The sequence below is a fragment of the Microbacterium azadirachtae genome (assembly GCF_000956505.1).
GTDB classification, from domain to species: Bacteria; Actinomycetota; Actinomycetes; order Actinomycetales; family Microbacteriaceae; genus Microbacterium; species Microbacterium azadirachtae_A.
In genome coordinates this window covers 284,166-340,537 of the sequence record NZ_JYIX01000039.1, presented here as the reverse complement: position 1 = coordinate 340,537, position 56,372 = coordinate 284,166, and the positions used below count along the sequence as shown (strand labels likewise).

The window sequence follows — 56,372 nt, the reverse complement described above, 5'->3', positions numbered from 1 at the left end:
GCGGCCCGAGATGATCTCCTCGACCAGGTTCACGGCGAGGTCCTCATCACCGTCGGCCAGGGCGAGGGCGGTCATCACGACGCGGTCCTCGAAGCGCTCCAGGTAGCGCTTGCCGTCGAAGGTCTTCAGCGTGTAGCTCGTGTAGTACTTGAACGCGCCGAGGAACGTCTCGAAGCGGAACTTCATCGAGTAGGCGAGGTCGTTGAGCTTCTGGATGAACTCGAACGAGTACGCGTCCAGCACGGCGCCCTCGTAGTACTCCTTCTCCACGAGGTAGTCCAAGCGCTCCTTGAGCGAGTGGAAGAACACCGTGTTCTGGTTCACGTGCTGCAGGAAGTACTCCCGCGCCGCGCGCTTGTCCGCATCGAACTGGATCTTGCCGTCCGCGTCGTACAGGTTCAGCATCGCGTTGAGGGCGTGATAGTCGAGCCCCTCGTACGCCGCGTTGGCCTTGAACGCGATCTCGCTCTTCACCGGCGCCGTGTCCTTCAGTGCTGCTTCCACCATTGATCCAATCCGTCGGTCACCCGATCGACGTCGTCCTGTGTGCCGTAGATTTCGAGCCGGTACAAGTGGGGCACGTGGCACTTGCGGCTGATGATGTCACCGGCGGCGCAGAACGCGTCGCCGAAGTTGGTATTGCCTGCGGAGATCACTCCGCGGATGTGACGCCGGTTGCGCTCGTCGTTGAGGAACCGGATGACCTGCTTGGGTACGGCGCCCTTCTCGACGCCTCGACCCTGCCCGCCGCCATAGGTCGGCGTGACCAGCACGAACGGCTCATCGACGACGAGCGGCTCCTCCGTGCTGTGCAGCGGGATCCGCCGTGCCGGAAGGCCCAGCTTCTCGACGAACCGGGCAGTGTTGCCCGAGATGCTCGAGAAGTAGACCAGCAGCGGCGCGGCGGTCGCGGTGGCGGCGTTCATGAGATCGCCCCCTCGGGAGTTAAGCCAGGCGAGCGGCGAGCTCGTCGATCTTGTCGGGACGGAAGCCCGACCAGTGGTCCTCGTCGGTGACGACGACGGGAGCCTGCAGATAGCCGAGCGACTTCACGTGCTCGAGCGCCGCAGCGTCCTCGGAGACGTCGTGGATCTCGTACTCGATGCCCTTCGCGTCGAGTGCGCGGTAGGTCGCGTTGCACTGCACGCAGGAGGGCTTGGTGTAGACCGTGATGGACATGTATTGCGCCTCTTCTTCCCCTCAGAACCCGGCTTCGGGCAGGTGGCCCTGCCGGGAGTTCAATACTACATATAGGTGCGGACATTCGGGTCGACCACTAGGGCTAGTAGTTACAACTGTGTAGTTTTCCACCGTATTCCACCGATTCACCACAGGTTCTCCACGGCTTTGTCCACAGTCGGCGGCGGCCCGGGAGCACCCCCGAACCGCGATTTCCCGCGGCTCCGCGAGACCCCGTCCGGATCCCTCCACAGATCCGACGCTAGGAGGGGCCACGGACATTCCTCAGCCTGTGGAAATCGCCCTCCGGCGTGTCGTCGGCGTGTCGCGTACGCGCCCTCGCGACGCCGCGCCCGGACCGTGCGAGACCCTGCTGCCGATGCCGCGCGACCTGTAGCGTTGATCCGTGGCCGGATCGGGATACAAGGAGCTTCTGCGCGTACCGGGCGTCGGACGGATCATCGCCGCGCAGCTGACGGCGCGGTTCCCGAACGGCATGGCGAGTCTCGCGATCCTCCTGCATGTGCAGCACGCGACGGGCTCCTACGGCGCGGCGGGTCTGGTGCTGGCCGCGTCCTCGATCGGGCAGGCCGTGTCCGGGCCCGTCACCAGCCGCTGGATGGGCCGCTGGGGCATGCGCCCCGTGCTGACGCTGACCCTCTCGATCTGCGTATTGTCATTCCTCGGCCTGGCCTTCTTCTCCTTCCTGCCGCTCGCCGGCTACGTGGTGCTCGGACTGATCGCGGGACTCTCCACCCCTCCGATCCAGTCGGCCGCGCGCACCATCTACCCCAAGCTCGTCAACTCCTCGCAGCTCACGCCGCTGTTCTCGCTGGACGCGTCCCTGCAGGAGATCATCTGGATCGTGGCGCCGGTCGTCATCACGATCGTCTCGACGCAGGTCGGCACCGTGCAGGGCCTGCTGCTCGTCGCCGCGGTCCTCGTGGGCGGCGGCGCGTGGTTCATCCTCTCCCCCGAGGTCGGCCGGGTGCGCATCCCCCGCAGCCGCCGCGGGTTCGGAGCGGTCGTGCTGAAGCCTCCGGTGATGCTCGCCACGGTCACCGGCTTCCTGCTCATCGGCGCCTGCGCCGCCGTCGAGGTGGGCGTGGTGAAGACCTTCGACCACGGCGGCTTGGAGGCGGGCCTCGTGCTCGCCGTGTTCTCCGTGGGAAGCCTGGTGGGCGGCCTGGCCTCCGGTCGCGTGCCGATGGGGCCGTGGGCGATGGCTCGGCGCCTGACGATCGTGGCCGTCGGACTCGCCCTCACGATGCTGTCGCTCAACGTGTTCTGGCTCGGCGGCACGCTGCTCGCCGCCGGCATCGGGATCGCCCCCGCGCTCGCGGTGCTGTTCGCGATCACGTCGGCGAGCGTGAAGTTCTCGGAGACGGCTGAGGCCTTCGGGTGGGCGGGCACCGGACAGCTGATCGGCGCGGCCGCCGGATCCGCGATCGCCGGCTTCCTCATCGACAGCATGCACAGCCCTACCGGCGCCTACCTCGCCGCCGCATGCTTCGCCGCCGTGGCCCTGATCGTCTCGGTGGTGTTCGTGCGGCACTTCCCCGACCTGCGCGGACGCGACGCCGCACCGATGCCGGACACCGAGGTCGTCCCGCTGCCCTGAGCGTCACCGCCCCAGATCGACGACCTCGACCGGACACCGCGCGACACCGGCGTTGGCGATCCGTCGGTCACCGGTGAGCAGAACGGCGCCGAGACGTTCGCTGAGCGCGACATAGCTCGCGTCGTAGATCGTCAGGTCGGTGCGCAGCTCCCACGCGCGCTCCGCGATCGCCTCGCCGGGCCAGAACTCGATCGGCAACCGGCGGGCGTGCCATCGCGACGCCACCACCTGCGGAGTCGAGAGCTTGCGGCCGAGCTCGAGCCCCCGCAACGCGCCGTCGACCTCGGTGAGCAGGAGGGACGGCGCGAAGAGCATCGCGTCACCGATCCGTTCCGACAGCCACCGCGTCTCCCCCGCGTTGACCGCGATGAGCGCCACGACGGCCGAGGCATCGATGACGAGCAGTTCTCGCTCAGCGCCGGCCATCGCCGACGGCCTCCACGATGTTGCCCATGCTCAACGACGGATAGGTCTGCGTGTTCAATCGCGCCTGTGCGACGGCCTCGAGAGCGCTCGGCGTCGAGGCGAGACGCAGGAGCTCGGCGCTCAGATACTCCTGAAGCGACCTCCCCGACTTCGCCGCCCGCGCCGCGAGCTCATCCCGCACCCCGTCGGGAACGTTGCGGACCGTGATCGTGACAGTCATGCATGCATTTTAGCTGCATCAGCGTCAGAACCGCTGCGCATCGATCCACACCCGGCCTACTCCTTAGTCCACTGGACTAAGCTGTGGTCATGACCCAGGTGAACGTGCACGAAGCGAAGACGCAGCTCTCCGCGCTGATCGCGCGGGTGCTGGACGGCGAGCAGATCACGATCGCTCGCGCCGGGAAGCCGGTCGTCGACCTCATCCCCCATGAGCGCACGACGATCGTCTACGGGCTGTTGAAGGATGAACCCCTGCCCGATCCCGCGCTCTTCGACGGCATCGATCCCGAGATCCAGGAGATGTTCTACGGACCGGACTGGGCCGAGGAGCCCGCACAGTGATCCTGCTCGACACGAACGCGCTGCTGTGGTTGCTGCATGCGGACGGGCGGCTCGGCGATCGGGCACGCAAGGCCATCGACGCGGCAGCGGTCGTCTATCACTCGTCCGTGTCGAGCTCCGAACTCATGATCAAGCACCTGCTCGGCCGGCTCTCCCTTCCCGGCGGCGACCGCTTCCCCGCCGCATTCTCCGACGCCGGCCTGCGCGAGCTGCCGTTCACGTCGGCGCACGCCACGGCCATGCTGCGCTTCCCCGCTCTCACGCGTCACGATCCGTTCGATCGCATGATCCTCGCTCAAGCGGATGCCGAGCGACTGACGCTGCTCACTGCGAACGCGACCCTGCTGGCGCTCGGCGAGACCTGGATCCAGGACGCGAGGATCTGAGGGTCCAACCTCGGAATCCGCAGGATTCGAGGATCTCAACCTTCGATATCTGTTGTCATTTTGGATTTCGAGTGACAAGATCGGAACATGAGCGCCGATCTGCAACGGAAAGCACACGATCACCTCTGGATGCACTTCACCCGCCAGTCCACGATGGACCGCAGCGGAGTGCCGATCATCGTCCGGGGTGAGGGGCACCACATCTGGGACGACACCGGCAAGCAGTACATCGACGGGCTCTCCGGCCTGTTCGTGGTCAACGCGGGCCACGGCCGCGCCCGCCTCGCCGAGGCCGCGGCGAAGCAGGCGGAGCAGCTGGCGTTCTTCCCGCTGTGGTCGTACGCGCACCCCGGGGCGATCGAGCTCGCCGACCGCCTCGCCGGCTACGCCCCCGGCGATCTGAACCGCGTCTTCTTCACGAGCGGCGGCGGCGAGGCCGTCGAGACCGCCTTCAAGCTCGCCAAGCACTACTGGAAGCTGCAGGGCAAGCCCACCAAGCACAAGGTCATCTCCCGCGCGATCGCCTATCACGGCACGACCCAGGGGGCGCTCGCGATCACCGGCATCCCCGCGATGAAGGCGATGTTCGAGCCGGTCACCCCCGGTGGCTTCCGCGTTCCGAACACGAACATCTACCGCGCCGCCGAGATGGGGGCGCCGACGGATCCCGAGGCGTTCGGCGTCTGGGCCGCCGACCGGATCGAGGAGATGATCCAGTTCGAGGGCCCCGACACCGTCGCTGCGGTCTTCCTCGAGCCGGTGCAGAACTCCGGCGGGTGCTTCCCCCCGCCTCCCGGCTACTTCCAGCGCGTGCGCGAGATCTGCGACCGCTACGACGTGCTGCTGGTCTCCGACGAGGTGATCTGCGCGTTCGGCCGGATCGGGCACATGTTCGCCTGCGATGCCTACGGCTACGTGCCCGACATCATCACGTGCGCCAAGGGCATCACGAGCGGCTACTCCCCCCTCGGCGCGGCGATCGTGAGCGATCGCATCTACGAGCCCTTCGCGCACGGCGATCTGTCGTTCCCGCATGGCTACACCTTCGGCGGTCACCCGGTCTCGACCGCGGTCGCCCTGGAGAACCTGAACATCTTCGAGGAGGAGAAGCTCAACGAGCGCGTGCGCGAGAACTCGCCGCTGTTCCGCGCGGAGCTGGAGACCCTGCTCGACCTGCCGCTCGTCGGCGACGTGCGCGGCGACGGCTACTTCTTCGGGATCGAGCTGGTCAAGGACAAGGCCACGCGGGAGACGTTCGACGACGACGAGTCGGAGCGCCTGCTGCGCGGCTTCCTCTCCGGTGCGCTCTACGACGCCGGTCTCTACTGCCGCGCCGATGACCGCGGCGACCCCGTGATCCAGCTCGCCCCGCCGCTCACCATCGGCCCGGCGGAGTTCCGCGAGATCACCGGCATCCTGCGCGGGGTGCTGAAGGAAGCGGAGTCGGTTCTGTAGTCGCTGGGGACGCGACTCGGGGAGGGCGGATGGGGACCGCCCTCCCCTTTCCTCTGTGTCGCGTTTCGTCTCGCTCCCTTCGGGTGCGGTTCCTGAGCGAGCCGAAGGCGAGACGAAGGGCGCTCAACGACCCCGGACGGACGGCGTCGCGATCACCAGGCTCGTCGGCCCCATCTGCTCGACGCTCACGAGATCGAGCGCCGCGCCGCCGGGGAACAGTCGACGCCCGGCACCGGTCGCCGTCGGGAACACGCGCAACCGGTACTCGTCGACCGCCCCCGCGTCGACGAAGCGCTCGACGAGCGATCCGCTGCCGATGACGATGACGTCGCGCGTCGCGGCCGTCTCCCGCGCCCAGCCCACCGGATCCGCCTCGACCCGCCGGGAGTTCTGCCACCGCGCCAGGTCGACGTCGTCGCCCGTCACGACGGCCTTGTCCGCGGCGTTCAGCGCGCGGGCGAACGGATCCGTCGCGTCGCGCGGGGGCCACAGGGCCGAGAACGCCTCCCAGGTGCGGCGCCCGAACAGGAAGATCCCGGTCTGCAGGATCGATCCGTAGTGGAACTTGTCCCCCGAGATCGCCTCGGGGCCGTGCCGGAAGCACCATCCGCCGAAGGGAGTGCCGTCGGATCCGTCGGGATCCTCCACGACCCCGTCCAGGGTGATGAACTGCGCCACGATGATGCGTGCCATGTTCTGCTCCTTGCGTCGTGCCCCGATGCGGATCCTCCGCGGAGGGCTTCATAGGGGTGTACGGACGCGAGGCTCCGAACTCATCGGTGCGGGCGGAATCCGTTCGGACGCGTCACACGCCGACGATGCCGTCCCTCTCGAAGAGCGTGAACAGCGCCTCGTCCCGGTACACCAGCACGTGGCCGATCCTCTCGCCGGTCGCGTCGGCCTCGAACAGCTGCACGGTATGCGGATGCGCGCCGTCGTCGTCGACGCGCAGGAGCAGGAACCCGTGCTGCCCGTTGGCCGAGATCGGCCTGGTCCGCCAGCGGGTGCCCTGCCACTCGAACAGGTGCGCCATGAACGCGGCGTACGTCTCGCGCCCGATCGACCAGTACGGCACGGGCGGCATCTCGAACAGCACGTCGTCGGCGACGAGTTCGGCGAGGGCCGCGGCGTCGGCCCGCTCGATCGCCCTCGCGTACCGCTCCACGGTCTCCCGGCGCAGCGGAGCAGGACGCGAGGAGCGCTCCGCGACGGCAGCCTTCGCCCGCTGCAGCGCTGAGTTCACCGACGGCACGCTGGTCTCGAGGATCTCGGCCGTCTCCGCCGCGGTGTGCCCGAGCACCTCGCGCAGGATGAACACGCCTCGTTGCTTCGGCGGCAGCGCCTGCAGTACGAGGGTCACTGCGAGCCGCACCCCTGATGCTTCGGCGACGGCGCGCTCGGGCTCCGAGTCCGCCCACCAGCGGGTCGGCGCCGGCACCAGCCAGGGCACGTCCAGGGCCGGCACCAGGGGCGCGCCGACGTCGATCCCCGGATCCGTCAGGTCACGCGGCAAGGGGCGTCGCGGAGTCTCGCGGAGCCGGTCCACGCACACGTTGCGCGCGATGCGGTAGACCCAGGTCGACAGCGCCGCCTTGGCCGGGTCATACGATGCCCGGCCCCTCCAGGCCCGCTCGAGCGCGTCCTGCACGGCGTCCTCCGCATCGAACGGCGAGCCCAGCATCTGATAGCAGAAGGCGAGCAGGCCGCCGCGGAGCGCGGCGAGGTCGGAGGCGTCCACGCAGCCGAGGCTAGCCGCCCGGCTCAGCCTCCCGCCATCGTCCTGGCGATGTCGGCGGCCGAGTCGCCCGCCTTCTTCAGGACCAGCGCCACGAGCGCCAGCGCTCCGAGCGTCAGCACGAGCATGATCGTCGACACCGCGGCGATCTCCGGACGCAGGCCGCTGCGGAGGGCGCTCAGCACGTAGACCGGCCACGGCGTGGTGCCGGAGACCTGCACGAACGCGGAGACGATCGTGTTGTCCAGGCCGAGGGTGAACGAGAGCAGGAAGCCCGCGAGCACCGCGGGCATCGCGAGCGGCAGCGTGACCTTGAAGAACGTCGTGAGCGGCTTGGCGTAGAGATCGGCCGAGGCCTCCTCGAGCCGGGCGTCGAGTCCCACCAGGCGCGCCCGCACGATGTACGACACGATCGCGATAGAGAAGAGCGACTGCCCGATCACGAGGCGCACTGTGCCGTCGTTGAAGATCGACAGCCCCAGATCCTGTCCGAGGAACACGACCCACGGCAGCAGCGCGACCGCATCCACGATCTCGGGCGTGACGGAGATCAGCAGCAGCAGGCCGAGGAACCACGGCACCCACTTGCCGGGCGTGCGCGCCATCGCGATGCCGGCGAGGGTGCCGAGCGCCGTCGCGAGCACGGCGGCGATCAGGCCGGTGCGCAGCGAGACCAGCACCGCGTCGCGCACGGCGGGCTTGGTGACGATCGCCGCGAACGAGTCGAAGCCGAAGTGGTCCCACGAGATCAACAGCCGGCCGACGTTGAAGGAGTACACGATCACGACGGCGATCGGCAGGAACAGGAAGACGAACACGAGGGTCGCCCACAGCGGCAGCAGCCAGCGGCTGACGTTGCGCGGCGCCCTGGTGCGCTGACCGGATCCCGCCCTGGTCGTGGACGGCGACGGATCCGCCTGCTCGGCGGGTCGTTCTGCGACGACGGTCATCGTGCCTCCTCGAGCGTGAGCCGGTAGCTGCGGCGGATGGGGATCGTGACGAGCCAGCCGATCGCGCCCGCGATGCCGATCGACAGTGCGATGGTGAGGATCAGCAGCACCGCCATCGCCGATCCCAGTGCCCAGTTCTGCGCAGTCTGGAACTGGCTGGCCACGATCTGCCCGACCATGTTGCCCTTGGCCCCGCCGAGCACGGTCGCGGTGATGTAGTCGCCCATGAGCGGGATGTAGACCAGCAGCACCCCGGCGATGATGCCGGGCTGCGCGAGCGGGATCGTCACGCGGAAGAACGTCCTCCAGCTGCCGGCGCCCAGGTCCTTGCTCGCCTCGCGCAGCGGCCCGCTCACGCGGTCGAACGCCACGAACAGCGGCAGGATCATGAGCGGCAGGTAGTTGTAGACGACGCCGAGCAGCACGGCGCCGCGGGTGTTCAGGATGCCGAGCGGCCCCGGGATCACCCCGAGGAACTGCAGTGCGTGGGACAGCCAGCCCTCGGGGGCGAGGATGATCTGCCAGCCGATCGTGCGCACCAGGAAGTTGGTCCAGAACGGCACCATGACGAGCGCGAGGAACATCCCGCGCCGGCTCGGCGCGCACTTCACGGCGATCCAGTACGCCACCGGCGCTCCGATCACCAGGCACAGTGCGGTGCCGGCGATGCCCACCCAGAGGGTGTTCTGGAACGTCGCGAAGAACGTCGGCGAGAGCGCCTCGATGTAGCGGTCGAAGGACAGCTTGTCGTTCGCGTTGGTCGCGAAGATGCTCGGCTTGTAGCCGAAGCTGTACCACACGACGACGCCGATCGGGACGACGAAGAAGATGAGCAGCCAGACCCAGGCGGGCAGGGCGAGGCCGAAGCGGATCCTGAGCCTACGCACCTGCGGCCGCCTTCGTCGCGTTCCAGATCGACACGATCCGCTCCTGCGCGCTCGTGAACTTCTGCTCGTGCATGGTCTTCACCTGCGCGTCCTCGAAGTACACCATGTCCAGACGCTCCAATCCGGCCTCGTCGGCCTTCTGCTGGGTGCCCTGCACGCCCGTGTCGTAGCCGATGTAGTCGACCTGGGCCAGCTGCACGTCGGGGGCGATGATGTAGTCGATGAAGGCGTGCGCGGCCTCGGGGTGCGGCGCGCCCTTCGCGATCGCCCAGTTGTCCATCCAGAGCTCGGTGGCGGGAGCGCCGAGCACCCACTGCCAGCGCTCCGGATCCTTCGACGCCGCCATTCCGGTGCGCGCGTCTCCGCTGTAGGACTGCACGAGTGCGGCCGAGGCCTGCGGGATGATCTGGCCGCCCGGCGCCGAGTCGAAGGTGGTGATGTGCGGGGCCAGCTGCTTCGTGAGGAAGCTCTCGCAGGCGTCGAGGTGCTTCTTCTCGGTGGTGTTCCAGTCGATGTCGTGCGACCAGAAGTAGATGCCGCACAGCGGTGCGGGGTCGTCGAGCAGCGCGGTCCTCCCCGACGCCTCCTTCTGCGCCGCATCGACGAAGTCGGCCCAGTTGGTCAGCTCGCGACTGATCACGGTCTTGTCGTAGACGAAGCCGGTGGTTCCCCAGGCCTTGCAGATCGAGTACTCGTTCTTCGGGTCGAAGGAGCGGTGGATGAAGTTCGGGTTCATCGTCGCGAAGTTCGGGATGAGGTCGAGGTTGATCTTCTCGAGCAGCCCGTTCTCGGCCATGGGCAGGATGAACAGCCCGCTCGGCACGACGATGTCATACCCCGAGGTCCCGCGCGCGGCCACGAGCTTGGCGATGAGCTCCTCGTTCGAGTTGAACGCGTCGACGACGACCTTCGGCCCCGACTTCTTCGTGAAGGCGCTCAGGATCTTGGGATCGTCGTAGTCGCTCCAGGTGTAGATCGAGAGCCTGTCCTCGAGCGGTCCACCGTGCGCCTCGGAGGCGGCGGACGCCTTCTGCGGCGCGCATGCCGTGAACAACACCGCACCGGATGCGGCGAGCGCGGTGGCGAGGAAGCCGCGTCGGGTGAGCGCCGAGCGGATCTTCCGGGCGGATGCGCCGTTCGCGAGCACCCGGACGGGAGGCGCCTCGAGTGCGTCCCGAGGCGCCATCAGGCCGCTTCCCTGGGCAGGGCGATCACGTGCGTGGCCGTCTCGGGGATCCCGTCGCCGGCGAAGATGCGCACATCGGAGGGGCTCCAGGTGCAGCGCACGGCGTCGCCGACCGCGACGGCGGGGGCGCCTGGTGCGGGGATCCGCACCAGGAACGCCTGCTCACGTCCGACCTCGACCGCGACCTGCAGCGTCTCGCCGAGGTGCGAGACGCCGAGCACGGTGCCGTCGATCCCCGGCCCGTCCGTCGTGCCCGCCGGGGCGAGCCGCACGAACTCTGGCCGGATCGCCGCGACGACGGTGGATCCCGGAGCGGTCTGCTCGCCGCCCCAACGGCCGTGCACGGTCCCCGCGTACGTGTCGACCGCGTCGCCGCCGAGCGCCGTCCCGTGCAGGAAGTTCTGCTGACCGATGAACGAGGCGACGTAGGCCGAGGCCGGCTCGGCGTAGATGTCCGCGGGCGCCGCGAGCTGTTCGATCCGCCCGGCGCGCATGACCGCGATCCGGTCGCTCATCGACAGCGCCTCGGACTGATCGTGCGTGACGAACACGAACGTCGTCCCGAGCCGCGCCTGCAGCAGCTTCAGCTCGAGCTGCATCTCCTCGCGCAACTGCCGGTCGAGGGCCGCGAGCGGCTCGTCCAGCAGCAGCACGGACGGGCGGTTGATCAGGGCGCGCGACAGCGCGATGCGCTGCTGCTGGCCGCCGCTCAGCTGCGTGGGCTTGCGGTCCGCGAAGCGGCGCAGCTGCACCATGTCGAGCGCCTCGGCGACGCGCTCGCGCTGCTCCGCCTTGGGCACCTTGCGCTGCTGCAGGCCGTAGGCGACGTTCTCGGCGACGGTCATGTGCGGAAACAGCGCATAGGCCTGGAAGACCGTGTTGACCTCGCGCTTGTTCGGCGGGAGCCCCAGCACGCTCCGGCCGCTCAGCCGGATGTCTCCCTCGTCGGGGTGCTCGAAGCCCGCGATCATGCGCAGGGTCGTGGTCTTGCCGCATCCGGAGGGGCCGAGGAGGGAGAGGAACTCCCCCGGCCGGATCGACAACGACAGGCGGTCGACGGCAGTCGCCTCACCGTAGTACTTGGTGACGCCAGAGATCTCGACACCGCCGGTAGGCGTGTCGATCGTGCTCTGAGCAGGCACGGACATTGGACCGCTCATGAAACCTCCACAGTGAGTTCTTCGCTGCGGAGATTCTGACACAGGATCAACCCTCAGTACAGAGGAAAGCGTAGGTTGATCGGATTCCCACGACGATATTCGTTGTTGAGCGCGCGAATCGCAACGAATCTGAGGGCACCTCGGGTCACCCGAAAGCCGCCTGCACCTCGGGCTCGCCCAGCATCGACCAGAGGGCGTCGAGCCGTGCGTTCGAGCGCTGTCCCCGCGGTGCAGCGAGGACCACCTCGTTCGGGACCACCTCGTCGCGCACCCGGACGTAGGCCACACGCCTGCCGTCGAACGCCTCGGTGCTGTTCGGCCGGCCGCTGAACACCGAGTAGCCGAGACCGTTCGCCACCATGGCGCGCACGGTCTCCGGGTTGGAGAACGACCACCGCGGATGCGGCGAGACGCCCGCGTCCTCCATCAGCGCCTCGATCACGCGGCTGGACTCCGCCGCGCGCACGATGATGAGGGGCTCGCCGGAGAGCTCGGCGAGAGAGAGCTCGTCGCGGGCGGCGAGCGGATGATCCGCTGCGAGCACGGCGTACGGCTGCACCACCCGAACGGTCCTGGCGTCCATGTCCTCGCCCAACTGCCGGCGATAGAGCAGGCAGGCGTCGGCCCTCCCCGCTCGCATCTGCTCCTGCACGTCGGTGGCCAGACCATCGCTGACGTCCAGGGCGACCCTCGGGTGCCGTGCGGCGAACAGCGCAGCGAGCACGGGGAGCACCCGTGGCGAGAGGGCGTTGGTGCTGACGATGCGCAGCGCTCCCGCGATCTCGCCGTGCTCGGAGGCGGCGACCTCGGAGAGCTCCGCGGCGTCCGCGAGCATGCGCCGTGCGATCGGCAGAACACGGCGCCCGCCACCGGTGAGCGTGACCCCCTTGGCGGGACGCCGCACGAGGAGCTGCATGCCGAGGGCGCGCTCGAGGTCGTTCAGCGCCGTCGAGACCGCGGCCTGGGAAGCGCGGCAGTGCGCGGCGGCGGCACTCACCGTGCCGGTGTCGACGGCGGCGACGAAGTACTCGAACTGACGGAGAGTTCCCGCAATCATCGGTTCTCCTTATGTATTCATTTCAAACTTCTTGTTTTTCAAATGATTGCATCCCGCGGAGCATGGATCCATCACCAGGACAGAGGGGAACGAAGATCCATGACCAGGACTTCCGTCGTCACACTCGGCACTGCGGGCGGGCCCCGCTGGTGGACCCCAATCGACGCGCACTCGCGATTCGGCATCTCCACCGCCGTGGTGGTCGGCGAACGGGTCTATCTCGTCGACGCCGGGATCGGCGCCGGGCGCCAGTTCGCCCGTGCCGGCTTCACGATGGAGCAACTCGGCGGGATCTTCCTCACCCACCTGCACTCCGATCACACGACGGACCTGGCCAACATCGCCCTTTTCGGCATGTTCGGCCTCTCCGGATCCGGCCCCCGCGTCCCGATCATCGGCCCGGGCGACCGCGGCATGACACCGCCGGTGTCCCCGCGGGCGCTCGTCGCTCCGCGACCGGTCGCACCGCACCTGCCCACCCCCGGCACCGCCGACCTGTTCCGGCTCCTGATGGAGGCGCACGCCACCGACCTCAACGACCGCGTGCTGGACGCGCTGCGCCCCTCGCCGTTCGATCTGTTCGAGGCTCAGGACATCATGCTGCCCGCGGGCATCGGGTACCACCCGAACCACGCCATGACCCCCGACATGGAGCCCTTCACCGTCTTCGAGGATGACAGGGTGCGCGTCGACGCGATCCTCGTCGAACACCCGCCGATCGCCCCGGCCTTCGGGTTCCGCTTCACGACCGAGGACGCGACGATCGCGATCTCCGGCGACACCCGCAGGACCGCCAATATGGCACGCCTCGCGGCCGGCGTCGACCTGCTGCTGCACGAGGCGATCAGCTTCGACTGGGTGGACCGGACCTACGGCGATGCGACGGACCCCACGGCCCGGGCGTCCGCCGATCACCATCGTCGTTCCCACACGAGCGCGGTCGAGGCGATCGAGCTCGCCCGCGAGGCGGGCGCGGCACGCCTCGCCCTGCATCACCTCGTCCCGGGGTACCTCACGACCCGGCAGTGGCTGGCCGAGAGCCGCGACGACGACGTGCTCGTGCCGGACGACCTGCAGACCCTCGGCTTCGTAGGCGCGCGGCGCCGCGCGATCGCCTGATCCACCCCGAATCCCCACCACAGAGAGGTCGATGATGACCCGCAATACGGTTGAGAAGATGTCCCCCGGAGACCCCCTCGTTCACGTCGACGACGACGGCACCCAGCCGTCGCTGACGACGCGCGAGATGCGGCGCGTCATCGCATCCAGCTTCATGGGCAGCATGATCGAGTTCTACGACTTCGTGCTCTACGCCACCGCCGCGAGCATCGTGTTCAGCAAGGTGTTCTTCGTCGGCCTGGGCCCGCAGTTCGGCCTGTTCGCATCGATCGCGACCTTCACCGTCGGCTATGTGGCCCGACCGCTGGGCGGCATCGTCTTCGGCCACTTCGGCGACACCCGCGGGCGCAAGGCGGTGCTGGTGCTCTCGCTCCTGCTCATGGGATCGGCCTCGACCCTGATGGGGCTGCTGCCGACCACGGCGCAGATCGGCATCCTCGCCCCGATCGCCCTGGTGGCGCTCCGCATCGTTCAGGGCATCTCCGTGGGCGGTGAATGGGGCGGTGCGACACTCGTGGCACTCGAGCACTCCCCCGCCCGCAGCCGCGGTCTCGCCACGGCGTTCTCCAGCGCCGGCGGCCCGGTCGGTGCCGTGGTGGGCACGCTGATGCTCGGCCTGTTCTCGGTGCTCCCCGACGAGCAGTTCCTGAGCTGGGGCTGGCGGGTGCCGTTCCTGTTCAGCATCGTCCTCGTCGGCATCGGCCTGATCATCCGCCTCAAGGTGGCCGAGACGCCGAACTTCCAGCGGCTCGCCGATCGCGCCGACGCCTCTCGTGTACGGATGCCGATCCTCGAGGTCCTGCGGCACCACGGGAAGGCCGTCGTGCTCTCGCTGCTCGCGGTGCTCGCGTTCACCTCGACGCAGGGCCTGATGACGGTGTGGGGAGTGGCCGAGGCCGTGGACCACGGCGCCGACCGCACGGGCGTCCTGAACTGGAAGGCGGTGGCCGCGCTGCTCACCGTCGTGATCGGCATCTTCGCCGCCAAGGTGAGCGACCGCATCGGACGCCGCACGGTCATCGTCGCGGGCTGCGCCCTGGGCGTGGTGCTCGCCTTCCCGATCGTGATGCTCCTGGGGACCGGCACCGTATGGGGCTTCGCGATCGCGATGGCTCTCGGCAACGGCCTCGTGCAGGGGCTCGTGTACGGCCCGGTCGGCGCGTTCGTGGCCGAGCAGTTCCCCACCTCGCTGAGGTTCTCCGGTGCGTCGGCCGCCTACCAGACGGCCTCCACGATCGGCGCCGGCTTCTCCCCGCTGATCGCGACGGGTCTCGTCGTCGCCGTCGGCGCGGTCTGGCCCGTCGCGCTCTTCTGGATCGTCGTGCTGATCGCGGCCGGGGTCGCCATGCTGATCGCGCCCGAGGGCAAGGACGTCGACATCCACGTCGCGTCCTGACAGTCCTCCGAGGCGCGCGTCGGCATCGGCCGGCGCGCGCTTCTCGCGTCAGCGGCTGCCGACGTCGTAGACCTTGAGGACCTCGGCGACGGCCTGCTCGCGCTCATCGCCGCCCTGCTCGAACATGTGGGTCACATGAGTGCGCAGGTGGTTCTCCAGAAGGAGCTTGTCGAGCGACGCGAGCGCCTTCTGGATGGCCCGGGACTGCGCGATGATGTCCATGCAGTACTCCTCGTTCTCGATCATCTTCGCGACGCCGCGGAGCTGTCCCTCGAGGATGCTGGTGCGGTGCAGGGCGCGCTTCTTGATGTCTTCGATCACGAGGTAGAGAGTACCGCCCGCCTCGTGGGATGGGGCTCTGCAAGGATGGGCGCATGGCTCGCGCCCGTGAAGCACTGCTGTCCCCCGCGGATCTGGAACGCCTGCGCGCGCTCCGGCGGATGAAGGCCGTCGCGCTCGCCGCGCTCGGGCTCATGGCCGTCGCCTTCGTGGTGGCGTTCTGGCTGCAGGCCCGCTATCCGTGGCTCGCGTACGTGCGCGCCGCCGCGGAAGGCGGCATGGTGGGCGCCCTGGCCGACTGGTTCGCCGTGACGGCCCTGTTCCGCCGGCCGCTCGGGCTGCCGATCCCGCACACCGCGATCATCCCCAACCGCAAGGACGAGATCGGACGCTCGCTCGGCGAGTTCGTCGAGACGAACTTCCTCTCCGCCGAGGTCGTGCGCACGAAGCTGTCCGAGACCTCGATCGCCGCGCGGCTCGGATCCTGGCTGCGCGCGCCCGCGCACGCGGAGCGGGTCGCCACCGAGGGATCGACGATCGCCGCCGCCCTGCTGCGCGCCTTGAGCGACGACGACGTGCAGAGCGTGATCGCGGAGCTCGCGCGCGAGCACCTGGTGGAACCGGAGTGGGGAACGCCCGCGGGCACGTGGCTGGAGCGCATCGTCGAGGCCGACGCCCATCGCGGTGCGGTGGACCTCGCCGTCGACAGCATCGCGACCTGGCTGGACGGCAACGCCGCCGCGTTCAGGGGACTGCTCTCGCGCCGGCTGCCCGGATGGGTTCCGCGGCTCGCGCACCGTTTCGTGGACGAGGCCGCCTACAACGAGGCGGTGCGCTTCGTGCGGGCCGTGCAGGCGGACCGACACCACCCGGCCCGCCTCGCCCTGGACGGCTATCTCGCCCGACTCGCGGACAACCTGCAGCACGATCCCGGCACGAGGGCACGCCTGGAGAACGCCAAGTCGGCCCTGTTCGACAGCCCCCGCGTGGGCGCGCTGGCCGCCGAGGCGTGGAACGCGGCCAAGACCGGGCTGCTTGCCGCGCTCGCGGATCCGGACAGCGGGTTGCGCCGCAGGGCCGCAGTGGCGATCGGCGAGCTCGGGGATCGCCTGGCGACGGAGGATCCGCTGCAGCAGCGCGTGGACGGCTGGCTGACGGACGCCGCCGTGTTCCTCGTCGACCGCTACCGGCACGACATCGCCTCGATCATCACCGACACCGTCGAGCGGTGGGATCCCGCCGAGACCACGGAGAAGATCGAGCTCATGGTCGGCCGCGACCTGCAGTACATCCGCCTCAACGGCACGGTCGTCGGAGCGCTCGCGGGGCTCGCGATCTTCGCTGTCGCGCATGCCGTGATCCCGGTGTAGTCGGAGCCCGTTGCCCCATTTGAGCTGCGATGATTCGCACACGATGACACAGTCAGCGCGAGGATCCGGCCAATCTGTGTGCTGATCGTCGCGGCGTGTGCGGATCGTCGCGCCGGCAATCGTCCTCCACAGGGCGGCGCGGATACGCGAGGTGCACGGATCACGGGATCACCGATCGGCGGCGTTCCGGGATCCGGCACGCTGTCGGCATGCTCTCCCTGGTCGACACCATCCGACGTCGCGGCGGGATCGCGCGCGGCGCGGACCTGCAGCGGCTCGGCTTCACGCGCTCGACGCTCGCTCGCGCCGTGGAGCGAGGCGCGATCGACCGCCTGCGCGACGGCGTGTTCGCCATAGGCCCGGTCGATGCGGACGTGCGCGCGGCCGTCGCGCACGGCGGCGCCCTCGCCTGCGCGAGCGTGCTGAAGGCGCGAGGGATCTGGGTGCTGCCCGATGTCACAGCGCCGCATGTCTGGCTGGGCGCGGGGCGGCATGGTCTGACGCATCCGCACTGCGCCTGCGTGCCCCACTACTATCGCGGGACTCCGCCTCTCGGCCGGACCGACGTCGGAACGGCGCTCCTGCATCTTCGGCTCTGCGCGGGAGACGAGGCGTTCTTCGCCGCGTACGAGTCAGCCTGGCGAAAGGGACTGCTGCCGCCCGCCGTGCGCCGACGGATCCGTGAAGCTCTGCCCGCCTCGGCGCGCTGGCTCCTGGCCCTTGCGCGGCGCGACGCGGACAGCGGGCTGGAATCGCTGCTGCGACTGAGATTGCACGCGATCGGGCTGCACCTCGAGTGTCAGGTGCGCATCGACGGGGTCGGCAAGGTCGACTTCACCATCGGCCGGCTCATCATCGAGGTCGACGGCAAGGAGAATCACGCGAGTCCGGCCAAGCGGCATAAGGATCTCCTGCGCGACGCCGCCGCTGCTCGCCTCGGGTACCGCACCCTCCGCTTCGACTACGCCCAGGTCGTGCACGACTGGCCGTCCGTGCAGGCCGCGATCCTCGCCGCGCTCCGCGGGCTGTGACGATGTGCACACGACGTCACGATCGACACACGGATCCGGCTATTCCGTGTGCGGATCGTCGCGGTGTGTGCAGATCGTCGCGGTCTCCGAGCCGCGCGCGGCACCTGCCGCCGATCGGGCGGTGTCTCGCACACCAGACACCGCCCGCGGTGGCATCCCGCCGCGGAGCCCGCGCCGTGGCACGCTGTTCAACGAATGCCGATCGCGCTCCGGGAAGGGACTCCTCATGGCACTCTCGCACGATCCCCTCTGGCCCCGCGGCGGCGACTGGCCCGCCTTCGGCACGCCCGCCGATGCGGTCCTGCTCGGCGTGCCGACCTGGCGCACCTCGCTGTCCCCCACGGGCGCGCACGCGACGCCGGCGGCGATCCGCGACGCCCTGCGCCGATACAGCCCGACCCTGATGGGCCCGCCGATCGTCGACCTGAACGAGGCGCTGCGGATCGCCGATGCGGGCGACGTGCACGAGCCCGACGGCGACGACGGCATCGCCCGCACGATCGCCCGCGTCTCCGAGCTCGCCGCGGCGTCTCGGCTCGTGGTCGCACTCGGCGGCGACAACTCGCTCACCTACCCCGTCGCGCTCGGAGCGGGCGCGGACGGCCTCATCACGATCGACGCGCACTTCGACCTGCGCGACGGGGTCTCGAACGGCTCCCCGGTGCGCAGACTCGTCGAGGACGCCCCTGAGGGATCCGCGATCGATCCGCGCCGGATCGTGCAGATCGGCATCGCGGACTTCGCGAACTCCGCCGCCTACGCGCAGCGCGCCGCGGACTGGGGCATCCGCGTCATCACCCTGGACGAGGTGCGCCGCCGCGGGATCGAGGACGTGGTCGCGGAGGCGCTCGAGATCGCCGGGGCCGGCAATGCTTCCCGGGTGCACCTCGACATCGACGTGGACGCGTGCGACCGCGCCGCGACCCCGGGATGCCCCGCGAGCGTGCCCGGCGGATTCGCGGCGTGGGAGCTGCGCGCGCTCGTGCGCGGCATCGCCGGAGACCCCCGCGTGGTCAGCGCCGACATCGCCGAGGTGGACGCGACGGCCGACGACGAGGATGCACGCACCGTGCGCCTCGCCGCGCTCTGCGTGCTGGAGCTGCTCGCCGCACTGGCGGGCCGAGGCTGATCCCGCCATGAGCGATCGTCCCGTACGCGATCCGTTCCTCGAGGGCGGCGCTGCCCTGCGCGTCGCCCTGGGGCTGCGGTTCCTGATCGAGCTCGCGCTGCTGGCCGGCGCCGCGATCGCCGCGGTGCGGCTCCTGCCCGGCTGGCCGGGTTGGGTGGTGGCCGTCGTAGCGGTCGCCCTGATCGCACTGGTCTGGGGCCTGCTGCTGTCGCCGAAGGCGCGCCTCGACATCCGCGCCGCGGGAAGGCTGTGCCTGGAGGCGCTGCTCTTCGGCGCGGTCGGCGCCGCGCTCTGGCCGAGCGGACTCGGCCTCGCGGGCGCTGTCCTGTTCGCCGTGTGGGCCCTGGACAGGATCGCCCTGGCTCTCCTCGACCGCGGCTGAGCGCGGCGCGCCCCTCAGAGCTCCCGCAGCGCCTGGTCGATCGGCCGATCCCCTTCGTTGAACCGGATCGTGCGACGGATGGTCGCCGGCTCGACGAGCGTCTGCGCGATCACCTGAGCGACGTCGGCGCGAGAGACGCTGCCCGAGGTCTCCGACGTCGCGTCGATCCGGCCTGTCGGCGCCTCGAGCGTCAGCCGGCTCGGTCCGAGCACGGTCCAGTCGAGCGCCGTCGCACGCAGTGCCTCATCGGCCGCGGCCTTCGCCTCGGCGTAGGCGTGGAACGAGTCCGTCGCGGGGATCCCGTGCGCAGGCGAGGACCCGAAGTACGACACCATCACGTACCGGCCGACGCCGGCGTCGGCCGCCGCCGCCATGGACCGGACCGCGGCGTCGAGGTCGACGGCGATGGTGCGCTCCGCGGATCCGCCTCCCGCGCCGGCCGACCACACGACCGCGTCGTGGTCGGCGATCAGCGTCGCCATCGCCTCCCGCGATGCGGATTCGGCGTCGAAGACGACGGGATCCGCCCCTGTCGCCCGCACGTCGTCGATCTGACCGGCATCGCGGATCACCGCGGTCACCTGGTCGCCGCGTGCCGTGAGGAGGGGTTCGAGCAGGAGGGCCACCTTGCCGTGGCCGCCGAAGATCAGGATCCGTGCCATGCCTCCACGCTATGCCCGATCCTGCGGTCGCGGGCGACGGATCCGGATCCGCTCCCGCGCACGATGCGGCGCGGCCCGTCCCGCCGCCCCGCTAGCGGACGACGAGGCGCGGCTCGATCAGCGCGTGCGCGGTGCCCGCCCGCACATCCCGCGGGGTCACCGCCTCGCCGGTCGGGCCCATGAGCAGCTCCAGCGTCGCCGCCGCGACGTCCTCGGGGCGCTGCTCCACGCTCGAGAAGCCGAGCGCCTCGGCGGTCGGCGTGTTGTCGAAGCCGATCACGGGCACCCTCGCGGATCCCCCCGCCTGCGCGAGGAGCGCACCGATCGCGAGGGAGTCGCTCGCGCAGACCACCGCGTCCACGTCCACGCCCGCGCCCGCCACCACGGCCCGCGCCCTCGCGACGTCCTCCTCGGTGGTCCACCGCGGGCCCTTGGCTCCGGCCGCGGCCATCGCCTCGCGCCAGCCGCGTTCGCGATCGTCGCCGGTGCCCGAGCCCGTCGGCCAGCCCAGGAACGCGACCCTCGGTCCGAAACCCAGCGCGTGCTCCGTGGCGGCGCGCGTGCCGGCGGCGCCGTCGACGTCGACCCACAGATGCTCGGGGGCCGCGAGGTCGTCCTCGCCCCAGGGGCGGCCGAACGCGACGAAAGGCAGCCGGGCCTCGCCCAGCCAGCGAGTGCGCGGGTCGCCGTGGAACGTGCCGGTGATGATCGCGGCGTCGATCTCGGAGCCCTCCCAGAGCTCGGCGAGCCGGGCGATCTCGTCGCCGGCCGTGCGGGCGGCGTACACGAGCATGCGCATGCCGCGCTCGCTCGCGCGTTCGGTGAGGGCGTGCACGAAGCGGTCCAGCACGACGCCGGAGACGCCGCCGACGTAGGGATCCAGGTGGATACCTATCGTCGAACTGCGGCGGGTGCGCAACTGACGGGCTGCGGCATGACGTCGGTAGCCGAGCTCGACGATGGCCTGCTGCACGCGCTCGCGCGTGGCGGGCTTCACGATGGTCGGCGTGTTCAGCACGTTCGACACGGTCTGCCGCGACACACCGGCGCGCAGCGCCACGTCTTCGACGGTCGGCGTCCTGACCATGTCTCTCCCTCCGCGGATCCGGTCCCGGACCCGGGACCACCTTCCCACCTTGACACCCCGGGCTCCTGCCGCCTAGCGTATTCGACACAGAGTTTGATCGTTCAAATTTCTACGACGACGTCCTGTCGTCACCAGAAGCACACATCCTCACCGATGCTCATCAAGGGAGAAGAGACATGACACGGCACAGCACACGCGCCGCGATCGGGGCCGGGGCGCTCGTCCTCGCGGGCGCGATCGCCCTCACCGGATGCGGTTCCGGGTTCTCCGGCGGCGGGAGCGCCACCGGAGACTCGACGCTCACCTCGTCCGACAAGCCGCTGAGCATCCTCATCGGATCGTCCGGCGACGCCGAGACCAAGGCCGTCAACGACGCGGTCTCCGCGTGGTCGAAGACCTCGGGCGTCAAGGCGACCGTGACCGCGGCGAGCGACCTCAACCAGCAGCTCTCGCAGGGATTCGCCTCCGGCTCCCCCGCTGACGTGTTCTACCAGTCCACCGACGCCCTCGCCGGATACGCGTCGAACGGATCCCTGCTCGCGTACGGCGACCAGCTCAAGAACAAGGACGACTTCTACCCGAGCCTGCTCAAGTCCTTCACCTACGACGGCAAGCTCTACTGCGCGCCGAAGGACTTCTCCACGCTGCAGCTGGTCATCAACACCGACATGTGGACGCAGGCGGGGCTCACCGACGCCGACATCCCCAAGACCTGGGACGAGCTCGCGGCCGTCTCGAAGAAGCTCACCGCCGACGGACACGTGGGGCTCTCGATGAGCGGCGAATACGCCCGCGTCGGCGCCTTCATGGTCGCCGCCGGCGGCGGTCTCATGAACGCCGACTCCACCAAGGCCACCGCCGACGCCGAGGGCAACGTGAAGGCGCTCGACTACCTCAAGGGCCTGCTCAACGACGGCTCGATGAAGTTCGCGGCCGATCTCGGATCCGGCTGGGGCGGCGAGGCCCTCGGCACCCAGAAGGCCGCGATGGTCGTGGAGGGCAACTGGATCACCGGCGCCATGACCAGCGATTACCCGACCGTGAAGTACAAGGCGGTCGAGCTGCCCGCCGGCCCCGACGGCAAGAAGGGCACGCTGCAGTTCACGAACTGCTGGGGCATCTCCGCCGACAGCAAGAACCAGAAGGCTGCTCTCGACCTCGTCGAGCACCTGACCAGCGCCGACAGCCAGCTCGCCTTCTCGAAGGCGTTCGGCCCGATGCCGTCGATCAAGTCGGCCGCGGACCAGTGGAAGAAGGACAACGCACCGCTCGTCCCGTTCCTGAACGGCGCGGACTACGCCCAGGGCGTGCCCACGGCCAAGGGCGCGAGCGACGTCGTGACCGACTTCAACGGCAAGCTCGGCTCGCTCGCGACCGGCGACCCGAAGGCGATCCTCGACGCCGCGCAGAAGAACCTGGAAGCTCTGACCAAGTAATCATGGCCTCCTCCACCGTGCGGTCTCGTCGCCCCGCGGGCCACCAGGGTCTGCGGCGCGGTGAGACCGCGTCGGGGTGGCTCTTCACCGCCCCGATGCTGATCCTGCTCGGCCTGTTCCTGGTCGTCCCGGTCCTCATGGCGCTCTGGGTGAGCGTGAGCGACTGGGGCGGGCGGGGCTCGCCCTTCTCCGGCGGCGTCTCGTTCGTCGGCCTGAAGAACTACGCCGCACTGCTGCTCGGCGGCGGACTCGCCGAGGCCGACTTCGGCATGAGCCTGAAGAACAACGCCTGGTACGTGATCCTCGTGGTCCCCAGCCAGACCGCGCTGAGCCTGTTCCTCGCGGTGCTCGTGAACCGGCAGATCCTCAAGGGGCGCGGCTTCTTCCGCACGGCGTTCTACTTCCCCTCGGTGACCAGCTCCGTCGCGATCACCGTCCTGTTCCTGTTCCTGTTCTCCACGACCGGCGCGGTCAACGCGGCGCTCGGATGGCTCGGGATCAACGGGCCGAACTGGCTCAACGACCCGTCCGGGATCCTGCACTTCGGTGTCACGAGCGGGCCTGCGGCGCTCACGCAGGGAAGCTTCCTCGGCGTCTCGTTCTGGGACTGGATCGGCGGCCCCAGCGTCGCGATGTGCGTCTACATCATCATGGCGATCTTCACCACGAGCGGCACATTCATGCTGCTCTTCCTCGCCGCGCTGCAGAACATCTCGGGCGAGGTGCAGGAAGCGGCGATGATGGACGGCGCGAACGGCTGGCAGCGGTTCTGGCGGGTCACCCTGCCGCAGCTGCGGCCGACCCTGTTCACCGTGCTCACGCTGGGCCTCATCGGCTGCTGGCAGATCTTCGACCAGATCTACACCGGCACCAGGGGTCAGCCCGCCAAGACCACCATCACGCCCGCGTACCAGTCGTACCAGTCCTCGTTCCTCAACCAGGAATGGGGCCAGGGCGCCGCGATCGCATTCATCCTGTTCGTGATCATCATGGTCTTCACGCTGGTGCAGCGCTGGGTGCTGCGCGAGCGCGCCGTCTCGCGCCGCCGAAACCGGCCGTACCTGGAGGCGGCCGAGCGTGCCGCCGCCCGCGCGGCGTCCCCCGACAGGGCGCCCGCCGCGAGCGAAGGAGCCCCGCGATGACCGCCACCGCTCCCGCCCCGTTCGTCGCGCGCCGCAAGCGCCGCAGCACGGTGCGGATCGCCTCCACCTCCATCCTGTACGCGCTGCTCATCGCTCTCGCACTCGTGTACATCTACCCGTTCCTGATCCAGGTCGCCACGAGCTTCAAGACAGATCCGGACGCGGCGGCGAGCCCGCTCACGCTGGTGCCGCAGACCTTCACGACGGAGGCGTACACGCAGCTGTTCCTGCGCAGCGACTTCCCCACCTGGTTCAAGAACTCGGTGATCGTGACCATCGTGGTGACGGCGGGCCGGGTGTTCTTCAACTCGCTCGCGGGCTACGCGCTCGCGCGTCTCCGCTTCCGTGGACGGAACGCCGTGTTCGCCGGACTCATCGCCGTGATGAGCGTTCCTGCCGTCGTGCTGCTGATCCCGAAGTTCCTGGTGATCAACACCCTCGGCATGTACGACTCCTACGCGGGCATGATCCTGCCGCTCCTCGTCGACGCCGCCGGGGTGTTCATCATGAAGAACTTCTTCGAGTCGATCCCGGCATCGGTCGAGGAGCAGGCGCGGATCGACGGCGCCGGCACCTTCCGCGTGTTCTGGTCCGTCGTGCTGCCGATGGCTCGTCCTGCGCTGATCACGATCGTGATCCTGTCCTTCCAGGGATCCTGGAACGAGCTGGGGCACTTCATCGTGTCGACGCAGTCGCCCGAGCTCACGACCCTCACGAAGGGCGTGGCGCAGCTCGCGAACGGACAGCTCAGTCAGGGCCGTCAGTACCCGCTCAAGCTCGCCGCGGCGATCATCATGACGATCCCGGTGGCCGTGATGTTCTTCCTCTTCCAGAAGCGGATCATGAACTCGAGCGACGGGGCGGTGAAGGAGTGACGGCCCAGGAGCCTACGATCCTCGCCACCTGCGGAGGCATGGTCGACGGAGGGTGGCAGGACACCGCCTACGGGCCCCTGCTGCACTTCGCGATCGAGCTCGCCGGCGTCGCGGGACGCACACCACGGGTCGCGCACGTGAACACCGCCGGAGGCGATCCGCGGTTCGTCGAGGGCGCGGAGCTTGAGGCGGCGCGCGCGGCCGGCGTCGAGGGCAGCCACATCCGGCTGTTCCCGCACCCGAACCACGAGCGCCTCGCCGAGCATGTGCTCAGCCGCGACGTGATCTGGGTGAGCGGCGGCAGCGTCGTGAACCTGCTCGCCCTCTGGCGCGCGCACGGGCTCGACGATCTGCTGCGGCAGGCGTGGAAGGCCGGCGTCGTGCTCGCGGGCGGATCCGCCGGCGGACTGTGCTGGCACAGCGGCGGCACGACCACGTCGTTCGGCCCCGACGCGCAGGTGGTCGCCGACGGCCTCGGCCTCCTGCCCGGATCCTTCAGCCCCCACCACGACTCGCAGCCGACCCGGCGGCCGGCCTTCCGCGACGCCATCGCGGCGGGCCGGATCCCGCCCGGGTACGGCGTCGAGGAGGGCGCCGGCCTGCTCTACCGCGGCACCGCGCTCGTCGAGGTCGTGGCCGAGCGCCCCGGCGCGGGCGCCTGGTCCGTCTCGGCCGACGGCGTCGAGGAGCGCCTGCCCGCCCGCGTCCTTCCCGCCCACGTCCTTCCCTCCCTCTCACTGTCCTGAACACCGCCCGTCGGGCCGACCGCCCGCGCATCGCCCCTCACGAAGGAGCCCCATGACCGACACCCCGCTGCAGCCCCTCCTGAACGACGCCGTGATCGCCCTCCAGGCGCCGACCCAGGTGTGGTCGGACGAGACCGGAGATATGGGGTCCGCGCCGATCCACGGCGTCTATCACGGCGACGTGCGGCACGTGCGCGCGCTGACCATCGCCGTCGAGGGCACGGCGATCGAGACGATCGCCGGCTCCTCCCCCGCCCCCCAGCAGGCCGTCTTCGCGGCCGTGCTGCGCGGCATCGACGACGACCAGCCCGACCCGAAGGTGCGGCTCGACCGCACGCGCACGGTGCGCGCCGGCGAGGTCGTCGAGCGGATCGTGGTCTCCTCGCACCGCGAGGTGCCCGTTCCCGTCGCGCTGACCGTGACGCTCGTGCCCGACTTCGAGCCGCTGCAGCGCGTCAAAGCGGGGCTCCCCGACGACGGGGCCTGGGGCTGGGACGGAGAACGCGCGTCCTCGGGCTCGGCATCGTTCGCGCTGACGGCTCCGGGCGCGACGATCGGGGTCGAGGGAGCGGCGATCGCGATCCGCTGGACGACCGTGCTCGCGCCGCGTGCGGCGGTCGAGTTCTCCTTCGCTCTGTCGCTCGAGGACGCGGCCCTCGTGGTGACGGCGCCGGCGACGGAGGCCAGGGCCGCGGTTCCCTCGACGAGCGATCCGCGCCTGCACCGCTGGCTGGACCGCGCCGCCGGCGACCTCGCCGCGCTGCGCCTCGCCCTGCCGGCGCACCCGGACGACGCGTTCTACGCCGCGGGCGCACCCTGGTTCTTCACGCTGTTCGGCCGCGACTCGATCTGGGCCGCGCGACTCGCGCTGAGCCAGGATCCGGCGATCGCCGCGTCCACGCTGCGGGTCCTCGCCCGTCTGCAGGGCACGAAGAAGGATCCGGCCACCGCCGAGGCCCCCGGCAAGATCCCGCACGAGCTGCGCAGCGGCGCACTGTCGCTGCCGAACGAGGGCGTGCACCTCCCCCCGCTGTACTACGGCACGGTCGACGCCACCCCGCTCTGGGTGTGCCTGCTCGCCGACGCGCGCGACGCGGGCATGCCAGAGGCCGAGGTGCGCGACCTGCTGCCGAGCCTGCGCGCGGCGCTGGGCTGGATGACCGAGCACGGCGACGCGAGCGGATCCGGATTCATCGACTATGTCGACGAGACAGGACACGGCCTCGCGAACCAGGGCTGGAAGGACTCCGGCGATTCGATCCAGTGGCGCAACGGCCGGCTCGCCGAGGGCCCGATCGCGCTCAGTGAGGTGCAGGCCTACGCCTACGAGGCCGCAGTGCGGGGCGCCGATCTGCTCGATGCCCTGGGCGAGGACGGCGGCGACGCGCTGCGCACCTGGGCCGCGGACCTGCGCGCCCGGTTCCGCGCCTCCTACTGGGTGACGACGCCCGAGGGGCGCTACCCGGCGATCGCACTCGATGCGCACGGCGCCGCGGTCGACACCCTCACGAGCAACATCGGCCACCTGATCGGCACGGGGCTGCTGGATCCCGAGGAGGAGCACGCATGCGCGGACCTCCTGCTCGGCGACTCGATGTCGAGCGGCTTCGGGATCCGCACGATGTCGTCGGGGGCGGCGGGATTCTGGCCGCTCAGCTACCACGGCGGCAGCGTCTGGGCGCACGACACCGCGGTCGCCGTGCACGGGATGCTCCGCGCTGGTCTCCGCGACGAGGCGGCCGCGGTCGCCCGTCAGCTCGTGGACGCCGCAGAGGGCTTCGACTACCGGATGCCGGAGCTGCACGCCGGCGACGCCCGCACCCCTGGCGTCACCCCCGTGCCGTATCCCGCATCGTGCCGCCCGCAGGCCTGGTCGGCGGCGGCCGCCGTGGTCTGCGCCGACGCGCTGGGCTGAGACCGCATCCCCGGGCTCGTTGAGCGAGCGCCGGCGCAGCCGGAGCGAGACGAAACGCGGTGATCCTTCGGGAAACCGCGTTTCGTCTCAGACCGCGCGCACGCCGTCCTTCCACACGGCGTCCACGAGCGGCACGCCGGGACGGTAGGCCAGGTGCACGCGGCTCGGGCTCTTCAGCAGCACCAGGTCGGCGCGCAGGCCCGGGGCGATGCGGCCGATGTCGGTGCGGCGCAGGGCCGCCGCTCCCCCGGCCGTCGCCGCGTGGATCGCCTCGGCGACCGTCATCCGCATGTCGCGCACGGCGACCGCGATGCAGAACGGCATCGACGAGGTGAAGCTCGAACCCGGGTTCGTGTCGCACGCGATCGCCACGGTCACGCCGGCGTCGATGAGCCGGCGGGCGTCGGGATAGGGCTGCCGGGTGGAGAACTCGACGCCGGGCAGCAGCGTGAGCACGGTCTCGGACCCGGCGAGCGCGGTCACGTCGTCCTCGGTGAGGTAGGTGCCGTGATCGATCGAGGCGGCACCGAGTTCGACGGCCAGCTGCACGCCCTCTCCGGGGCCGAGCTGGCTCGCGTGCACGCGCGGCTGCAGCCCGCGGGCGATGCCGGCCTCGAGCACGCGACGCGACTGGGGCACGGTGAACGCCCCGGTCTCGCAGAACACGTCGATCCACTTGGCATGCGGAGCGCAGGCATCGAGCATCTCGCCTGTCACGAGCGCGACGTAGTCGTCGCCGCGATCGGCGTACTCGGCCGGCACGACGTGCGCGCCCAGGAAGGTGACCTCGGGGGTGACTTCGGCCGCAAGGCGCACCAGGCGCTCCTCGGTCGCGACGTCGAGACCGTAGCCGCTCTTGATCTCCACGGTCGTGGTGCCCTGCGCGAGCATCTCGTCCAGGAATCCGCGCAGGCGGATCCGCAGTTCGTCGTCGGTCGCGGCCCTGGTCGCGGCGACCGTGGAACGGATGCCGCCGGCGGCATACTTCTGGCCCTGCATCCGTGCCTCGAACTCCGCGGCGCGGTCGCCGCCGAAGACGAGGTGGCTGTGGCTGTCCACGAAACCGGGGATCACCGCACGCCCCTCGGCGTCGATCGTCTCCTCGGCGTCCGGCGCGTCCGCTGCCGGGCCGACCCATGCGATCCGGTCCCCGTCGATGAGCACGGCGGCGTCGTGGAGGGTGCCGCAGGGGTCGTCGCCCGCTTCGACATGCTCAGGGACCGGGGCGTTCGTCGTGAGTTCGCCGATGTTCGTGATCAGGATCCGCATGTGTCCTCCGCGATTGGTGTCGCCACTGCTCGATCATGTCCCACTTTCGGCTCCGGATCCGGCTTCTGAGGAGCCAGAACCGGGACATCGGCCGGCCAAAAGTGGGACACGGTGGGTGGTCGCGCCCCGCCCTGCGTTCCCCCATCCCCCGACGAGGTGCGCAGAGCGGGACGCCGTCTGTGTCCGAGCCCGGCTCAGAGCCCCATCGGGACCTTGAGACCGCGCTCGCGCGCGATGTCCTTCGCGTGGTCGTAGCCCGCGTCGACGTGACGCATGACGCCGGTGCCGGGGTCGTTCGTGAGCACGCGCTCGAGCTTCTCGGCGGCCAGCGCGGATCCGTCCGCCACGGTCACCTGACCGGCGTGGATGGAGCGGCCGATGCCGACGCCGCCGCCGTGGTGCAGCGAGACCCAGCTCGCGCCGGAGGCCGTGTTCAGCAGCGCGTTGAGCAGCGGCCAGTCGGCGATCGCGTCGGATCCGTCCTTCATGGCCTCGGTCTCGCGGTACGGGCTGGCGACCGAGCCGGAGTCGAGGTGGTCGCGGCCGATCACGATGGGAGCCGCGAGCTCGCCGGAGGCGACCATCTCGTTGAACTTGAGGCCGGCGAGGTGGCGCTCCTTGTAACCCAGCCAGCAGATGCGGGCGGGCAGGCCTTCGAAGTGGACCTTCTCACTGGCCTTCTCCAGCCAGCGGTGCAGGGCGGCGTCCTCCGGGAAGAGCTCCGCGATCGCACGGTCGGTCTTGTAGATGTCCTCGGGGTCGCCCGAGAGCGCTGCCCAGCGGAAGGGACCGCGGCCCTCTTCGAACTGCGGGCGGATGTACGCCGGGACGAAGCCGGGGAACTCGAACGCGCGGTCGAAGCCTCCCAGGACCGCCTCGGCGCGGATCGAGTTGCCGTAGTCGAACACCGCGGCGCCCGCGTCCTGGAACGCGACCATGGCGGCGACGTGCGCAGCCATGGACTCACGGGAGCGGCGCGTGAACTCCTCGGGATCGCGCTCGGCCTCGGCCTTCCAGTCCGCCACCGAGATGCCGAGCGGCAGGTACGCCAGCGGGTCGTGCGCGCTGGTCTGGTCCGTCACGATGTCGATCGGGACACCGCGGCGGAACAGCTCCGGGAAGACCTCGGCCGCGTTGCCGACGATGCCGACGGACAGTGCCTCGCCTGCCTCCTTGGCGGCGACGGCGCGCGCGATGGCCTCGTCGAGGTCGGTGTAGTAGACGTCCAGGTAGCCGTGGTCCACCCGGCGCGCGAGGCGCGACTCGTCGACGTCCACGATGAGGCAGGCGCCGTCGTTGAGGGTGACGGCGAGCGGCTGCGCACCGCCCATGCCGCCCGCGCCGCCGGTGAGAGACAGCGTGCCCTTGAGGGAGTCCTTGCCGAGCGAGCGGGCGACCGCCGCGAACGTCTCGTAGGTGCCCTGCAGGATGCCCTGGGATCCGATGTAGATCCAGGATCCGGCCGTCATCTGGCCGTACATCATCAGGCCCTCGGCCTCGAGCTTGCGGAACTCGGGCCACGTCGCCCAGTCGCCGACGAGGTTGGAGTTGGCGATGAGCACGCGCGGCGCCCACTCGTGCGTGCGGAACACGCCGACCGGCTTGCCGGACTGCACGAGCAGAGTCTCATCGGGCTCGAGCTCGTCGAGAGTGCGCACGATCGCGTCGTACGCCTCCCAGCTGCGCGCGGCGCGGCCGGTGCCGCCGTAGACGACGAGGTCCTCCGGATGCTCGGCGACCTCGGGGTCGAGGTTGTTCATGAGCATCCGCTTTGCCGCCTCGGCGCCCCAGCTCTTCGCGGTGCGCTCATTGCCGCGGATCGCACGGATCGAGCGGGTCGGATCCGACAGGGTCGGGCCCGTGGTGGTGGTGTCAGTCATTCGCGTGCTCCTTCGCAATCGCAGCGATGCGGCCGGACTGCACGAGCGCAGCGACGGCCTCCATGTCAGGGCTGAGGAATCGGTCGGGGCCGGGGCCTCCGGCCACGGTGCGGACGAGGTCGCGGACCGCGCCGGTGGCGGGGCCGGCCTCGAGCGGCGCGCGCAGGTCGAGTGCGCGGGCGCCGGTGAGGATCTCGATCGCGAGGACGCGGCCGAGGCCGTCGATCGCGCGGCGGAGCTTGCGGGCCGCGGCCCAGCCCATCGAGACGTGATCCTCCTGCATCGCGGAGGACGGGATGGAGTCGACCGACGCGGGCACCGCGAGGCGCTTGAGCTCGGAGACGATGCCGGCCGCGGCGTACTGCGCGATCATGAGGCCGGAGTCGACGCCTACCTCGTCCGCGAGGAACGGCGGGAGGCCATGGCTGCGGGCGGGGTCGAGGGCGCGGTCGGTGCGGCGCTCGGCGACCGAGGCGACGTCGGCGACGGAGATCGCGAGGAAGTCCAGCACGGCGGCCACGGGAGCGCCGTGGAAGTTGCCGTTCGACTCGATGCGGCCGTCGCTGGTCACGACGGGGTTGTCCACGACGCTCGAGAGCTCGCGCTCGGCGATCGTGGTCGCGTACGAGGCGGTGTCACGGGCGGCGCCATGCACCTGCGGCGAGCAGCGCAGCGAGTAGGCGTCCTGCACGCGGCCGTCGTCGGGGCCCTTGTGGCTCGCGACCATCGGAGAGGATCCGAGGAACCCGCGCAGGTGCGAGGCGGAGACGGCTTGGCCGATCTGCGGACGCAGCGCCATGAGGTCGGCGGCGAAGACCGCGTCGGTGCCGAGCTGCGACTCGATCGACATCGCAGCGGAGATGTCGGCCGTGATGAGGAGGTCCTCGAGGTCGTGCAGGGCGAGCACGAGCATGCCGAGCATGCCGTCGGTGCCGTTGATGAGGGCGAGGCCCTCCTTCTCCACGAGCTCGAGCGGCGCGATGCCCGCCATGGCGAGCGCATCGGCGGCGGGGACGAGGTCGCCCGCGGCGTTGCGCACGTCACCCTCACCCATGCTGGCGAGCGCGATGTGCGCGAGCGGGGCGAGGTCGCCAGAGCAGCCCAGAGAGCCGTACTCGCGGACGATCGGGGTGATGCCGGCGTTGAGCATCGCGGCGTAGGTCTCGACGACCTGGGGGCGCACACCCGTGTGGCCCGAGGCGAGGGTCTGCAGGCGTAGCAGCTGCAGCGCGCGGATGACCTCGGTCTCGACCTCGGCGCCGGTGCCGGCGGCGTGCGAGCGGATCAGGCTCTGCTGCAGCTGACGACGACGCTCGGGCGCGATGAACGTGGTGGCGAGGGCGCCGAAGCCGGTCGAGACGCCGTAGTGCGGGTGCGGATCCGCGGCCAGACCGTCGATCACGCCGCGGGCGGCCGCGACGCGGTCCAGCGCTCCTGCGTCGATCGCGACGGGGGCGTGGTGGCGGGCGACGGCGACGACATCCTCGGGGCGCAGCGGCGCCGCACCGATGGTGACGGGGGAAGTGTGGGGCATGAGACGATTCCACACCCTCACCCGCCGCTCGGACAGGGCGCAGGACGACGTCCTGTCTGGTATTCCAGACAACCGGCCGGAGCCGCGCATCGCTCGAATCGGGGGCACAGCTCGAGTGCACCGGATCCTGCCGAGCGCACGGGCACCCGGCGTCAACGACCCGTGCACCCGGCAGCAACCCGTGCACCCGGCAGCAACCCGTGCACCCGGCGGGCGCAGGAGTCACACGCGCCGCGGCCGCAAGCGCCACCAGGACACAGGCGGGGCCCAATGTGCGCACTGTCGAACGAATAGCCAGATCAGTGCAGATCGCACATGGTGGGCTGGGCGGTGCGTCACTAGCGTGAGCGGAACCATCCTCTTCCGCCCGAAGGAACCCACCATGGCCCGTATCGCGCCGCACGACGACTTCGCCCTCTCCCGCGTGACTCCCGAAGCACGAAAGCCCTGGTTCGGCATCGCCGTGCAGCGCTTCGGCCAGGTCTCCGCACTGTCGCAGTTCCTGCTCGGCGCCACTCTCGGCTACGGGATGACCTTCGGCGACGCCGCCCTCGCGTTCCTGCTCGGATCCGTCATCCTCGAGGTCATCATGTGCATCGTCGGCTTCATCGGACAGCGCGAGGGCCTGAACACGGCGCTCCTCGCCCGCTGGACCGGCTTCGGCGAGATCGGCGCCGCGCTCGTGGGGCTCGCGATCGGCATCAGCCTCATCGGCTGGTTCGGCATCCAGTCCGCGATCTCCGCGCAGTCGCTCGACGCCCTCATGCCCGGCGTGCTGCCGACCTGGCTGTGGAGCCTGCTGTTCGGCCTCGCCGTCACGGCCATCGTCGCCTTCGGCTTCCTCGGCATGCAGTGGCTCGCGAACATCACCGTGCCCCTGTTCCTCGTGCTCGTGGGCTGGTCCGTGATCTCGGAGCTCAGCCGCCACGACCTCGGCACGCTGCTGACGAGCCCGGCTCCGGGTCCGCACATCAGCGTCTGGGCCGGTACCGGCATCGTCGCGGGCGGCCTCATCGTGGGCGCCATCATCACGGGCGACATGACGCGCTTCAACCGCTCCCGCGCCGACGTGATCAAGCAGACCGTCGTGGGCGTGACCCTCGGCGAGTTCGTCATCGGCCTCGCCGGCGTGCTGCTCGCCCACGCCGCGCGGTCGGGCGACATCGTCGCGATCGTCACGAGCTCGGTGGGGCTGGTCGGCCTCATCATCGTCATCACCGGAACGCTCAAGATCAACGACTGGAACCTCTACTCCTCGGCCCTGGGCCTCGTGAACTTCGTCTCCACGACCTTCGGCAAGAACCTGCACCGGGTGACGACGACGATCGTCCTCGGCATCGTCGGATCCGTCCTCGCGGCGGCAGGGATCCTCGGGCAGTTCACCCAGTTCCTCATCGTGCTGAGCGTGGCGTTCCCGCCGATCGCGGGAATCATGGTCGCCGAGTACTTCATCGTCCGCCGCTGGCGCGGCGAGCTCGACGCCAGCCGCGAGGAGGGCGTGCTGCCCGCCTCCGCGCCGCGCATCGTGCCGGCCACGATCGTGGTCTGGCTGGTCTCCTCGCTCGTCGGCTACTTCGTGACCTGGGGGATCCCGTCCCTCATCAGCCTGTTCCTGTCGATGGTCCTGTACATCGCGGCGGGCAAGCTGGGCCTCGTCCGCGGCGTCGGCGCCGTCCCCACCCGTCAGGCCGATCCCGCCGAGGCTGCGGCCGCCTGACCTCAGACTCCGTCGCGGGGTGCGGCGCCTTCCGACGCCCCGCGACGGGACCATTCGTTCCAGAACCACCGAGAAAGCGAGAACCATGCACATCGGCATCGACGTCGGCGGCACCAACACGGATGCCGTCCTCATGGACGGCGCCCACACCCTCGCCGGGGTGAAGCACTCGACCACCCCCGACGTGACCGACGGGATCGTGCAGGCGATCGAGGATCTGCGCGCGCACCACCCGTTCGAGGGCTCCGACATCGAGGCCGTCATGATCGGCACGACGCACTTCATCAACGCGCTCGTGCAGGCCAGCCGCCTCGCGCCGACCGCCGCCCTGCGGCTCGGCCTGCCCGCGACCCGCGCCCTGCCCCCGCTCATCGACTGGCCCGGCGAGCTCGTCGAGGCCGCCCAGGCGCGCAGCTACCTCGCGCACGGCGGCTACGAGTTCGACGGCCGCCCGATCTCGCCGCTCGACCCGGAGGAGCTGCGCGGGATCGCGGAGGACATGAAGACGCACGGGATCCGCTCTGTCGCGATCTCCGCCGTGTTCAGCCCGGTCAACCACGACCTCGAGGTCCGCGCCGCGGAGATCCTGGGCGAGGTCCTCGGCGCCGACGTCGCGATCTCGCTCTCGCACGAGATCGGCCGGATCGGCATCCTCGAGCGGGAGAACGCCACGATCATCAACGCCGCGCTGCGCGAACTCGCCTCGGAGATCGTCGACGGCCTCACCGCCGCCGTCCGCGCCCACGGCATCGAGGCGCCCATCTTCCTCAGCCAGAACGACGGCACGCTCATGGACGACGAGTACGTGCGCCGCTATCCGGTGGCGACCTTCGCCTCCGGCCCGACGAACTCGATGCGCGGAGCCGCGGCCACGAGCGGCTTGCAGGACTGCGCCGTGATCGACGTGGGCGGCACGACCGCGGACATCGGCCTGCTCGTGAACGGCTTCCCCCGCGAGACCGCGAACGAGGTCAAGGTCGCCGGCATCCGCACCAACTTCCGGATGCCCGACGTGCTCTCGCTCGGGATCGGCGGCGGAAGCATCGTCGACACGGAGACGGCCGAGGTCGGCCCCTCCTCGGTCGGCTACCGCCTGGGCACCGAGGCGCTCGTCTTCGGCGGCTCGACGCTCACCGCGACCGACATCGCCGTCGCGGCGGGACGCGCCACGGTCGGCGACCCGGAGAAGGTCGCTCACCTCGATCCCGCCTTCGTGGCACGCGTGCTCGCACGTATCGCCGAGCGCGTCGCGGAGGCCGTCGACCGCATGCGCACCTCCCCCGACCCCATCGCGGTCGTGGCGGTCGGCGGCGGATCCATCCTGCTGCCGGACGTGCTGGAGCCGTTCGGCCCCGTGCACCGCCCGGAGAACTACGCGGTCGCGAACGCGATCGGCGCCTCGATCGCCCAGGTCGGCGGCGAGATCGACAAGGTCTACGCGATCGCCCCCGGCGCGCGCGACGAGACCATCGCCGCAGTCCGCGCCGAGGCCGTCGACAAGGCGATCGCGGCCGGCGCGAAGCCGTCCACGGTCGCGATCATCGACTTCGACGAGGTCCCGATCCCCTACCTGCCCGGCAACGCGACGCGCATCCGCGCGAAGGCCGTCGGCGACCTGGACATGGGGGCCTGAGGTGGGCTGGCAGATCGACACCGCGCAGATCGAGGACCTCGCGCGCGGCGCCGCCGTGTTCGGCACCGGAGGCGGCGGCGATCCCTACATCGGATCCCTCCTCGCCCGGCAGGCGCTGTCGGGCGGGCCCGTCCCTGTCCTCGACCTCGCCGAGGTCCCGGACGATGCGCACGTGCTGTTCGTCGCGATGATGGGCGCCCCGACCGTCATGGTCGAGAAGCTCCCGAGCCTGGACGAGGTCGTCGAACCCGTGCGCGCCCTGGGCTCGCACCTCGGCCGTCCGGTCACCCATATCGCGTGCGCCGAGGTCGGCGGCGTGAACTCGACGATCCCGGTCGCGGCCGCCGCGGCTCTCGGGCTGCCGCTCGTGGACGCCGACGGCATGGGCCGCGCGTTCCCGGAACTGCAGATGGTGCTGCCCACGCTGCTCGGCGTCACGGCCTCGCCGCTCGCACTCAGCGATGAGAAGGGCAACATCGCGGTGCTGCAGACCGTCGACAACACCTGGACGGAGCGGATCGCGCGCGTCGCGACGGTCGAGATGGGCTGCTCGACGATGATCGCCGGGTTCTCGATGACCGGCGCGCAGGCCCGTGCGGGTCTCGTCGGCGGCTCGCTCTCGCGGTGCATCACGGTGGGGCGGGCGATCGCGGAGGCCCGCGCGGCGAAGACGGATCCCGTCGAGGCCGCGGTCCGCGAGCTCGCCGGACGCGAGCTCTTCGACGGGAAGGTCGTCGACGTGCAGCGCGCCACGACGACCGGATTCGCCCGTGGCCGCGCCAGGATCGAGAGCGAGGGCGGCACCGCGCTCACCCTGCAGTTCCAGAACGAGCACCTCGTCGCCGAGGCCGACGGGCGGATCCTCGCGACCACCCCCGATCTCATCATGGTCGTCGAGGGCGAGTCCGGGGAGCCGATCACGACCGAGGCCCTCCGCTACGGCCAGCGCGTGCGCGTGCTCGCGGCCCCGGCCGACGAGCGCTGGCACTCCGCCGAGGCGCTCGCGATGGTCGGTCCCGGTTACTTCGGCTACGACATGCCCGCGCACCGCTTCGACGGGACCGTCTCGCACGGTGCCGGATCGAGCGGGGCGGAGCCGGCTCACGAGGCGTCGCGCGAGCGGATCGAGGCGCGATGAGCTGGCTGCTCACGGCGGCGGACCTCCCCGACCTCGCGCGCGGCGCCACGCTGCTCGGCACGGGCGGCGGCGGCGATCCCTACATCGGCAGCAAGCTCGTCGAACGGGTGCTCGGCGACGGCGCGATCACGATCCTGGATCCGGAGGAGCTCGCGGACGACCTGTTCGTGATCCCGACGGCGCAGATGGGCGCACCGACCGTGATGATCGAGAAGATCCCGGCGGGCACCGAGCCCACGCTCGCGCTGCGGGCGCTCGAGGCGCACCTGGGGCGCACCGCCGACGCCACCATGCCGATCGAATGCGGCGGGATCAACTCGATGATCCCGCTCGTCGTCGCCGCCGAGACCGGGCTTCCGGTGGTCGACGCGGACGGCATGGGCCGCGCCTTCCCCGAGCTGTCCATGGAGACGTTCGCGGTGTACGGCGTGCACGGCTCACCTCTCGCCCTCGCCGGCGAGCGCGGGGAGACGGTCATCATCGACACCGGCGACGACGACCGCCAGATGGAGTGGCTCGCCCGCGCGATCACCATCCGGCTCGGCGGCGTGGGCCACATCGCCGAGTACGCGATGACCGGCGCGGACGTGCGCCGCACCGCTGTCCCCCGCACGATCTCGATGGCGCTCGCCCTCGGGCGTGCGATCCGCGAGGCCCGCGAGCAGCACCGCTCCCCCTTCGAGGCGATCGCCGACACGCTCTCCCGCACCCTGTACTCCCACCTGCGCGAGCTCACCGTGGGCAAGGTCGTCGACGTCGAGCGCCGCACCACCGAGGGATTCGCGAAGGGACGCGCGGTGATCGCGCCGCTCGAGGGCGAAGGGACGTTCGAGATCCTCTTCCAGAACGAGAACCTCATCGCGCGGCGCGACGGCGAGGTCGTCGCGATCGTGCCGGATCTCATCTGCGTCGTGGATCACGAGACGGCCGAGCCGATCACGACCGAGGGGCTGCGCTACGGCCAGCGCGTGCGCGTGCTCGGCATCTCGACGCCGGACATGATGCGCACCGAGGGCGCACTCGCAGCCTTCGGCCCCTCCGCCTTCGGACTCGCCGAGCCGTTCCTCCCTGTCGAGCGGCTCGGCTCCTGAGACCGGCCCTCTCCGCACTCGACTCGCCGAGACCCCCTCGGCGCATCCGAACCCCTCCGCAGCGACGCAACTGACGGGGGGTCTGGGTGGTGCGAGGGGGTCTCGGCGAACAAGACCGGAAAGCTACTCTGGGACGATGGCGTGGCGACTGCGACCCGAGGACGTGACCGCGCTCGCGCTGGGCTGCGCGCTGCTCGGCTCGGGCGGCGGCGGCACGACCACCATGCTCGAGCTCATGCTCGCCGGCGTCGACTCCGGTCCTCGTCCGCTCGTGGACGTGGACGAGCTGGATCCCTCGACGCCCTGCTTCGGCGCCGCGTTCGTGGGCTCCACGATCCTGCTCGGCGAGCGCATGCCGGGCCTCGCGCCGTTCGGACGCCTGGTGGCCGCGGCGGAGCGCTGGCTGGGCACGCGGATCCCCGCCGTCTGCTCGATCGAGGGCGGCGGCCTGAACAGCCTCGTCCCGTTCCTGTTCTCCGGCGAGCGCACGATCGTGGACGCCGACTGCACCGGCCGCGCCGTGCCGGAGCTCGATCAGATGTCGCTCTTCGTCGACCGGGTGCCGGGCCTCGTGTTCACCTGCGAGAGCGGCGCCGGCGGAGTCGCTCTCGTCGAGACGGATCGCGCCGTGGACGCGGAGCGCATCGTCCGCTCGGCCATCATCCAGGCGGGCGGGAGCGGCGCGGCCGTGCTCGCCGGGTTCACGGTCGGCGATCTCCGCGAGCACGCGATGCCAGGACACCAGCGGCGCGCGCTCGCGCTGGGGCGCGCCTTCCTCGCGGCGCGCTTCACGTCCCCGGCCGAGCTCGCCGCGACGCTCGGGGCGCGCCTGCTGACCGAGGGACGGATCGACCGGATCTCCCCGCACCACGCCGATCCGCACGTGCAGTCCGTCGAGATCGCCGGCCCCGGCGGCGCGGTCGACCGCGTGGTGACCCGATCGGAGTCCCTCGCCGTGCTCAGCGACGGCGCGCTGCTCGCCTCCGCGCCGGCGATCATCGTGGTCCTCGACGCCGCGTCGCGCGAGATCCTGCAGGTCACCGACCTCGTTCCGGGACGGCGCGTGGTCGTGCTCTCGCTGCCGGCGCCGGACTGGTGGCTGGAGCGTCCCGACCGCCTGCGCCGTGTGCTGCCGTCGACGTACGGTCTCGCCGAACTGGACGCCGCATGACCGCCCGACTGTCACTCGCGGGCCTCCGCGCGCACCCCGAGAACGGGGGCCTGCGCCGGATCGCAGGGCCGGAGGACGCCGCGTGGGACGCGGTCGCGGTGGAGTCGGCGGAGGCGGACCTGCCGGTTCTGCCCGACGGCGGCCTCGCGGTGCTGCTCGACCCCGCACCAGAGACCCCCTGGCAGCAGGACGCGATGCTGCGCCGGATCCGCGAGCGCGGCTTCCGCGGCGTCGCGCTGCCGGGGGCCGCCGAGTTCGACCAGGGTGCGCAGCGCCTCGCGGAGCGGCTGGGGATCTGCCTGCTCGACGTGGAGCGGCCGATCGTGCTCGCCCAGGCCTGCTGGATGCTGGTGCAGGCGCAGGACGCGCTCACCCTCTCGCACGTGCGCAAGGTGGCGCGCTCCTTCGAGTATCCGGCTCGGGACCTGCCCGATCTGCTGCGCCAGGTCTCCGCCACGCTCGGCCATCCGCTCGCCCTCGTGGACGGCACGGACGTGCTGCATTCCTCGGGCGGCGAGCTCGATCCCGCGCTGCACGCCGCGATCGATTTCCGTCCCTGGATCGACATCGCCCGCGCGGGGAGCCACACTGCAGCCTCCGTCCGCGTGGACAGCCCGAGCCGGCCGGGTCTGCGCCTGGTCGTCTTCGGAGAGGGCCTGAGCGAGAACCAGCTCGCCGCGCTCTCGGTCGCCGCCGAGGTCGCGATGCCGGCCGTCGCGGCGCGGATCCTCATCGACGAGGTCGCCGAGGTGAACGACGTCTCCGCCTCGTCCGCGCTGCTCCGCGACTTCGTCGACGCGCGGGGTCTCGCCGACGACGACATCGAGCGCCGCATGGGCGAGCGCGGCTGGCGCACGAGCGGGCACCATCTCGGCTTTCGGATGGTCGGGCGTGGCCGGCTGGATCCGCTGCCGCTGCTCCGCGCGGTGCGCGCGGCCCTCGGCGGGATCGCGGCGGAGGCGCACGTCACCACGGCCGGGCGCGGGCTGAGCGGGTGGCTCGCGTTCTCGGAGGCGCCTGATCCCGCGACCGTCGAACGGCTCGCGCGCGGGCTGCGCGCCCTGCACCGCGAAGTGGGCCGCTCCTTCGCGATCGCGACGGGCGTCGGCTCGCTGCAGCGCGGCCCCGCGGGACTCGCCGCGACGCTGGACGAAGCCGCGGACGCGGCCCGGATCGCGGCGTCGCGCTCGGCGACGGGCTGGTTCGTCCGCGTCGACAGCCTCGGGCTCGAACAGCTGCTGCTGGCCTGGACCGGAAACGACACGTTCGTGCCCGCGGCGGAATCGCTCCTCGCGCCGCTGCAGGGCGCGACCGGCGACCTGCTGCGCACGCTCTCCGCCTATCTCGACCAGGAGTCGAGCCTGGTCGCCACCGCCGAGGCGCTGAATCTGCATCGCAACACGGTCGCGGTGCGGATCCGGCGGGTGCAGGAACTCCTCGGCGTCGATCTGACGGATCCCGAGACGCGTCTCGCGATGCACCTCGCCTGTCGCGCCGTGCTGGCCCCCGCGTCCGGCGACGGCGTCACGGCACGACGCGAGCATGGGATCCTGGGAGCGTGAACGCCGATCGCACGGACAGCGGCGCCGGGACGGGCGCGCCCGCGAACGCCCCCGACGACCGGCCTCAGGTGCCCGCGGCCGAGCACACCCTGCGGATCCTGCGGTTCCTGGCCCGGCGTGCGGGCCCGGTCGCGGCGTCCGCCCTGGCCCGCGAGCTCGACATCCCGCGTTCCACCGTCTATCACCTGCTCGCGACCCTCGAGGCGCACGGCTTCGTCGTGCACCTTCCGCAGGAGCGGCGCTGGGGGCTCGGCACGAGCGCCTTCGAGCTCGCGGGCGGATACGCGCGGCAGGAGCCGCTGGCCCGGCTCGGCCGCCCGCTGCTGGCAGGGCTCGCCGACCGGCTGGGCGAGAGCGCGCACCTCGCCGTGATGACCGGCCGCGACGTGCTGTACATCGTCGAGGAGCGCGCCCTGCGGCGCCCGGCCCTCATCACCGATGTGGGCGTGCGACTGCCCGCACACCTCACCGCGACCGGCCGGGCCATGCTCGCCGCGCTCCCCCGCGAGCAGGTGCGCGCCCTGTACCCCGACGCCGCCGCGTTCGCGCAGCGCAGCGGCGGCGGCCCTGCCCGGCCGCGCGAGCTGAACGAGCTGCTGCGCGAAGTGCGCCGCGACGGCATCGCCCGGGAGGACGGCGAGGTCACCGCGGGCTTCCGTTCGGTGGGCGTCGCAGTGCGCGACCACGTCGACTGGCCGGTCGCCGCCGTGGCCGTGACCTGGGGCGAGGAGGCATCGGTCGACGAGTCCGCGATCGTGGACGCGGTGACGGAGACAGCCAGGCAGCTGCAGCGCCGGCTGGGCTACGGAGCACGCGCCGGATCCTGATCCTCCGCGGGCGGCCGCCCGTACGGCGTGCGCACAGCCCGGACCGGGAGGATCGGCGAGTGCGGACGAGGACGGATCGGGGGCGGCTGCGGCGCGTCGCCGTGATCGCGGGCGCCGTCGGCCTGCTCGCGGGTGTGATCGGCTCCTGGATCCCGTCGTTCTGGGGCGACGAGGCGGCGAGCATCATGTCCGCCTCCCGCACGTGGCCGGAGCTCTGGCGCATGCTGCAGACGGTCGACGGCGTGCACGGCGCGTACTACGCGTTCCTACACGTCTGGATCGGGCTGTTCGGCGCGAGCGAGTTCTCGGTGCGCCTGCCGAGCGCGATCGCCGCCGGCTTTCTTGCCGCGGGCACGGCGGTGCTCGCCGGCCGCCTCGGCGGAATCCGGCTCGCCCTGGCCTCTGGGCTCATCGCGGCGCTGCTGCCGCGCACCGCGGTGATGGCGGCGGAGGGGCGCTCGTACGCGATCGGATCCGCGATCGCCGTCTGGCTCACCGTGCTCCTGCTCGCGCTGCTGCGGCGCCGGCCCCGGTGGTGGCTCTGGGCGGCGTACGCGGCGGGCACGGCCGCCGCGATCTACGTCTTCCTGTACCTCGCGCTGCTGCTCGTGGTGCACGGGGTCTTCGTGCTTCTCTTCCACCGCCAGGTCCTCTGGCGGTGGCTGACAGGGGCTGCGGCCGGCGTGCTGCTGGCGCTGCCGATCGTGCTGGTCGCGGCCGCGGAGCGGAACCAGATCGGCTTCCTCGCCTACCGCGACTACATCACGCCGCTGAACGTGCTCGCGCTGCAGTGGTTCGACCCCGCGACCGCCTGGCCGTGCCTCGCGCTCATCGCGGTCGGCGCGATCGCCGCGCTCCGCGCTCGCAGACGGGACCCCGGCGGATTCCGGCTGAGCGCGCTGGCCCTGCTCTGGCTCGTGCTCCCGACCGCCGCCGTGCTCATCGCGAGCACGCTCATCGCCCCCATGTACACCGTGCGCTATCTGTCGTTCTGCACGCCGGCGGCCGCGATCCTCGTGGCGATGGGGGTGCTGACCGCGGCCGGATGGATCGCCCGCCGCACGCCGCTGGCCGCCGCGACGGCGACCGGGATCCTACTCGCCGTCGTCCTCGCCGCGTTCGTCCCGAACCTGCTCGTGCTGCGCGGTCCGTACGCGAAGGACCGCAGCGACTGGCGTGCGGCCGCCGGCTACCTGCACGCCCACGCCACACGGGGCGACGCCGTCGTGTACGACGACCGCCCGAAGGACTCGGAGAAGCCCCGCCTCATCACGGCGATCCATCCCGTCGACGTCGCGGGACTGGGCGACCCTGCCCTGCTCGCCTCGTTCCGCACCCAGCCGGGTCTGTGGGACCGCGCCCGTCCCAACGACGCGCTCACTGCCGCCGACCTCACCCCCGAGGTCTGGGCGCTCGAGCGCGGTCCCGATCCGGAGCACTCCCCCGACGTCCGGCATCTGGAATCGCTCGGCTACCGGATCCTCTCGTCGCACCGGATCAACGTCACGACCGTGCTGCACCTGGCGCAGCCCTGACGCGTCCGACCTCGCCGTACGGAGGCATCGGAGAGATCGTCGCGATCGGCCTCGGCCGGCTGACCGTCGTGTTCTCCGGCCTCGTGCTGATCTTCAAGGATCAGATCATCGGCTGATTCAGCACCGATCCCGCTGTGCTCGCCGAGAGCGGCGCGCTGCTGACCGCGATGCTCGTCTCCACGCTGTTCAACGGCCTCACCGGACTCGCGATCGCCGTGTTCCAGGCCACCGAGCAGATGCGCAACGCCACGACCTCACCGTCTGAGCCCCACCCATCCCGCGCCTCCAGGTCGCACTCTCCGCCTCCAGGTCGCAGAAACGGCTCCTCCCGCGCCTGGGGAGAGCCGTTTCTGCGACCTGAGCGGCGGTGGATGAGCTGGCTGAGCGGCGGTGAGGCGCGGCTCAGGCCGGCACGTACATGACGACCGTCAGCCCCGGTGCATCCGCAGGCACGAGACTGTGGTGCTCGAACACGCGCCGGCCGTCCTTCGGATGTTCGAACACCCGCTGCCGGGAGGCGAAGCGTTCGACCGCGTGCTCGGCCCACTGGATCCGGAAGTCGTCGCTCACCTCGAGCAGTCGCTCGATCAGCGCGCGGTGCCGATCCGAGCTGAGCCGCACCCCCGACTCCGCCCGGAACTCGGCCAGGAAGCGCCTGCTCTCCTGAACCCAGTCCGGCAGCATGCGGCGCAGCCGCGGATCCGTGTAGATCAGCCAGAGCAGGTTGCGATCCCCGGGGTCCACGGTGCCGATCGGCTCGTAGAGGCGCGCGTAAGAGGCGTTCCAGCCCAGGATCGCCCAGTCGCTCGCCACGACGAACGAGGGGAAGGCGAGCGCGTCGACGAGCCGCTGCAGATGATCCGGGATCCGCTCCGTCTCCTCGGCCGGGGCGTCCTCCGCGGGCCCCGCGAGCCGCACCACGTAGTCGAACTCGGCCGGGCTCAGCTGCAGCACGCGCGCGACCGCGCCGAGCACCTGGCGGGAGACGCCGATGTCCCGCCCCTGCTCGAGCCAGGTGAACCAGCTCGCGCTGACCCCGGCGAGCGCCGCGACCTCCTCGCGGCTGAGGCCGGTGTCGCCGCGGCGCGATGCCCGGGGCAGGCCCAGCGCGGACCGGCTCGCCGCCCGGCGGCGCGAGGCGAGGAACTCGCCCAGCTGCTCACGGCGGGGCGTGCGCGGGCGGATCATGACCGGCACCCGGCGCGACCCGCCCGGGACGGCGGAGCGGATGCGGCTCCGCAGCGAATACACCTCATGTCGAAACAGTACTCCGAGTACTAGTACAAACCCTCCTCGCGACCGGGCTCGGCAGAAGCACGCGACAGGTCCACAATGGTCACCATGGTCGCTTATCGCTCTCGCACGGTCACCCACGGACGCAACATGGCCGGCGCCCGCGCCCTCTTCCGCGCCGCCGGCGTCGACGGCAAGGATCTCGGCCGCAAGCCGATCATCGCCGTCGCGAACTCCTTCACCGAGTTCGTCCCCGGCCACACGCACCTCGCCCCGGTCGGGCGCATCGTGTCGGACGCGATCTCGGAGGCCGGCGGGATCCCGCGCGAGTTCAACACGATCGCCGTCGATGACGGCATCGCGATGGGCCACGGCGGCATGCTCTACTCGCTCCCGTCGCGCGACCTCATCGCCGACTCCGTCGAGTACATGGTCAACGCGCACTGCGCCGACGCCCTCGTCTGCATCTCGAACTGCGACAAGATCACCCCCGGCATGCTGCTGGCGGCCCTCCGACTGAACATCCCCACCGTGTTCGTCTCCGGCGGGCCGATGGAGGCCGGCCGGGCGACGCTCGTCGACGGCACCGTGCGCTCCCTCGACCTCGTGGACGCGATCAGCGACGCGGTGAACGAGAACATCTCGGACGCCGACATCCTGCGCATCGAGGAGTCCGCCTGCCCGACGTGCGGATCCTGCTCCGGCATGTTCACCGCGAACTCGATGAACTGCCTCACCGAGGCGATCGGGCTCTCCCTCCCCGGCAACGGCTCGGTGCTCGCGACCCACACGGCCCGCCGCGCGCTGTACGAGAAGGCCGGATCCCTCGTCGTCGACATCGCCCAGCGCTACTACGAGGGCGACGACGAGAGCGTGCTGCCGAAGAGCATCGCCACCGAGGCCGCCTTCGGCAATGCGATGGCGCTGGACATCGCGATGGGCGGATCCACCAACACGATCCTGCACCTGCTCGCCGCCGCTCACGAGGCAGGGGTCGACTTCGGCCTCGCCGAGATCGACGCGATCTCGCGCCGCGTGCCGTGCCTCGCGAAGGTCGCGCCGAACTCGGCCGGCGGGCGGATCTACTACATGGAGGACGTGCACCGCGCGGGCGGCATCCCCGCGCTCCTCGGCGAGCTGCGCCGCGGAGGCCTGCTCGACGACCAGGTGCACACCGTGCACGCGGCGACGCTCGGCGAGTGGCTGGACGAGTGGGACATCCGCGGCGGATCCGCCTCCGAGCAGTCCCAGGAGCTGTGGCACGCCGCCCCGGGCGGCCGCCGCTCGTCGACCGCGTTCTCTCAGTCCGAGCGCTGGGCCTCGCTCGACACCGACGCCGAGGGCGGCTGCATCCGCGACGTTGCGCACGCCTACTCGAAGGACGGCGGCCTCGGTGTGCTGCACGGCAACATCGCCGAGAACGGCGCCGTGGTGAAGACCGCGGGCGTGGACGAGTCGATCTGGACGTTCTCCGGCCCCGCCGTGGTCTGCGAGTCGCAGGACGAGGCGGTTGAGAAGATCCTGAACAAGCAGGTCAAGGAGGGCGACGTCGTCGTCATCCGCTACGAGGGCCCCAAGGGCGGCCCCGGCATGCAGGAGATGCTGTACCCGACCTCGTTCCTCAAGGGCCGCGGCCTCGGCAAGGCCTGCGCGCTGATCACCGACGGGCGCTTCTCCGGCGGCACCTCCGGCCTGTCCATCGGGCACGTCTCGCCCGAGGCGGCCGCGGGCGGCATGATCGCGCTCGTCGAGGACGGCGACATCGTCTCGATCGACATCCCGACCCGCAAGCTCGAGCTCGACGTGCCCTGGGAGGTCCTGGAGCGCCGCCGCGAGCACCTCGAGGCCAACGGCGGCTACCGCCCGAAGAACCGCGTCCGCGAGGTCAGCCCGGCGCTGCGCGCCTACGCGCACTTCGCCCAGTCCGCTGACAAGGGCGCGATCCGCATCGTCCCGGAGCTCTGAGCCCAGCCCGATCTCTCCGAGTCGTCCCCGTCAGCGGCCCCTATAGGGTGCGCTGACGGGGACGACCCGGTTTCTGCGCCACCGGGCGGGTCAGGCGGGGACCGCCGCCCTCCGGGAGCGGTGGGTCCGCGCCGACCAGCGGGCGCCCGTCCTGGTGACCTCGATCGGGTGCGCGAACGCCCGGGAGATCGTCTCGGTCGTGACCGCACTCTCGACCGATCCTTGCGCAGCGATCTCGCCCTGCGAGATCACGAGCGCATGCGTGGTCGTCTCCGGCAGATCCTCCAGGTGATGCGTGACCAGGATCGAGGCGAGCTGCGGATCCCGGTGCGCGAGCGCGTCGATCGTCTCCAGCAGCTGCTCCCGCGCGGCGACGTCGAGCCCGGTCATCGGCTCGTCGAGCAGGAGAAGTCGCGGCCCGCACGCGAGCGCACGCGCGATGAGCGCCCTGCCCCGCTCCCCCTGCGAGAGCGTCGGCCACAGCGCCTCGCGCCGGTGCGACAGCCCGACGTCGGCGATCAGCTCATGCGCCAGGGCGATCTGCTCCGGCTCCGGCGTCCAGCGCATCGGCGTCTCGATCGTGCCGGTGAGGCCGGTCAGCGCGACCTCGGTCACCGTCAGGGGCGAGCGCAGCGGGTGCCGCGGATCCACGTGCCCGATCAGCCGGCGCAGCTCCTGCAGGTCGACCCGGCCGATCCGGTGGCCGAGGACCTCGGCGGTACCGCTCGAGGGATGCGTGCGCGCGCCGCAGATCCCGAGGATCGTGCTCTTGCCCGCGCCGTTCGGCCCCAGCAGCGCCCAGTGCTCCCCCGCCCGCACGACCAGACCGACCTCGTGCAGGATGTCCTTGCCCTCGCGGCGCAGCGTCACGGCGTCGAGGCGCACGACCTCGGCGCTCACCGCAGGCCGTCCTTGAGCGAGGCGAGGTGCGCGCGGCTGAGCCCTGCGGCCAGCGCGGCGTCGCCGGCGCGGACCGCGTCGGCGAGACGCTCATGCGCGGCATGGTCTTCGGCGCCGCCGAAGGCGGAGCGGATCCGCAGCATCGCGATCATCGTCTGCCGAAGCCGCGGGGTGAACCCGTCGAACAGCTCCGTGAGGATCGGGTTCGCCGCCGCGACCACGATCGCACGGTGGAAGGCGAGGTCGGCGTCGATGTGCTCCTCGAGATCCGAGCGACGCTGCTCCCTGACGGTCAGGGCGCGCCGGATCGCCCGGAGGTCGTTCGCGGTGCGGCGCTCCGCGGCGAGCGCGGCGGCCTCGCTCTCGATCGCGGTCCGCGCTTCGATCACGCTCACGATGTCGGCGCGCTGCAGCACGGCGTCCCAGTCGTCGCGCACGTCGAGCGCCGCGACGAACACGCCGGCGCCCTGTCGTGCCGAGAGGACCCCGCGCCCGGAGAGCTGCCGGATCGCCTCGCGCACGGTCGAGCGGCCCACGCCGAGCTGGGCGGCGAGCGTCGTCTCGCCCGGCAGCCGCGCACCCAGCCCCCACTCCTCGGCCCGGATCCGGCCGAGGAGCACGTCCGCCGCCTGATCCGCCATCGACGTGCGCTGCACGGCACCGTTTCCCGACATCTCAACTCCTCAACTTGTCTGAGGAGTTAACGCTACACTGCCTCCATGCTCGTGCGCGCCCTCCTTCTTCGCCGCCACGACGGGGTCTGACCGGACCGGCTCCCCCGTCGTGGCTGATGCGCCGCGCCGGTCGCCGAAACCGCAGCCGAAGTCAAAGTCGAAGGAACACAACAATGACCAGCACCGCCTTCCCCGGCATCTCCACGCCGGCCGGCCCCCTCCCGGTCAACGCCCCGGGGTGGAATCGTCAACGGCACTCGCAGATGCCGTCCCATCGCTACGCAGACCCCTACGACCGGGTCGCGATCCCCCTCTCCGATGCCGAGCGGACCTGGCCGACACGACGCTTCACGGCCGCACCGCTGTGGGTCCCCGTCGATCTCCGCGACGGCAACCAGGCGCTCGCGGAGCCCATGGATCCCGCGCGCAAGCGGCGCTTCTTCGATCTCATGGTCGCGATGGGCTACAAGGAGATCGAGGTCGGCTATCCCTCCGCCTCGCAGACCGACTTCGACTTCGTCCGGCTGATCGCCGAGCAGGGCATCGCCCCCGAGGACGTGACGATCGTCGTGTTCACCGCCGCACGGCGCGATCTCATCGCCCGGACGGTCGAGGCGGTCCGCGGCATCCGCAACCCCGTCGTGATCCACCTGTACACCGCGACGGCGCCGATCTGGCGGGAGACCGTGCTCGGCCGCGACCGCGACGAGCTGCGGGAACTGATCCTGGACGCGGGGCGCGATGTGCGCGCCCTCGCCGGAGATCTGCCGCGCGTGCGCTTCGAGTTCTCGCCCGAGGTGTTCATGCTCACCGAGCCCGACTACGCGCTCGAGGTCTGCAATGCGATGACCGCGCTCTGGGAGGCGACGCCGGAGCGCCCGGTGATCCTGAACCTGCCCGCCACGGTGGAGATCGCGACGCCCAACGTCTACGCCGATCAGATCGAGTACATGCACCGCAACCTGGAGCGTCGCGAGGGGGTGATCCTCTCCGTGCATCCGCACAACGACCGCGGCACGGGGATCGCCTGCGCGGAGCTGGCGCTGCTCGCCGGCGCCGAGCGCATCGAGGGGTGCCTCTTCGGCAACGGCGAGCGCACCGGCAACGTCGACCTCGTGACGCTCGCCCTGAACCTGCACGCCCAGGGCATCGACCCGATGATCGACTTCTCCGACATCGACGAGATCCGGCGCACGGTCGAGCACAGCAACAGGATCGAGGTGCACCCGCGCCACCCCTATGTCGGCGACCTCGTGCACACCGCGTTCAGCGGCACGCATCAGGACGCGATCCGCAAGGGATTCGCTGAGCACAGGGCGCGCGCGGCGTGCGAGGGCAGAACCGAGCGCGAGATCGCCTGGCGGGTCCCCTATCTCCCGGTGGATCCGGCGGATCTCGGCCGCTCGTACGACGCGGTGATCCGGGTGAACTCGCAGTCCGGCAAGGGCGGGATCGCCTATCTGCTCGAGACCGGGTTCGGGGTGCAGCTGCCGCGCCGCCTCCAGATCGATCTCGCCGGTCACGTGCAGCGGCGTGCCGACGAGAGCGGGGCGGAACTCGATGCGCACGCGCTCTGGCGCATCTTCGACGAGACCTACCTCGGAGCGGGCGACGACACCCGCATCGCGCTCTCCGAGGTCCGCATCGAGGAGACCGCCGCGGAATCGCGCGTCGCATTCCGGCTCCGCATCGACGACGTCGAGACCCACGCGGAACGGATCGGCGTCGGCCCGGTCGAGGCGGTCACGGCCGAGTTCGCGCGGCGCGGCCTGGCGATCGAGGTCCTGGACCTGCATCAGACGAGCATCGGATCCGGCAACGCCGTCGAGGCGCTGACCCTCCTCGAGCACAGGAGCGCGCACGGCACGGGGTGGGTCGCCGGGCGCGACCGCTCGGTGCTCACCGCGACCCTGAACGCGGTCGTCGCGGCCGCCGACGCCGCCCTGCGCACGTCCTGACGGGATCGGATCCGTCGCTCTGACGCTCCCCCTACCCTTGCGTCGTCCCCCTCAGCGCACCCCATAGGCTCCGCTGAGGGGGACGACTCGGAGATCGGCGGGCAGGATCGGCCTCGGCTCCAACCCGCAGGAGCCCCTCAGCCCGCTGAAGCCCTCAGACGGTCTCCGCCACCAGGCGCGCGGCGAGTGTGCGGGCCAGCAGCACCTTCGCGGATCCGGGTTTCGCGGATCCGGGGCCGCCGGATCCGGATCCGGCGGTGGCCACGGTGCCGGAGCCGCCCCCGGCGACGAGGGCGCGCATGCGCTCGGAGTAGCCGATGCAGTCCAGGAAGATCCAGTCGACGCCCTCGGCGCGCAGCTGCTCGCCGGCCGCGACGAAGGCCGCGTCCGGCGCGGTGTACGGATCTGCCACGGCGACCGCGGCGCGGAGGCCGTGGTCGGCCCGCCATCGCTCCGCGATGGGGGCGGCCTGCTCGGGCTCCGGCACCACGACGCCGAGGCGCCCGTCGCCGATGAGCGCCGCGGCGGCGCCGCGGCCGAGCTGCTCAGCGGTGTAGAGCGGCACAGCCGCGGTGAGGCCGGGCAGGTTCCCCGTGCACAGCAGCAGCACCGCCCCCGCACCGTCGGCGACGACGCGCTCGATCGCGGCCTGGACGAGCGGGAGCATCCGCGGCTCGCTGAGCCTGGCCATCCCGCCGTCCCGCAGGCGCGACACGAGGACTCGCTCGCCCTCGACCGGGGCGAGCGCCGCGACGCCCGCGGCGTCGAGCTCGTCCAGCGCCCCGCGCTCCATGAGTGCGACGGCCGGGAGCAGCGGCGCGATGTCGGGCGTCACATCGGTCCGCGGCGCCTGGCCGATCGTCACCAGCCCGAGCGCGCTCATCGCGCGCGCTCGGAGTCGCCGCCGACGGGTGCGGCGAGCCCCGCCTCGATCACGGCGCGACGCATCGCGCGGTCCTCGAGCGCATCGGGATCGGGGACGGGGACGGCCGCCAGCAGTGCGCGCGTGTAGGGATCCTTCGGGTCCGCGAGCACCTGCGCGCAGACGCCGGACTCCACGACACGGCCCTTGTTCATGACGATGACGTCGTCGGCCATGAACTCGACCACGGCGATGTCGTGCGAGATGAAGAGGTAACTGAGGCCGAGCTCGTCCTGGAGGTCCTTCATGAGGTTGAGCACCTGCGCCTGCACCGAGACGTCGAGGGCCGACACCGGCTCGTCGCACACCACAAGACGGGGCTTGAGCATGAGCGCTCTGGCGATGCCGATGCGCTGCCGCTGCCCGCCGGAGAACTCGTGCGGATACCGGTCGGCGTGCTCCGCCTCGAGTCCGACCAGTTCGAGCATCTCGCCGACCCTTGTGCATTGCTGCCCCGGCGTGAGGCGCTCGCGCAGCCGGAGGGGCTCGGCGAGCAGCCGGCCGACGGTCCACCGCGGATCGAGGGAGGCGTAGGTGTCCTGGAACACGATCTGCATGTGCGCCCGCTGGGCCCGCATCCGCTCGGCGTCGAGTCCGAGCAGATCCACGCCGTCGTACGTGACGCTGCCCGACGTCGGCTCGGTGAGGCGCAGCACGCAGCGCCCTGTCGTGGACTTGCCGGATCCGGATTCGCCGACGATCGCGAGCGTCGATCCCTCGCGCAGATCGAAGTCGATGCCGTCGATCGCGCGGAAGACCTCGCCGCGCTTCCCCCCGCGCTGCGGGTACTCCTTGACCAGACCGCGCACACTCAGCAGTGCACTCATCCGAAGACCTCCTCGGGAAGCGTGGGAAGCCGGCGCTTCCCGATGTTGCGCGACGGCATGGAATCGAGAAGTGCTCGCGTGTACGCATGCTGCGGCGCGTGGAAGATCTCGCGCACTCCCCCGGCCTCCAGGACCTTGCCGTGCCGCATGACGACGACCCGCTCGCACGACTCGGCCACGACCCCCAGGTCGTGCGTCACGAGCAGCACCGCGGTGCCGTGGGTCTGCTGCAGCTGCAGGATCAGGTCGAGGATCTGCGCCTGGGTGGTCACGTCGAGCGCCGTGGTCGGCTCGTCCGCGATGAGCAGGTCCGGCTCGCACGACATGGCCATCGCGATCATCACGCGCTGACGCATGCCTCCGGAGAGGTGGTGCGGGTAGGACGCCGCGACCTGTGCAGAGCGCTCGATGCCGACCATCTCGAGGAGCTCTCTCGCCCGGTCGTCGGCGGCCTTGCGTCCCAGTCCGCGATGCCGCCGCAGCGGCTCGCGGAGCTGGAACCCGACCGTGAACGCGGGGTTCAGGGCGGTCATGGGCTCCTGGAAGATCGTGCCGATCCGGTTCCCCCGGATGCCGCGCATCCCCTTCGCGCCGATGCCGGACATGTCCTGATCGCCGAACAGGATCCGGCCGCCGGCCATGCGCACGGCGCGCGTGGGCAGGAGGCGGATGATCGACATCGCGGTCAGGCTCTTGCCGGATCCGGACTCGCCGACGAGGCCGAGCGTCTCGCCTCGGCTGATCTCGAAGCTGATGCCGTCGACCGGGAACGAGGTGCCGCGGCGGGCGTCCACCCGCACACGGAGGTCTTCGACGCGAAGGAGGGCGGACATGTCAGACCTCGACGTTCCCGAGGGTCTGCAGGTGCGCGGCGCTGCCGTACAGCGAGGTCAGGTGGGCGAACTGGTCCTCGTCGAAGAACGACAGGCTGCCCGCTCCGAAGTACTTCGCCGTCTCGACCGCGAACCGCGCGGCGAGCTCGATGTCGACCTCGTGGCTGGCTCCGGTGGCGCAGCCCGCGACCGGAACCGCCGTCGTGATCGCGACACCCACGACCGGAGCCTCGGTGGCGACCGCGGGCTGCAGGATCGAGTTCAGGTGGTGCAGGTCGTTGCCGTAGGGGGTGATGTCCTGCGTCGCGAGCGGGAAGATCACGGCGCTGCGTCCGGTCACGGTCTCCGCGACGCCCACGAGGTCCTCGCTCGGGCGCAGGATGTAGCCCGACTTGACCGTCGGGGAGATCGCGATGCCGCGGTGGTTGATCGTGCGATTGCCCTTCGTGGTGTCGATCGACAGCACCGCCTCCATCGCCTCGTCCACCTCATGCAGGTTCATGGTGAGGATGTCGACGGGCGAGTCCATGAAGGGCACCGGGTCGTGGGGCTGGGTGGGGGCCCACCCCGTGACGTGGGTCGTGATCACCACATCGCCGGGCAGCACGTCGCCGCGCGCCGCCATCTGCAGCAGCTTCGCGGCGGCGGAGAGGGCCGCGGCCGCGCCGTCGCCGTCCGAGACGTAGCCGATCAGCTCCGGACGGGCGCCTACCCCGCCGAGCCGGCCGATGATGCCGAGGGTGCGCGCGGATCCGCCGGAGGCGCGGCCCGCGGTTCCGGGCAGGAACACCCGCACGAAATCGGTGCTGCCCTTGTCGCCCTCCACGACGGTGACGGTGATCTCGGCGCCCGGCGCACGGTAGGAGCGCAGGTGCTCGGCGAGGGCCTCGCCGGAGGTTCCGGGGGAATCGAGCAGGTCGACGACGGTCAGGACATGGTTCAGCATGGGTTCGGTCTCTCTCAGAGGGCGGGAAGGTCGTCGGCGTCGCGCACACCGAGGTAGCGCAGGGCCGTGAGCGCGTACACCTTGGCGGCGAGCACCACGTCGCCGGCGCGGGCACGCTCGTCGAAGCTGTGGATGGTCTTGAGGTCGGCGGGGCCGTACTGCAGCACGGGGATGCCGTGGCTGCGGAAGGTGCGGGCGTCGGACGACGCCCACTGCAGCACGCCCTGCGCCTCGGGGTCGGAGAGCTCCCGCAGCGCGCCGACGAGGGTCTCGACGATCGGATCGGTCGGCGCGGTCCAGTTCGGCTCGCTCATGAAGCCGATGGGATCGATCTCGGCGTCGATGCCCTCCTCGGCGAGGATCTCCCGCGCGCGGTCGAGCACCTGGACGCGGCTGAGACCGATCGGCACCCGGGTGTCGAACTCGATCACGCAGGTGTCTGCCACGACGTTGGTCGAGGTGCCGCCGCGGATCGTGCCGACGTTGATCGTCACGCGTTCGAAGACCTGCGCGACCTCCGGTTCGTATCCCTCGCGCTGCACGGCGAAGTGCTGCGAGTCGGCGATGAGCTGACGCAGCTCCTCCGGCGCCTCCGGCACCATGTCCCAGAGCCGCTGCAGGGCCAGGATCGCCCTGGCGCCGAGCAGGTTCGCGCTCACTCCGTGCACAGGCTGGAGGCTGCCGTGTCCTGGAATGCCGCGAACGGTGAGGCGGAACCAGTTGCTGCCCTTCTGCCCGATCGTGGGATGGTCGCGCTCTGCGGGCTCGGCGATCACACCGCCCGTCGCGCCGTCCAGCACGCCCTGGCCGAGCAGCCAGTCGGCGCCCAGGCGGCCGCCGGTCTCCTCGTCGGGCACCGCGGCGAGCGAGATCCGCCCGCGCAGGGGCACGTCGAGGCGGTGCAGCAGCGTGTAGACGTGCAGGAGTCCGGCCAGGCCCGCCTTCATGTCGCTCGCGCCGCGCCCGCGGAGCCAGCCGTCGACGACGTCTCCGGCCAGGGGCGGGAAGGTCCACCGGGAGACGTCCCCGATCGGGACGACATCGCTGTGGCCGGCGAAGACCAGATGCCGGTCCTCGCCCTTCTCGCCGCGGTGGGCGACGACGCTCACCCGCCCCTCTCCGGCATCGAAGAGCTCGAGATCCATGCCCTCGTCGCGCAGGCGCCCCGCGATCACCTCGGCGATCTCGGTGCAGTCACCGGGAGGGTTCTCGCTCGGCGTCCGGATGAGCAGCCCGGCCAGCGCCAGCAGCTCCTCCTGCGACTCGTCGACGGCGGCGAGGAGCCGCTGCTCCCACTCTGCGATCGTGGACATGGATGACTTCTCTCTCTTCGATGCCGGTTCGGGCTGCGGTCAGGACGTCTTGCTGAGCTGGAAGAACCGGATCAAGCCGTCCGGGTAGGACGTGTAGCCCTTGACTTCCTTGCGCTCGGTGACCGCGATGTTGTACTCGTACAGGTAGCCCCAGGGCGCGTCGGCGTCGATCTGCTGCTGCATCTGCCCGTAGAGCTCATTCCGCTGGGCCGCGTCCGACTCCGTCGAGGCCTGCTTCCACAGGCTGTCGACGGTCGGGTTGTCGTAGTTCATGTAGTTGCTCGAACCCGACGTCGTCATGAGCAGGCCCAGGTGGTAGCCGGGGTCGTTCACGAACGAGGTCCAGCGGCTGATGTACGACTGCACGTTCTTGCCGGCCAGCGCTTCGAGGAACTGGGCGCGCGCCATGTTGTGGATGTTCATGGTCACGCCGATCTTGGCGAGCTCCGCCTGGATCAGCACGGCGTCGTCGTTCCAGTCCGGGAAGCCGGATCCGAGCGTGAAGTCGAACGAGAACCCGTTCGGGTAGCCCGCGTCCGCCAGCAGCTGCTTGGCCTTGTCCAGGTCGTGCTTCGCGTCGTAGCCCTTGTCGGTGAATCCGGGCGTCGAGCTCGCGACGGCCGAGCGCATCGGGCTCGCCTGCCCCTGCATGACGTCGGAGATGAGCTTGTCGTAGGGGATCGCGTAGGTGATCGCCTCGCGGACCTTCGGGTTGTCGAAGGGCGCGATCTTGTTGTTCATCGCGAAGAACAGGATCTTGTTGCTCGGGCGGGAGTCGACGACGAGCCCGTCCTTGCCGTTCAGGCCCTTGAGATCCTTCGGTGCGATCTCCAGTGCCATGTCGACCGAGCCCTTCTGGACCAGCTGCAGGCGGTTGGAGGCGTCGCCGATGAACTTGATGTTCACGGTGCCGATCGCGGGCTCGGCGCCCCAGTACGACGGCGAGGCGGTCAGCTTGGCGGCGGTGGCCGGGTCGTAGCTGTCGATCTTGTACGGTCCGGACCCGGCGGTGTTCGTGGCGAGCCACTTCGCGCCGCCGTTCTTGTCCACCTGGTCCATGTCGATGATCGAGAAGGAGTACATCGGGATGATCTGCAGGAACAGGTGGTTCGGCGCGGTGAGCGTGATGACGACGGTGTGGTCGTCCTTCGCGGTGACCGTGTCGATCCCGGCCATCTTGTAGAGGAAGCTCGCCGAGGCGGAGGCCTTGATGTGCTCGTAGCTGCGCACGACGTCGCTCGCGGTCAGCTTCTTGCCGTCCTGGAACGTGACGTCCTTGCGCAGGGTGAACGTGTACGTCGTGTGGGCGGCGTCCGCCTCCCACTTCTCCGCGATCATCGGCTTGATGGTCGCGGTGTCGGAGACCTGCTTGCCGTCCACGGTCTTGGTTCCGTACGTGACGAGCTGGTCGTAGGAGGCCAGGACCAGGGTGTCGCTCGTGCCGTCGTTGGCCTCTGCGGGGTCGAGGGTCGTCCCTCCCTCGGAGTAGGCGACGGTCAGCGACTGGTTCGCGGACGAACCGGAGGCGCCATCGCCCTTGTTCGCATTCGCATTCGCGACGCAGCCGGCGGTGCCGAGCATGACGGCGGTCGTCAAGGCGAGCGCGCCGATCAACCTCGTTCTCTTCATCGTGGGGCCTTTCTTCTTGCTGTGCGGGTATTCGGTGCGGGACCGGACGACGGAGCGGTCGCCTCGTGGGCGCCGGCCGCCATCATCGGGCGGAGGTGCGCAGCCGGGGGTCGAGGGTGTCGCGCAGTCCGTCGCCGAGGAGGTTGAAGGCCAGGATCGACGTCGCGATCGCCAGGCCGGGGAAGAACGTCATCCACCACTCGCCGGAGATGATGTAGCCGCGCCCGTCGGAGATCATGACGCCCCATTCGGCGAGCGGCGGCTGGGCGCCGAGGCCGATGAAGCTCAGCGCCGCGGCGGTGAGGATCGCGTATCCCATGCCCAGGGCGGAGCGCACCATGATCGGCGCCATGCCGTTGGGCAGGATGTGGCGGAACAGGATGACACCGTCGCCGAGGCCGATCGCCCTGGACGCCTCCACGAATTCGCGCTCTCGCAGCGCCACGGTCTGTCCGTACATGATGCGGGCGAACTCGGGGATGCCGACGACGCCGACGGCGATCATGGCGGATCCCAGCCCTGGTCCGAGAGCGACGGCGAGCGCCATCGCGAGCAGCAGAGAGGGGAAGGCGAGCAGCATGTCCATGATGCGCATGAGCACCATGCCTGTGGTGCCGCGCACGTAGCCTGCGATGGCGCC

The 56,372-nt window shown here is 70.7% G+C and carries 54 protein-coding genes (2 of these 54 cut by a window edge); 25 read left to right on the top strand and 29 right to left on the bottom strand.

Features of this window, described 5'->3' with window-relative positions:
- The 3 genes in view from nrdE to nrdH are tightly spaced (at most 19 nt apart) and all read right to left on the bottom strand, a layout consistent with a single transcriptional unit that may run on beyond the window.
- Window positions 1-507, bottom strand: partial view of a class 1b ribonucleoside-diphosphate reductase subunit alpha gene (gene nrdE / locus RS86_RS17840; RefSeq protein WP_045273569.1) — the 5' end (the start) only. It extends 1,671 nt beyond the left edge of the window; 507 of the gene's 2,178 nt are visible here — the first part of the coding sequence; it begins with the start codon at window positions 505-507; its stop codon lies beyond the left edge, outside the window.
- Window positions 489-926, bottom strand: coding sequence for a class Ib ribonucleoside-diphosphate reductase assembly flavoprotein NrdI (gene nrdI, locus RS86_RS17835; RefSeq protein ID WP_045273568.1), 438 nt, complete (start codon window positions 924-926; stop codon window positions 489-491). Before nrdI ends, nrdE begins: the two co-directional genes overlap by 19 nt.
- A gap of 19 nt (window positions 927-945) precedes the next feature.
- Window positions 946-1,179, bottom strand: a complete 234-nt coding sequence (gene nrdH, locus RS86_RS17830; protein ID WP_045273567.1) for a glutaredoxin-like protein NrdH — start codon at window positions 1,177-1,179, stop codon at window positions 946-948.
- A 406-nt stretch (window positions 1,180-1,585) separates the two neighbouring features.
- On the opposite strand from nrdH, the gene RS86_RS17825 reads away from it, so the two are divergent.
- Window positions 1,586-2,800 carry an MFS transporter gene (locus tag RS86_RS17825; RefSeq protein ID WP_268747857.1) on the top strand — a complete coding sequence of 405 codons (1,215 nt, stop codon included), beginning with the start codon at window positions 1,586-1,588 and terminating at the stop codon, window positions 2,798-2,800.
- A 3-nt stretch (window positions 2,801-2,803) separates the two neighbouring features.
- Here RS86_RS17825 and RS86_RS17820 read toward each other — a convergent pair whose 3' ends face one another.
- A complete protein-coding gene (locus RS86_RS17820) occupies window positions 2,804-3,226 on the bottom strand; it encodes a type II toxin-antitoxin system VapC family toxin (RefSeq protein WP_052680362.1) in 423 nt (140 codons plus the stop codon).
- Window positions 3,213-3,446: a FitA-like ribbon-helix-helix domain-containing protein gene (locus tag RS86_RS17815; protein ID WP_045273566.1), complete on the bottom strand. Its 234-nt coding sequence runs from the start codon at window positions 3,444-3,446 to the stop codon at window positions 3,213-3,215. The genes RS86_RS17820 and RS86_RS17815 overlap by 14 nt, the downstream gene beginning before the upstream one ends.
- Window positions 3,447-3,535: 89 nt before the next feature.
- Here RS86_RS17815 and RS86_RS17810 point away from each other — a divergent pair, with 89 nt between their 5' ends.
- The 3 genes from RS86_RS17810 (at window position 3,536) to RS86_RS17800 (ending at window position 5,631) form a co-directional block, all read left to right on the top strand.
- Window positions 3,536-3,790 carry a type II toxin-antitoxin system Phd/YefM family antitoxin gene (locus tag RS86_RS17810; protein WP_045273672.1) on the top strand — a complete coding sequence of 85 codons (255 nt, stop codon included), beginning with the start codon at window positions 3,536-3,538 and terminating at the stop codon, window positions 3,788-3,790.
- Window positions 3,787-4,176 carry a type II toxin-antitoxin system VapC family toxin gene (locus RS86_RS17805; RefSeq protein WP_052680361.1) on the top strand — a complete coding sequence of 130 codons (390 nt, stop codon included), beginning with the start codon at window positions 3,787-3,789 and terminating at the stop codon, window positions 4,174-4,176. The genes RS86_RS17810 and RS86_RS17805 overlap by 4 nt, the downstream gene beginning before the upstream one ends.
- An 87-nt stretch (window positions 4,177-4,263) precedes the next feature.
- Entirely contained in the window at window positions 4,264-5,631 is a 1,368-nt protein-coding gene (locus RS86_RS17800) for an aspartate aminotransferase family protein (RefSeq protein ID WP_045273564.1), read from the top strand.
- A 123-nt stretch (window positions 5,632-5,754) separates the two neighbouring features.
- Here the strand turns inward: RS86_RS17800 and RS86_RS17795 are convergent, their stop codons facing one another.
- The 7 genes from RS86_RS17795 to RS86_RS17765 all read right to left on the bottom strand — a co-directional run bounded on the left by RS86_RS17795 (window position 5,755) and on the right by RS86_RS17765 (window position 12,606).
- Window positions 5,755-6,324, bottom strand: a complete 570-nt coding sequence (locus tag RS86_RS17795; RefSeq protein ID WP_045273563.1) for a dihydrofolate reductase family protein — start codon at window positions 6,322-6,324, stop codon at window positions 5,755-5,757.
- A 112-nt stretch (window positions 6,325-6,436) separates the two neighbouring features.
- Complete coding sequence (locus RS86_RS17790; protein ID WP_045273562.1) at window positions 6,437-7,369, bottom strand: RNA polymerase subunit sigma-70; 933 nt, start codon at window positions 7,367-7,369, stop codon at window positions 6,437-6,439.
- A 23-nt stretch (window positions 7,370-7,392) separates the two neighbouring features.
- Window positions 7,393-8,316 carry an ABC transporter permease gene (locus tag RS86_RS17785; RefSeq protein WP_082076872.1) on the bottom strand — a complete coding sequence of 308 codons (924 nt, stop codon included), beginning with the start codon at window positions 8,314-8,316 and terminating at the stop codon, window positions 7,393-7,395.
- Window positions 8,313-9,203 carry an ABC transporter permease gene (locus RS86_RS17780; RefSeq protein ID WP_045273561.1) on the bottom strand — a complete coding sequence of 297 codons (891 nt, stop codon included), beginning with the start codon at window positions 9,201-9,203 and terminating at the stop codon, window positions 8,313-8,315. Before RS86_RS17780 ends, RS86_RS17785 begins: the two co-directional genes overlap by 4 nt.
- Window positions 9,196-10,389, bottom strand: a complete 1,194-nt coding sequence (locus RS86_RS17775; protein ID WP_045273560.1) for a polyamine ABC transporter substrate-binding protein — start codon at window positions 10,387-10,389, stop codon at window positions 9,196-9,198. The genes RS86_RS17780 and RS86_RS17775 overlap by 8 nt, the downstream gene beginning before the upstream one ends.
- Window positions 10,389-11,549 (bottom strand): ABC transporter ATP-binding protein, encoded by a 1,161-nt coding sequence (locus tag RS86_RS17770; RefSeq protein ID WP_045273559.1) that lies wholly within the window; start codon window positions 11,547-11,549, stop codon window positions 10,389-10,391. Before RS86_RS17770 ends, RS86_RS17775 begins: the two co-directional genes overlap by 1 nt.
- A gap of 145 nt (window positions 11,550-11,694) precedes the next feature.
- Window positions 11,695-12,606 (bottom strand): LysR family transcriptional regulator, encoded by a 912-nt coding sequence (locus RS86_RS17765; protein ID WP_045273558.1) that lies wholly within the window; start codon window positions 12,604-12,606, stop codon window positions 11,695-11,697.
- A 99-nt stretch (window positions 12,607-12,705) separates the two neighbouring features.
- Here RS86_RS17765 and RS86_RS17760 point away from each other — a divergent pair, with 99 nt between their 5' ends.
- Window positions 12,706-13,725 (top strand): MBL fold metallo-hydrolase, encoded by a 1,020-nt coding sequence (locus RS86_RS17760; protein ID WP_045273557.1) that lies wholly within the window; start codon window positions 12,706-12,708, stop codon window positions 13,723-13,725.
- Between the two features lie 58 nt (window positions 13,726-13,783).
- Window positions 13,784-15,121 (top strand): MFS transporter, encoded by a 1,338-nt coding sequence (locus tag RS86_RS17755; RefSeq protein ID WP_045273556.1) that lies wholly within the window; start codon window positions 13,784-13,786, stop codon window positions 15,119-15,121.
- Between the two features lie 48 nt (window positions 15,122-15,169).
- Here RS86_RS17755 and RS86_RS17750 read toward each other — a convergent pair whose 3' ends face one another.
- Window positions 15,170-15,442 carry a metal-sensitive transcriptional regulator gene (locus RS86_RS17750; protein ID WP_045273555.1) on the bottom strand — a complete coding sequence of 91 codons (273 nt, stop codon included), beginning with the start codon at window positions 15,440-15,442 and terminating at the stop codon, window positions 15,170-15,172.
- 53 nt (window positions 15,443-15,495) lie between these two features.
- Between RS86_RS17750 and RS86_RS17745 the strand changes: the two genes are divergently transcribed.
- From RS86_RS17745 to RS86_RS17730, 4 genes are all read left to right on the top strand, one after another.
- Complete coding sequence (locus RS86_RS17745; RefSeq protein ID WP_045273554.1) at window positions 15,496-16,770, top strand: DUF445 domain-containing protein; 1,275 nt, start codon at window positions 15,496-15,498, stop codon at window positions 16,768-16,770.
- Between the two features lie 209 nt (window positions 16,771-16,979).
- Window positions 16,980-17,801, top strand: coding sequence for a type IV toxin-antitoxin system AbiEi family antitoxin domain-containing protein (locus RS86_RS17740; protein ID WP_082076871.1), 822 nt, complete (start codon window positions 16,980-16,982; stop codon window positions 17,799-17,801).
- A gap of 226 nt (window positions 17,802-18,027) precedes the next feature.
- The gene (locus RS86_RS17735) at window positions 18,028-18,930 is read left to right on the top strand and encodes an agmatinase family protein (protein ID WP_045273669.1); all 903 of its coding nucleotides are present in this window, start codon (window positions 18,028-18,030) and stop codon (window positions 18,928-18,930) included.
- Window positions 18,931-18,937: 7 nt separating this feature from the next.
- Window positions 18,938-19,312 (top strand): DUF2568 domain-containing protein, encoded by a 375-nt coding sequence (locus RS86_RS17730; RefSeq protein WP_045273553.1) that lies wholly within the window; start codon window positions 18,938-18,940, stop codon window positions 19,310-19,312.
- 14 nt (window positions 19,313-19,326) lie between these two features.
- Here the strand turns inward: RS86_RS17730 and RS86_RS17725 are convergent, their stop codons facing one another.
- Both RS86_RS17725 and RS86_RS17720 read right to left on the bottom strand, forming a co-directional pair.
- Window positions 19,327-19,974: an NAD(P)-dependent oxidoreductase gene (locus RS86_RS17725; protein WP_045273552.1), complete on the bottom strand. Its 648-nt coding sequence runs from the start codon at window positions 19,972-19,974 to the stop codon at window positions 19,327-19,329.
- Between the two features lie 91 nt (window positions 19,975-20,065).
- Complete coding sequence (locus tag RS86_RS17720) at window positions 20,066-21,061, bottom strand: LacI family DNA-binding transcriptional regulator (RefSeq protein WP_045273551.1); 996 nt, start codon at window positions 21,059-21,061, stop codon at window positions 20,066-20,068.
- 176 nt (window positions 21,062-21,237) lie between these two features.
- Between RS86_RS17720 and RS86_RS17715 the strand changes: the two genes are divergently transcribed.
- From RS86_RS17715 to RS86_RS17695, 5 genes are read left to right on the top strand one after another with little or no spacing between them, the layout of a single operon-like run.
- A complete protein-coding gene (locus tag RS86_RS17715; RefSeq protein ID WP_045273550.1) occupies window positions 21,238-22,497 on the top strand; it encodes a sugar ABC transporter substrate-binding protein in 1,260 nt (419 codons plus the stop codon).
- A gap of 2 nt (window positions 22,498-22,499) precedes the next feature.
- Window positions 22,500-23,639, top strand: coding sequence for a carbohydrate ABC transporter permease (locus tag RS86_RS17710; protein WP_045273549.1), 1,140 nt, complete (start codon window positions 22,500-22,502; stop codon window positions 23,637-23,639).
- Window positions 23,636-24,514 (top strand): carbohydrate ABC transporter permease, encoded by an 879-nt coding sequence (locus tag RS86_RS17705; protein WP_045273548.1) that lies wholly within the window; start codon window positions 23,636-23,638, stop codon window positions 24,512-24,514. Before RS86_RS17710 ends, RS86_RS17705 begins: the two co-directional genes overlap by 4 nt.
- A 38-nt stretch (window positions 24,515-24,552) precedes the next feature.
- Entirely contained in the window at window positions 24,553-25,260 is a 708-nt protein-coding gene (locus RS86_RS17700; protein WP_235281821.1) for a peptidase E, read from the top strand.
- Between the two features lie 52 nt (window positions 25,261-25,312).
- Entirely contained in the window at window positions 25,313-27,175 is a 1,863-nt protein-coding gene (locus tag RS86_RS17695; protein ID WP_045273546.1) for a glycogen debranching N-terminal domain-containing protein, read from the top strand.
- An 87-nt stretch (window positions 27,176-27,262) separates the two neighbouring features.
- Here RS86_RS17695 and hutI read toward each other — a convergent pair whose 3' ends face one another.
- From hutI to hutH, 3 genes are all read right to left on the bottom strand, one after another.
- Window positions 27,263-28,444: an imidazolonepropionase gene (gene hutI, locus RS86_RS17690; RefSeq protein ID WP_045273545.1), complete on the bottom strand. Its 1,182-nt coding sequence runs from the start codon at window positions 28,442-28,444 to the stop codon at window positions 27,263-27,265.
- Window positions 28,445-28,638: 194 nt separating this feature from the next.
- Window positions 28,639-30,324: a urocanate hydratase gene (gene hutU / locus RS86_RS17685; protein WP_045273544.1), complete on the bottom strand. Its 1,686-nt coding sequence runs from the start codon at window positions 30,322-30,324 to the stop codon at window positions 28,639-28,641.
- Entirely contained in the window at window positions 30,317-31,858 is a 1,542-nt protein-coding gene (gene hutH / locus RS86_RS17680) for a histidine ammonia-lyase (protein ID WP_045273543.1), read from the bottom strand. Before hutH ends, hutU begins: the two co-directional genes overlap by 8 nt.
- 382 nt (window positions 31,859-32,240) lie before the next feature.
- Between hutH and RS86_RS17675 the strand changes: the two genes are divergently transcribed.
- The 8 genes from RS86_RS17675 (at window position 32,241) to RS86_RS17640 (ending at window position 42,532) form a co-directional block, all read left to right on the top strand.
- Window positions 32,241-33,575, top strand: coding sequence for a purine-cytosine permease family protein (locus RS86_RS17675; RefSeq protein WP_045273542.1), 1,335 nt, complete (start codon window positions 32,241-32,243; stop codon window positions 33,573-33,575).
- Window positions 33,576-33,660: 85 nt separating this feature from the next.
- On the top strand, window positions 33,661-35,208 hold the full coding sequence (locus tag RS86_RS17670) for a hydantoinase/oxoprolinase N-terminal domain-containing protein (protein ID WP_045273541.1): 1,548 nt from the start codon (window positions 33,661-33,663) through the stop codon (window positions 35,206-35,208).
- A 1-nt stretch (window position 35,209) separates the two neighbouring features.
- Window positions 35,210-36,346 carry a DUF917 domain-containing protein gene (locus RS86_RS17665; RefSeq protein WP_045273540.1) on the top strand — a complete coding sequence of 379 codons (1,137 nt, stop codon included), beginning with the start codon at window positions 35,210-35,212 and terminating at the stop codon, window positions 36,344-36,346.
- Window positions 36,343-37,437, top strand: a complete 1,095-nt coding sequence (locus RS86_RS17660) for a DUF917 domain-containing protein (RefSeq protein WP_045273539.1) — start codon at window positions 36,343-36,345, stop codon at window positions 37,435-37,437. Before RS86_RS17665 ends, RS86_RS17660 begins: the two co-directional genes overlap by 4 nt.
- A 136-nt stretch (window positions 37,438-37,573) precedes the next feature.
- Entirely contained in the window at window positions 37,574-38,608 is a 1,035-nt protein-coding gene (locus RS86_RS17655) for a DUF917 domain-containing protein (RefSeq protein ID WP_045273538.1), read from the top strand.
- Window positions 38,605-40,170: a PucR family transcriptional regulator gene (locus tag RS86_RS17650; protein ID WP_045273537.1), complete on the top strand. Its 1,566-nt coding sequence runs from the start codon at window positions 38,605-38,607 to the stop codon at window positions 40,168-40,170. The genes RS86_RS17655 and RS86_RS17650 overlap by 4 nt, the downstream gene beginning before the upstream one ends.
- 68 nt (window positions 40,171-40,238) lie before the next feature.
- Complete coding sequence (locus RS86_RS17645) at window positions 40,239-40,997, top strand: IclR family transcriptional regulator (RefSeq protein ID WP_045273668.1); 759 nt, start codon at window positions 40,239-40,241, stop codon at window positions 40,995-40,997.
- A gap of 59 nt (window positions 40,998-41,056) precedes the next feature.
- Window positions 41,057-42,532, top strand: coding sequence for a glycosyltransferase family 39 protein (locus RS86_RS17640; RefSeq protein ID WP_045273536.1), 1,476 nt, complete (start codon window positions 41,057-41,059; stop codon window positions 42,530-42,532).
- A 100-nt stretch (window positions 42,533-42,632) separates the two neighbouring features.
- On the opposite strand, the gene RS86_RS20685 is transcribed toward RS86_RS17640, so the two are convergent.
- Entirely contained in the window at window positions 42,633-42,782 is a 150-nt protein-coding gene (locus RS86_RS20685) for a hypothetical protein (protein ID WP_160299709.1), read from the bottom strand.
- 152 nt (window positions 42,783-42,934) lie between these two features.
- Window positions 42,935-43,720: a helix-turn-helix transcriptional regulator gene (locus RS86_RS17635; protein ID WP_045273667.1), complete on the bottom strand. Its 786-nt coding sequence runs from the start codon at window positions 43,718-43,720 to the stop codon at window positions 42,935-42,937.
- A gap of 153 nt (window positions 43,721-43,873) precedes the next feature.
- Between RS86_RS17635 and ilvD the strand changes: the two genes are divergently transcribed.
- A complete protein-coding gene (ilvD, locus tag RS86_RS17630) occupies window positions 43,874-45,730 on the top strand; it encodes a dihydroxy-acid dehydratase (RefSeq protein ID WP_045273666.1) in 1,857 nt (618 codons plus the stop codon).
- Between the two features lie 90 nt (window positions 45,731-45,820).
- Here ilvD and RS86_RS17625 read toward each other — a convergent pair whose 3' ends face one another.
- Together RS86_RS17625 and RS86_RS17620 are read right to left on the bottom strand one after the other, a co-directional pair.
- Window positions 45,821-46,630, bottom strand: a complete 810-nt coding sequence (locus RS86_RS17625; RefSeq protein ID WP_045273535.1) for an ABC transporter ATP-binding protein — start codon at window positions 46,628-46,630, stop codon at window positions 45,821-45,823.
- Complete coding sequence (locus RS86_RS17620; protein ID WP_045273534.1) at window positions 46,627-47,304, bottom strand: FadR/GntR family transcriptional regulator; 678 nt, start codon at window positions 47,302-47,304, stop codon at window positions 46,627-46,629. Before RS86_RS17620 ends, RS86_RS17625 begins: the two co-directional genes overlap by 4 nt.
- A gap of 173 nt (window positions 47,305-47,477) precedes the next feature.
- Here RS86_RS17620 and RS86_RS17615 point away from each other — a divergent pair, with 173 nt between their 5' ends.
- Complete coding sequence (locus RS86_RS17615; protein WP_045273533.1) at window positions 47,478-49,262, top strand: 2-isopropylmalate synthase; 1,785 nt, start codon at window positions 47,478-47,480, stop codon at window positions 49,260-49,262.
- Between the two features lie 154 nt (window positions 49,263-49,416).
- Here the strand turns inward: RS86_RS17615 and RS86_RS17610 are convergent, their stop codons facing one another.
- The 7 genes from RS86_RS17610 to RS86_RS17580 all read right to left on the bottom strand — a co-directional run.
- Window positions 49,417-50,145 (bottom strand): AroM family protein, encoded by a 729-nt coding sequence (locus tag RS86_RS17610; RefSeq protein WP_052680360.1) that lies wholly within the window; start codon window positions 50,143-50,145, stop codon window positions 49,417-49,419.
- Window positions 50,142-51,011 carry an ABC transporter ATP-binding protein gene (locus tag RS86_RS17605; protein ID WP_052680359.1) on the bottom strand — a complete coding sequence of 290 codons (870 nt, stop codon included), beginning with the start codon at window positions 51,009-51,011 and terminating at the stop codon, window positions 50,142-50,144. Before RS86_RS17605 ends, RS86_RS17610 begins: the two co-directional genes overlap by 4 nt.
- Complete coding sequence (locus RS86_RS17600; RefSeq protein ID WP_052680358.1) at window positions 51,008-51,844, bottom strand: ABC transporter ATP-binding protein; 837 nt, start codon at window positions 51,842-51,844, stop codon at window positions 51,008-51,010. The genes RS86_RS17605 and RS86_RS17600 overlap by 4 nt, the downstream gene beginning before the upstream one ends.
- Window position 51,845: 1 nt before the next feature.
- Window positions 51,846-52,790, bottom strand: coding sequence for a DUF1177 domain-containing protein (locus RS86_RS17595; RefSeq protein WP_045273532.1), 945 nt, complete (start codon window positions 52,788-52,790; stop codon window positions 51,846-51,848).
- Window positions 52,791-52,804: 14 nt separating this feature from the next.
- Window positions 52,805-54,103: a M20 family metallopeptidase gene (locus tag RS86_RS17590; protein WP_200892833.1), complete on the bottom strand. Its 1,299-nt coding sequence runs from the start codon at window positions 54,101-54,103 to the stop codon at window positions 52,805-52,807.
- Between the two features lie 39 nt (window positions 54,104-54,142).
- Window positions 54,143-55,732 (bottom strand): ABC transporter substrate-binding protein, encoded by a 1,590-nt coding sequence (locus tag RS86_RS17585; RefSeq protein ID WP_045273531.1) that lies wholly within the window; start codon window positions 55,730-55,732, stop codon window positions 54,143-54,145.
- Between the two features lie 82 nt (window positions 55,733-55,814).
- Window positions 55,815-56,372 carry the 3' portion of an ABC transporter permease gene (locus tag RS86_RS17580; protein WP_045273530.1) on the bottom strand. The gene runs 318 nt beyond the window's last position, so only the last 558 of its 876 coding nucleotides appear in the window; its start codon lies beyond the right edge, outside the window; the stop codon is at window positions 55,815-55,817.

Coding starts and splice junctions, on each gene's coding strand:
- nrdI (WP_045273568.1), bottom strand. CDS start 926: ATGAACGCCGCCACCGCGACCGCCGCGCCGCTGCTGGTCTACTTCTCG.
- nrdH (WP_045273567.1), bottom strand. CDS start 1,179: ATGTCCATCACGGTCTACACCAAGCCCTCCTGCGTGCAGTGCAACGCG.
- RS86_RS17820 (WP_052680362.1), bottom strand. CDS start 3,226: ATGGCCGGCGCTGAGCGAGAACTGCTCGTCATCGATGCCTCGGCCGTC.
- RS86_RS17815 (WP_045273566.1), bottom strand. CDS start 3,446: ATGACTGTCACGATCACGGTCCGCAACGTTCCCGACGGGGTGCGGGAT.
- RS86_RS17810 (WP_045273672.1), top strand. CDS start 3,536: ATGACCCAGGTGAACGTGCACGAAGCGAAGACGCAGCTCTCCGCGCTG.
- RS86_RS17800 (WP_045273564.1), top strand. CDS start 4,264: ATGAGCGCCGATCTGCAACGGAAAGCACACGATCACCTCTGGATGCAC.
- RS86_RS17795 (WP_045273563.1), bottom strand. CDS start 6,324: ATGGCACGCATCATCGTGGCGCAGTTCATCACCCTGGACGGGGTCGTG.
- RS86_RS17785 (WP_082076872.1), bottom strand. CDS start 8,316: ATGACCGTCGTCGCAGAACGACCCGCCGAGCAGGCGGATCCGTCGCCG.
- RS86_RS17775 (WP_045273560.1), bottom strand. CDS start 10,389: ATGGCGCCTCGGGACGCACTCGAGGCGCCTCCCGTCCGGGTGCTCGCG.
- RS86_RS17770 (WP_045273559.1), bottom strand. CDS start 11,549: ATGAGCGGTCCAATGTCCGTGCCTGCTCAGAGCACGATCGACACGCCT.
- RS86_RS17765 (WP_045273558.1), bottom strand. CDS start 12,606: ATGATTGCGGGAACTCTCCGTCAGTTCGAGTACTTCGTCGCCGCCGTC.
- RS86_RS17760 (WP_045273557.1), top strand. CDS start 12,706: ATGACCAGGACTTCCGTCGTCACACTCGGCACTGCGGGCGGGCCCCGC.
- RS86_RS17755 (WP_045273556.1), top strand. CDS start 13,784: ATGTCCCCCGGAGACCCCCTCGTTCACGTCGACGACGACGGCACCCAG.
- RS86_RS17745 (WP_045273554.1), top strand. CDS start 15,496: ATGGCTCGCGCCCGTGAAGCACTGCTGTCCCCCGCGGATCTGGAACGC.
- RS86_RS17740 (WP_082076871.1), top strand. CDS start 16,980: ATGCTCTCCCTGGTCGACACCATCCGACGTCGCGGCGGGATCGCGCGC.
- RS86_RS17735 (WP_045273669.1), top strand. CDS start 18,028: ATGGCACTCTCGCACGATCCCCTCTGGCCCCGCGGCGGCGACTGGCCC.
- RS86_RS17730 (WP_045273553.1), top strand. CDS start 18,938: ATGAGCGATCGTCCCGTACGCGATCCGTTCCTCGAGGGCGGCGCTGCC.
- RS86_RS17725 (WP_045273552.1), bottom strand. CDS start 19,974: ATGGCACGGATCCTGATCTTCGGCGGCCACGGCAAGGTGGCCCTCCTG.
- RS86_RS17720 (WP_045273551.1), bottom strand. CDS start 21,061: ATGGTCAGGACGCCGACCGTCGAAGACGTGGCGCTGCGCGCCGGTGTG.
- RS86_RS17715 (WP_045273550.1), top strand. CDS start 21,238: ATGACACGGCACAGCACACGCGCCGCGATCGGGGCCGGGGCGCTCGTC.
- RS86_RS17710 (WP_045273549.1), top strand. CDS start 22,500: ATGGCCTCCTCCACCGTGCGGTCTCGTCGCCCCGCGGGCCACCAGGGT.
- RS86_RS17705 (WP_045273548.1), top strand. CDS start 23,636: ATGACCGCCACCGCTCCCGCCCCGTTCGTCGCGCGCCGCAAGCGCCGC.
- RS86_RS17700 (WP_235281821.1), top strand. CDS start 24,553: ATGGTCGACGGAGGGTGGCAGGACACCGCCTACGGGCCCCTGCTGCAC.
- RS86_RS17695 (WP_045273546.1), top strand. CDS start 25,313: ATGACCGACACCCCGCTGCAGCCCCTCCTGAACGACGCCGTGATCGCC.
- hutI (WP_045273545.1), bottom strand. CDS start 28,444: ATGCGGATCCTGATCACGAACATCGGCGAACTCACGACGAACGCCCCG.
- hutU (WP_045273544.1), bottom strand. CDS start 30,324: ATGACTGACACCACCACCACGGGCCCGACCCTGTCGGATCCGACCCGC.
- hutH (WP_045273543.1), bottom strand. CDS start 31,858: ATGCCCCACACTTCCCCCGTCACCATCGGTGCGGCGCCGCTGCGCCCC.
- RS86_RS17675 (WP_045273542.1), top strand. CDS start 32,241: ATGGCCCGTATCGCGCCGCACGACGACTTCGCCCTCTCCCGCGTGACT.
- RS86_RS17670 (WP_045273541.1), top strand. CDS start 33,661: ATGCACATCGGCATCGACGTCGGCGGCACCAACACGGATGCCGTCCTC.
- RS86_RS17660 (WP_045273539.1), top strand. CDS start 36,343: ATGAGCTGGCTGCTCACGGCGGCGGACCTCCCCGACCTCGCGCGCGGC.
- RS86_RS17655 (WP_045273538.1), top strand. CDS start 37,574: ATGGCGTGGCGACTGCGACCCGAGGACGTGACCGCGCTCGCGCTGGGC.
- RS86_RS17650 (WP_045273537.1), top strand. CDS start 38,605: ATGACCGCCCGACTGTCACTCGCGGGCCTCCGCGCGCACCCCGAGAAC.
- RS86_RS17635 (WP_045273667.1), bottom strand. CDS start 43,720: ATGATCCGCCCGCGCACGCCCCGCCGTGAGCAGCTGGGCGAGTTCCTC.
- ilvD (WP_045273666.1), top strand. CDS start 43,874: ATGGTCGCTTATCGCTCTCGCACGGTCACCCACGGACGCAACATGGCC.
- RS86_RS17620 (WP_045273534.1), bottom strand. CDS start 47,304: ATGTCGGGAAACGGTGCCGTGCAGCGCACGTCGATGGCGGATCAGGCG.
- RS86_RS17615 (WP_045273533.1), top strand. CDS start 47,478: ATGACCAGCACCGCCTTCCCCGGCATCTCCACGCCGGCCGGCCCCCTC.
- RS86_RS17610 (WP_052680360.1), bottom strand. CDS start 50,145: ATGAGCGCGCTCGGGCTGGTGACGATCGGCCAGGCGCCGCGGACCGAT.
- RS86_RS17605 (WP_052680359.1), bottom strand. CDS start 51,011: ATGAGTGCACTGCTGAGTGTGCGCGGTCTGGTCAAGGAGTACCCGCAG.
- RS86_RS17600 (WP_052680358.1), bottom strand. CDS start 51,844: ATGTCCGCCCTCCTTCGCGTCGAAGACCTCCGTGTGCGGGTGGACGCC.
- RS86_RS17595 (WP_045273532.1), bottom strand. CDS start 52,790: ATGCTGAACCATGTCCTGACCGTCGTCGACCTGCTCGATTCCCCCGGA.
- RS86_RS17590 (WP_200892833.1), bottom strand. CDS start 54,103: ATGTCCACGATCGCAGAGTGGGAGCAGCGGCTCCTCGCCGCCGTCGAC.
- RS86_RS17585 (WP_045273531.1), bottom strand. CDS start 55,732: ATGAAGAGAACGAGGTTGATCGGCGCGCTCGCCTTGACGACCGCCGTC.